The following is a 57394-nucleotide window of genomic DNA, read 5'->3' on the forward strand; positions in this document are numbered from 1 at the left end:
GGATTCCGCCAGAAACTCACGCCGGCCCGGCACCACGTCGTCCCAGCTCACACAGCAAATGGCGGCTGCCGTACTAGGACAGATACTGAGGTGCCCGGCCTCCTCCCAGAAGTCGTCCAACCACTCCTCGGCGTCGTCGTCCGTCGGCATGACCGGCAGGTCGCGTACGCCGTCGAGGTAGACGTCGATGTGTGGGCGAAGGCGGCAGGGCTGGAGAACAGGCGCTTCTTCAACAGCAGCGTGACGACCAGCCGCTGGGCCTTCTGCCCACGGAGCCACGGCAGGCTCACGATGCTGAGCAGGTAGACCGTGAATGGGTTGGCGGCACTCCCGTGCGTACGTCGTCATCTGGGCGCGAGCCGCGTGTCCAGATCAGGCGCGCAGCTCGGGCAGCACCTCCAGGGCGAGGCGCTCGGCCTGCTCGCGGAAGTCGCCCACGGGCGTGAGGTTCATCGAAGTGAACCCCGACCGGGCGAACCCGAGCAGCCGCTCCGTCACCTCGGCTACGCTGCCTGACACCACCCCGGCCTCGCCGGTCACGGAGCCCACGTGCACCGGGACGTTGTAGACGCAGGCGACCTCACGCCCGCCCGCCGAGTCCGAAGCGGCGGCCAGGACCTGGTCGCGCATGGCCACCGCCTGCTCCGGCCCCGCGAAGCCGTACGAGGGGATCCAGCCGTCCGCGAGCCGTCCGGTGGCCTCCAGCGCCCGCCTGCCGTAGGTGCCGAGCCAGATGGGGATCGGCCGCTCGGGCTTGGGCTCCAGGTCGGCGTCCACCACCCGGTAACGGCTGCCCTCGAAGCTGAAACCGGGCTCCGACCACAGACCTCGGATGATCTGGACGGCCTCCACCATCCCGTCCACCTTCTCCCGGGGTGACGGCACCCCGAGCCCGAAGGCCCGGAACTCCTCGTCGGAGTAGCCGCCGCCGAGACCCAGGATCAGCCGCCCGCCCGACAGCCGGTGCAGGCTCTCGGCCATCTTCGCCACCATCGCGGGTGAGCGGTACGGCACGCCCAGCACCCGGGTCGCGATCCGGATCCGGGTGGTGGCCGCCGCCACCCAGGTCAGCAGGGTCCACACCTCGTACGTCGGCTCGCTCCCGCACGGGTGGTCCGAGGCCGACACGAAGTCGAACCCCAGTGACTCGGCCCATCTGGCGTCGCCCACCGGATCCGCTCCGGCCGCCGCCGAGGTCGAGATGCCCAGCCCGAAAAGTCGCGTGCTCACCATGCCCCCTAAAGGTTTACATGTAAACCTAAGCTAGAGTTGGTTACACGTCAACAAAGGAGCGTGAGGATGGCGGAGCCGCGATGGCTGGACGACGCCGAGTTCCGGGCCTGGATCGGCTACCGGAGGATGCGGTTGCTCCTCGACGCCCAGGTCAGCCGTGACCTCCTGCGTGATTCGGGGCTGTCGGCGCCCGACTACGACGTGCTGTCGGCGCTGACCTCGTCCCAGGGGCGCCGGCGGCGGCTCACCGAGCTGGCAGACCGGATGCTCTGGTCCAAGAGCCGGCTCTCGCGCCACATCTCCCGGATGGAGCAACGCGGGCTCGTCACCCGCGAGGAGTGCGAGACGGACGCGCGCGGAGCCGTGGTCGTGCTCACCGAAGGGGGGCTGCGCGCGATCGAGGAGGCGGCTCCCGCGCACGTCGAGTCGGTCCGCCGCCACTTCGTCGACCTGCTCTCCCCCGAGCAGCTGGAGGTGCTGGGCACCGTCGCGGAGACCGTGCTGGCCCACCTCGCGCCGGGCGCCTCCCCCGAGGCGTCAGGGATGCAGCGCTAGCGCAACGTCCTCTACGGGCCGGCCACCTGGTGGCTGGGCGTGGGGCGGCGGTCCGGCCCGATGCGCTCACCGCGCTGGGCCTGCGAGAGGATCCAGACGCCCTGCTGGCCGATCACGCTCGCGCGCGAGGCCCGTGCCTACGAGCGAAAGGATCACGTCCGGCCTGCCGGCGCGCGAGCATCGTCGCGACGGCGAAGGCGCTGAGCACGCAGCCGATCTGCGCAAGGGCGACAGAGGTGGGCAGGGAAGGGAGTTTCCCGAGGTCGCCCAGCGCCGCTACGGGCAGGAACAGCAGCAGTGACGCGCGCCGTCCCACTGCGGACCCTGCCGCGTATCCCGCTGCCGCTGCCATGATGACGAGCCACGGCACAGGTTTCCAGAGTGCGATCTCATGGTTGGTGGCCATGTCGAGCACGTGCCTGCCGACCTTGCCGGCGGCCAGCCCGATGAGGGCAAACGGCATCCAGAGCATGAGTGCGCGCCGGGAGATGAGCGACAGGCCCTCGCGGGCCGGACGGGTGAAGGCGACGGCGACCGCCACCACTTGCGCCAGGAGAGACAGGCTGACGTTCGGTAGTGCCAGGGACAGAGGAAAGGGCGATCCACCCAGGTACAGCAGGAAAGCGAGTGCGCCCAGTGTGGCGATCCCCCGGTGGCGGAGCGCGACCGCGAGCACGGGCAGGGCGAAGACGATGATCGGTCGAGCCCAGTACAGAAGCGACCACGGTTCTTGCGTCCAGTGGTGAAACAGGCCCGGCCCGATGCTCGGTGCCAGCGACAGGGCCTGACGGGCCAGCGTGTCGGCCAGGATGAGAAGAGGCCACAGCGCCAGGCCCGCGGCCACGGCGTCCCGCCAGACGGGCGCCGACACCGTACCGAAGGCCCGCCGGCAGTGCACGCGAACCGCGCCTGCCAGCAGATCGGCCGTGTCGGCGATGTGCGGGCGGCTCTGTCCGGGCCGTGATCCGGCCAGCAGTACGCCGATCATCTCTTCCTCGTGCCGGGTGCGATGATCACGGGGATAGCAGGCCAGGAGCCGCCGGTATCGGGTTTCGAGGGAGGTCACGCCGTTCCTCCGAGGCCGGCGGCACGCAGCCGCGTGGAAGCCGCTCGCGCGTGACGGCGCATCCGCTCGGCCTCCGCCGCCAGCCGGGTCGCCCCGTCATCGGTCAGCTTGTAGTAGCGCCGGACCCTGCCGTCCACGATCTCCTCACGGTCCTCGGTGATGAGGCCCTCCTCCCGCAGGCGGTCGAAGGCGGCGTAGAGGGTGCCGGCGCGCAACCGTACCCGGCCCTCGGAGATCTGTTCGACGTCGGCGATGAGGCCATACCCATGTTGAGGGCCGGCGGCGAGCGCGGTGAGGATCAGGAAAGTGGGCTCCTGCATCGATCTCATTCGATCATTATATATCGATGATCTTTCTATCAGGCGCCTGATCGGCGACATCCCGCCGCGGACGCGGAACGCCTCAGCCGCGCCCAGGTTCGAGAAGCTCGCGCGGGCCGACCGTCATTTAGTCTTCCGCTCATGCCGCCACGTCTGTCACCCCGCCTCGCCGCGATCGTGAACGCGCTTCCCCTCCAGCCGCACTCACGTGTCCTCGAAATCGGGTGCGGCCCCGGGGCGGCCGCACGAGCGGTCGCAGCCCTGCTCACCACCGGCCACATCCTGGCGATCGACAGATCCGCCACCGCCATCGCCCAGGCCGAAGCCGCCGCGACGGACGAGATCACGTCCGGCCGCATGAGCGTCCGTCAGAGCGCGGGCGAAGACTTCGTCCTGCGGCCTCACGAAGAGCCGTACGACATCGTGTTCGCCGTTCGGGTCGGAGCCCTCGACGGGCGACATCCCGAGGATGGCCGGCGGATGCTCCAGCGCATCGCCGCGGCGACCACGGCGGAGGCCCGGCTTTTCATCGACGGTGGCGATCCGCTTCGCGAACTACCCATCCCGCGGCCTTAAGCCGCCTGGGTGAATGCGACGGAGCTTCGAAAGCTCATCAAAATAGGGAAGCCCACTTCCTTATTGCGCTCATCACCAGTAATGAGCCTACGGGCGCGCGCCGCCCCGCAAGGCGTCAAGGATGCAGCGCCAGCCCCTTGAGCACCTTGTCGACCGCGTTCCTGGGCCCGTGCACGGCCAGCCCGGCGAGCGACAGGTCCGCCGCCTCGACCGCGCGCACCGCGGCCCGGTTGTCCTCGTCGTGGCCCGTCTTGAACATCTCGTCAATGTAGACCGCCACGTCGAACCCCCTGGCCACCGCCTTCTCGCGAACGCGGCCGAGCGCCTCGGCGTCGGCCGCGTAGACGAGCACCGGCTGGCGGAACATCGGCAGGTAGCCGTTGCCGGAGGCGTCGGCGTAGGGCTCGCCGATGGTCTCGGGCACCCCGCCGGCCACGGCGCTGGCGAGGAAGGCGGTGACGTTGAGCCGCTGCCAGACGGCCAGGTCCTCGCGGACCACGATGCCGATCTTCGTGTCGAAACGCATGCGGCCAGCCTCCCGTCTCCGCCTCCGCCGGGTCTTGAACGCTGGTGCGCCTACTGCAGCCAGATGGGCGTCCAGTCGGGCACCTCATGGAAGCGGCGCAGCTCGGCCAGCCCGGACAGGATGCCGCCCCAGGCGGCGAAGGGAGGCTGCGCCCCGTCGAAACCGCTCTGCATCAGCGTGAGCCGGGTCTTGCCGCCGGAGCCCTCCAGCTCCCAGGTGCCGATGCCGTTGCTGCCCCAGTCGACCGAGAGCTTGCGGCCGGGCTCCAGCTCCAGGATGTGCGCCGGGTCGGGGTTGTCGAACCCGCCCATGGCGTAGCGCCCGCCGACGCGCGGCTCGATCGCGATGGGGTAGCCGAACCAGCGGGTGACCGACTCCGAGTCGATCAGGGAGTCGAACACCTTGTCCGGCGTCGCGTCGATCAGGACGTCCGCCCGCATGCCCGTCTTACCGGTGAAGTCGATCTTCGGCGTGAGCTCGCGGCCCTCGAAGTGCTCGACCAGGTTGGCCAGCGCCAGACACCAGAAGGTCTGCAGCACACCGCGGATGCTCGTGCCCTGCAGGGCCTCCTGGTGGTCGTAGTCGCTCTGCGACACCGAGACGATCGTCGCCGACGGCCCGTCCTCCTCGACGGCGAACTCGGTGGTGGCCTCCACCCCGTCGAGCGTCCAGGCGAAGCGCACCGTACGGTCGTCGGCGTGCAGCAGCCGCTGGTGCGGCGCGTCGCCCTCGGGGGTGTGGCGGCCCCAGAACTCGTAGCGGCCCGGCAGCTCGACCTCGGCCTTCTCGGCCAGCCAGATCCGCATGGCCGCGGGGTCGGTCAGCGCGTGGCGCACCTCCTTGACCGGCGCGTGGACGCGGGCACGGAGGACCATCGGCTCAGTCATGTGACTCTCCCTTGGGGTAGCAGGCGACGGCGAGCTTGAAGGCGTCTCCCTCGGCTCCGCCGTACCGGGTGAACAGGTCCTGCAGCATGGTGTGCAGGTCGTTGAGGAACTCCTGGCGGTGCTCCGCCAGGACGTGGATCTCCCCGGACAGCCCGATGGAGGGCAGCTCGGGGGCGGTGCGGTCGAGCGCGGCGATGTCGGCCTGGACCTCCTCCATCAGGTCCAGCAGGTAGCCCAGGCTCAGCTCGTCGCGCGCCTTGCGCAGCCCGATCCGGCCCACCAGGCGCGGCGACAGCCAGTAGGAGCGGGCCGCGGCCTGGTAGATGCCTTCGAGGATGCCGCGCACCTTGCGTTCGGACACGAGGTCGACCAGCCCCGCGTCGACCAGGCGCTTGACGTGGTAGTAGACCCGCTGCGGCGTCTGCCCGAGCTGCTGCGCCACCTCGGTGCAGGTGCGCGGCTCGGCCAGCTGCCGCAGCACTTCCACGCGCTGCGGCTTGAGCAGGGCCTCGGCCTGCTCGATCTCTTCCAGATACAGGACGTCTCTCATCGCAAAAACAATCCTTTACGTAAAATGAGGCTTTGTCAATGGGGGCGGCACAATGACAGGGTGACGGATGACTGGTCCCGCTACTGGCGCTCCCCCGACCAGCGCGTCGAGGCCATGCACGCCCACTTCGAGCGGCACGTCTACCATCGCCACAGCCACGAGACCTACTCCTTCGGCGTGACGGAGGAGGGGGCCCAGGCGTTCACCTGCCGCGGCTCGGCCCACACCAGCGCGGCCGGCATGGTGATGGCGTTCAACCCCGACGACCCGCACGACGGCCACTCCGCGACCGCCACGGGCTTCACCTACCGGATGGTCCACCTCCGCACCGACCTGGTGTCGGACCTGCTCGCCGACCTCACCGCCCGGCGCGCGGGCCTGCCGCTCTTCGCCGCCCCGGTGCTCGACGACCCGGCGCTCGCGCGCTCGCTGCGCGCCCTGCACACCGCCCTGTGCGGCTCTCCCTCGGGCGGCGCTCCGGACGACGGCCCGCCCGCCGTCCGGCCGGTCGCCGTCCCGGCGCTGCGCCGCGACGAGCAGCTCGCCGCCACGGTCTCCGCGATGGTACGGCGAGCCGCCACGGCCCCGGTCGTCCGGCCGACAGAGCTCCCCGGCTCGGCCCGCGTCGCCCGGCGGACCCGCCAACTCCTGCACGAGCGCCACCTGGACGACCTGACCATCGACGACCTGGTCGAGGCCACGGGCGCCAGCCGCTTCACGGTCTACCGGGCCTTCCGCACCGCGTACGGCATGGCCCCCAGCGACTACCAGCGCCAGCTGCGGCTACGCGCGGCCAAACGCCTGATCGCGGACGGCCTGCCGCTCGGCGAGGTCGCGGCGCGCACCGGGTTCGCCGACCAGAGCCACCTGACCCGCTGGTTCACCCGCTACTTCGGCCTCACGCCGGGCGCCTACCGCCAGGCCACCGGCACCACCACCAAGCCGTTGGGTCGGGCCGCTGGCGTGCGATGAGTTTCCGGCCGCCGCACCGTATCAATGCCGGAGACCCACACACGGCAAGGAAAGGGCGACATGATGGCCGACTACATCGATGTCAACGGCGTGCGCACCTGGTACGACGAGCGCGGCGCGGGCGACCCGCTGGTGCTCCTCCATGGGGGCCTGACCGACAGCCGTGACTTCAACGGCAACCTCGACGCGCTGGCCGAGCGGTTCCGGCTCCTGCTACCCGAGCGCAGGGGCCACGGGCACACCCCTGACGTGCCGGGCCCGTTCGCGATGGAGGCGTTCGCGGACGACACCGCGGCGTTCATCGAGAAGACCGCCGACGGTCCCGTACGGCTGGCCGGATACAGCGCCGGAGCGATCGTGGCGCTGTGGACCGCCGTGCGCCGCCCCGACCTGGTCGAGCGGCTCGTCCTGATCAGCGGCGCGTTCGATCCGGAGGGGATGATCCTGCGGCCGAGCGCCGACGCTCCGCCTCCCGCGCAGCTGGTCTCCGCCTATGCCGAAGTGTCTCCTGACGGGGCGGATCACTTCTCCGTCGTCCTGGAGAAGGTGGTCCGGTCGGTGGACGCGGAGGCGCCACTGGCTCCGGACGACCTGGCCGCCGTCACCTGCCCCGTGCTGGTCATGGCGGCCGACGACGACATCGTCACCCTGGAGCACACGCTGCGGATGTACCGGGCGCTTCCGGCGGCGCAGCTCGCCGTCGTGCCGCGGACCTCTCACCTGCTGCTGCACGAGCGGCCCGAGCTGTGCGCCCGGCTGGTCGGCGACTTCCTGGCAGAGGAGCCGGCTCCCACCTGGATGCCGATCCGCCGATCCGCCGGCTAGGGCCGGACGAGCCGCAGGCGGGCGTCGTAACGGCGGCCCGCCACGTGCGGGTCAGCGGGCGTCACCCTGGAGGCCCTCAGCCCCGTGCGGCGTCCGGCGTGCCCTTGGCGGAGCCGTACAGGATGGTGGTTCAAGGCCAGGAGCTGTCCTGATCGGGGTCGCCGCCGTCGGTGAGCAGGCGCAGGTCCGATTCGACCATCATCGCGACCAGTTCCTCGAACGACACCGTGGGCTCCCAGCCGAGCTGCACCCTGGCCTTCTTGGGGTCGGCGCAGAGCAGGTCGACCTCGGCCGGCCGGTGCAGGCCCTGGTCGGTGACGACGTACCGCTCCCAGTCGAGCCCGGCGGCGGTGAAGGCCGCCTCCACCAGCTCGCGGACCGACTTCATCCGGCCGGTGCCGATCACGTAGTCCTCGGGCTTCTCGGCCCGCAGCATGAGGTGCATGGCCCGGACGTAGTCGCCCGCGAAGCCCCAGTCGCGCCGGGCCTCCAGGTTGCCCAGGCGCAGCTCGCCGGCCAGGCCGAGCTTGATGCGGGCCACGCCGAGCGACACCTTGCGGGTGACGAACTCGGCGCCGCGCCGCGGCGACTCGTGGTTGAACAAGATCCCGGAGACCGCGTACATGCCGTAGGACTCGCGGTAGTTCTGGGTAAGGAAGTGGCCGTACGCCTTGGCCACCCCGTACGGCGAGCGGGGGTGGAAGGCGGTGCTCTCGGTCTGGGGCGTCTCGCTGACCTGGCCGAACATCTCAGATGACGAAGCCTGATAGAAGCGGATCTGGCCGTCGGGCGAGCCGCCCCGCGACACGCCCGAGCACACCCGGATGGCCTCCAGCATGCGCAGCACGCCCATCCCGGTGACCTCGGCGGTCAGCTCGGCCTGCTCCCACGACATCGGCACGAACGAGATCGCCCCGAGGTTGTAGACCTCGTCCGGCTGGGCCCGCTCCACCGCCGAGATCAAAGATCCCTGGTCGAGCAGGTCGCCTCGGACCACCTTGACGTCGGCGAGCAGCTTGCGCATCCGCGACACCCGCGGATTGGCCTGGCCTCGTGCCAGCCCCCAGACCTCGTATCCCTGACCGAGCAGGTGCTCGGCCAGATAGGAACCATCCTGGCCGGTGATGCCGGTGATCAGAGCGCGCCTGGCCAACGGGGTCCTCCCCTTATCACTAACCGCCTCCATTGGGACCGGAATGTACAGCTAAGCGCCTTGTCACAGCACCCCATCAAACTGGAACACGTTCTACCGAACATCGCTCGGTCATGCCAACATCGCAGATCGCACGGTGTGCGGGGCAGGTTAGGAACAATTCCAGCCGACCTACCGAATGGTAGCCTTCTCGGACTAAGGTCATCTTTCACGGTACACGCCCGACTCTGGGTGCTACCGGAGTGGAAAGGGGTGTCCGTGAGCGACGCGCTGCGGATCGCGCTGCTGTCCTACCGCAGCAAGCCCACCTGCGGCGGTCAGGGCGTCTACCTCCGCCACCTGAGCCGCGAGCTGGTGGCGCTCGGGCACCACGTCGAGGTGTTCTCCGGCCAGCCCTATCCCGAGCTCGACGAGGGCGTGATCCTCAACAAGGTGCCGAGCCTCGACCTCTACCGCGACGAGGACCCGTTCCGGACCCCGAAGCCCGGTGAGTTCCGCGACTGGATCGACTGCCTCGAGGTCGCCACCATGTGGACCGCCGGCTTCCCCGAGCCGCTGACGTTCACCCTGCGCGCCCGCCGCGAGCTGAGCAAGCGCGTCGGCGACTTCGACGTCGTCCAGGACAACCAGACCCTCGGCTACGGCCTGCTCGGCATCCAGAAGCTGTTCCCCGTGGTCGGCACCATCCACCACCCGATCAGCGTCGACCGCCGCATCGAGCTGGAGGCGGCCAAGGGCGTCAAGAAGCTGACCATGCGCCGGTGGTACGGGTTCGTGAAGATGCAGGCCAAGGTCGCGCCCCGGCTCAGCCCGATCCTGACGGTCAGCGAGTCGTCGCTGGCCGACATCCACCGCGACTTCAACGTGCCGCAGGCCAACATGCGGCTGATCCCGCTCGGCGTCGACACCCGCTACTTCCACCCACGTCCCGACAAGCCCCGCCGCAGGGGCTCGATCGTGGCCGTGGCCAGCGCCGACTCGCCGATGAAAGGCGTCGCCACCCTGCTGCGGGCCGTGGCCAAGCTGGCCACCGAGCGCGACGTCAACCTCACCGTGGTCAGCAAGCCCACCCCGGGCGGCCCCACCGAGCAGCTGGTCAAGGAGCTGTCGCTGGAGGACCGGGTCCGCTTCGTGCACGGCATCTCCGACGACGAGCTGGGCGAGCTGATCGCCACCTCGGAGGTCTCGGTCGTGCCGTCGCTCTACGAGGGCTTCTCGCTGCCCGCGGTCGAGCACATGGCCTGCGCCACACCCCTGGTCGCGAGCCGTACGGGAGCGCTGCCGGAAGTGGTCGGCGACGCCGCGATCCAGGTGAGCCCCGGCGACGCCGAGGAGCTGGCGTCGGTGCTGCGCCGCCTGCACGACTCTCCCGAGGAGCGCGAACGGGTGGGCCGGGCCGGATACGACCGGGTCATGGAACGCTACACCTGGCGCGTCGTCGCGAAGAAGACCGTCGAGGCCTATCGCGAGGCCATCGCGGCCCGCCGCCCCTGATGAGCCCCCCGTTGAGCCCCTGATGAGCCCCCGATGAGAACGAGGAGACCTGTCTAGTGCTGACCGTGGACTTCGCCCGGCTGCCCGTCGGACCCGGCGTGCGCGTGCTCGACCTCGGCTGCGGCGGCGGCCGGCACGCCTTCGAGGTGCTGCGCCGGGGGGCCGACGTCGTCGCCTTCGACATGGACAAGTCGGAGCTGGACGACGTGGCGGCTATGTTCGTGGCGATGGACAAGGGCGGTGAGGTGCCACTCGGCGCGACCGGCGAGACCGTCCAGGGCACCGCGCTGGACATGCCGTTCGAGGACGACGGCTTCGACCGGGTGATCGCGGCCGAGGTGCTAGAGCACATCCCCGACGACATGACCGCGATGCGGGAGATCTTCCGGGTGCTCAAGCCCGGCGGCACCGCCGCGATCACCGTGCCGAGCTTCCTGCCGGAGCGCATCTGCTGGGCGCTGGACGAGGCCTACCACACCGCCCCCGGCGGCCATGTCCGCATCTACACGCTGGCCGAGCTGTCGGCGAAGCTGAAGTCCACCGGCTTCGAGATCGGCCCCCACCACCACGCGCACGGCCTGCACGTGCCCTACTGGTGGATCAAGTGCGCGGTCGGCGTCAACAACGACGACCACCCGCTCGCCAAGGCCTACCACGAGCTGCTCGTCTGGGACATCATGAAGCGCCCGGCCGCCACCCGGATCGCCGAGACCCTGCTCAACCCGGTCATCGGCAAGAGCGTGGTGCTGTACGTCCGGAAGCCCGCGGCGTGATCGGTCGCGACAAGATCGTCCAGACGGCTCAGAGCATCGCGGCGATCCAGCAGGACGACGGCGGCATCCCCTGGCCCGAGGGTCACGTCGACGCGTGGAACCACATCGAGTGCCTGATGGCCATGAGCGTGGCCGGCCTGGACGAGCCGGTCCGCCGGGGCTACGACTACCTGGCCGCCCACCAGCGCGACGACGGTTCGTGGCCGATGAAGCTGGTCGACGGCGTCGCCGTGGAGCGCGGCGGCGAGTCCAACCACGCCGCCTACCTCGCGGCGGGCGTCTGGCACCGCCACCTCGTCACGGGCGACCAGGCGTTCACCAAGGAGCGCTGGCCGATGGTCAAGGCGGCCCTCGACTACGTGGTCGGGCTGCAGACCGAGCGGGGCGAGATCGTCTGGGAGCGCGACGCCCAGGGCCGCGCCTCGTCGTACGCGCTGCTCACCGGCTGCTCCTCGATCCACCAGGGGCTGCGCTGCGGCGTGCTGCTGGCCGACCAGCTGGGCGACCCGCAGCCGCACTGGGAGCTGGCCGCCGACCGCCTGGCCCACGTGCTGTCGGCCCATCCCGAGGCGTTCGCCGACAAGAGCCGCTTCTCGATGGACTGGTACTACCCCGTGCTCGGCGGCGCCGTGCGCGGCGCCCAGGCGTTTGAGCTGCTCGACCGCGAGTGGCCGACGTTCGTGGTGCCGGGGCTCGGCATCCGCTGCGTGTCGGACCAGCCGTGGGTGACCGGCGCCGAGACGTGCGAGCTGGTGCTGGCCCTCGACGCGCTGGGCGACCGCGAGCGGGCGGTCCGGCTCTTCGCCGACATGCAGCACCTGCGGCACGAGGACGGCTCCTACTGGACCGGCTGGCAGTTCGCCAACCACAAGCACTTCCCGTACGAGCGCTCCGGCTACACCGCCGCCGCGGTCGTCCTGGCCGCCGACGCGCTGCAGGGCCTGTCCGGGGGCGCCGCGCTGTTCCGGGCGGTGGCCGCGCCGTCCGTCACGCCCTCCGACCCCGACCTCTGCGGCTGCACCCCCGCGCGCACCTGACCGCCCCGCCGTACGGGAACGCAAGGGGTTTTGCGGGTTCTTTGCCGGGATGGGCGGAGCGGCTCCTCCGGCGTTCGGAATGGGGTGACTAGCTTCGGGTGTGGCCGTACGAGGCGTCTTCGGGGGAAGCGTGGGCGACACGGGCACAACAGCGTTCTTGCACCAGGACAGGACCGAACCGACTCTGAGTCAGGCTCGCGGCTGGCGAAGGCTGCTGGCCCGCGAGGAGCACGAGGCGGATCTCGGGCGGCGGAGGTTCGTCCTCAGACACGGACCGGCGGGAACGATCATCGAAGACGCCGAGAAGTCCTACCTGTTCGGTTTCAACGCGGTCGTCTCGCAGGAGCTCGGCAAGATCGAGGAGCTGCCGCCGCGGCAGCGGGCCTTCGGCTACGAGGGCGCCGGCGCCGCCTGCACCGCGCTCGACCTCCTCACCCTGACCCGGGGCCGGCGGCTGCACGAGCTGCTGGCCGGCCCCGCCGCGCAGCACCAGTACGCCGTCCACCTCGGCGCCGGCCGAGGCTACGCGCTGCTGCGCCTGCGGCCGGTCCGGCGCGCGAAGCGATCCCATCCGCTGCTGCGCTGGCTGGCCGTGGACGGCTACGGCTTCCAGCGCAGCCTCGACCACACCGACCGGATGGTGGGCGAGCGGGCCCTGCCGGACCTGCCGACCAGGGCCTTCCGCGGGACCTTCGACCAGGGGCTGGGCCGGCTGCTCTGGTATCACGACTGCGCCTCGCCGGACGACGTGGCGGCCCGCGTCTCCGCCTACCCGGCGGGCCGGCGGGCGGACCTGTGGAGTGGCGTCGCGTTCGCCGCGACGCGCGTGGGCGGGGCCGGCCCCGCGGACCTGGAAAGGCTGGCCGAGCACGCGGGAGCGGACGGCTTCCGGGCCCACCTGGCGCAGGGGTGCGCGTTCGCCGCGGCCACCGAACTGTGGGCGAGCCCGCAGCCCGAGCATGTGGCGCAGGCCGTACGGGCTCTGACCGGGGCCGAGCCAGGCGAGGCCGCCTCCTGGGTGGCCGACGCGCTCACCGCCCTCGGCCACGATCCGCACACCCACGACGACTTCCTGGCCTGGCAGGCCGGCACCCGCCGCGCCTGGACCGGGCGGCACGGCTGAACGAGCCGGCGCCACGGCTGAGCGAACCAGTGGCACGGCGGCTCGACGAACCGGCCGTGCTCCGACCGGCTCAGTGATCGGGCCGGCTCAGTGATCGGGCCGGCTCAGTGATCGGGCCGGGCGCCGATGCCGGGCCCAACGCGCTCCAGCACGCGCAGCGACCCCTCCACCGCCACCTCCTTGAACGCGCCCGACTCCAGGGCGCGCAGGTAGACCCGGTAGGGCGCCTGCCCCCCGGTGGCGGGGTCGGGGTAGATGTCGTGGAAGACCAGCGCCCCGCCCTCCATGACGTGCGGCGCCCAGCCCTCGTAGTCGCGCGTCACCGGCTCCTCGGAGTGGCCGCCGTCGATGAACAGCAGGCCGAGCGGGGTCGCCCAGAGCCTGGCCACCTGCTCCGACCGGCCGACGATCGCGATCACCTCGTCCTCCAGCCCGGCCGCCGCGATCGTCTGACGGAACACCGGCAGGGAGTCCATCTTGCCGAACCGCGGATCGACCAACGTCGGGTCGTGGTGGGCCCAGCCCGGCTGGATCTCCTCCGAGCCGCGATGGTGGTCGACGGTGACGACCACGGACCCGGTCTGCCGGGCGGCCGCGCCGAGGTAGACGGCCGACTTGCCGCAGTAGGTGCCGATCTCGCAGATCGGGCCGCGCCCGCCGTATCTCAGGGCCGCCTCGAACAGCGCGATGCCCTCCTTCGGCGGCATGAAGCCCTTGGCGTGCTCGGCTGCGTACAGCAGTTCGGGCGGCATCGTCATGGCATCGACCCTAACGGAACCGAACAACATTCCAGGGCCCTCTTGCCCGGCTTTATGCAACCTGTTCTACTTGGCAGCGTGAATCAGCGCGCTCGCATCTCGATGTCCGAGGAAGCCGTCACCGCGTTCCTGGAGGGGTCCCGCAAGCTGCAGCTCGCGACCATCAACCCCGACGGCACGCCGCACCTGGTGACCATGTTCTACGGGCTCGACGAGGGACGCATCGCCTTCTGGACGTACGGGAAGTCCCAGAAGACGCGTAACCTGGAGCGCGACCCGCGGGTGAGCTGCCTGATCGAGGCCGGCGACGACTACGCGGAGCTCCGGGGCGTCCTGGTGTACGGCGAGGCCAAGCGCATCGACGACCGCGAGCGGGTGCTGGCCATCGGCCTTGACGTCGCCCGCAGGATGACGCCCGGCGTGGCTGACGAGTTGCTGCTGCCGTACGTCGCGCAGACCGGTCGCAAGCGGGTCGCATTCGTCGTGGAGCGCACCAAAGTGGTCTCATGGGACCACAGGAGGCTCACATGAAAGTCACAGTTGACGAGATGGTGTGCGAGGCCAACGCCGTGTGCATGGGGCTCGCACCCGAGGTGTTCGATGTGGACGACGACGACCAGCTCCACATCCTGTTGCCCGAACCACCACCCGACATGCTCGACCGCGTCAGGCACGCGGTCCGATCCTGCCCCAAAGCCGCACTTTCCCTTGAGGAATAGCTGGAGGAGGAACCCCCCATGCGCGCCGCCCTTCTGCACGCCGTAGGCGACGACAAGCTGGACATCCGCGACGACGTCACCCTGGCCCCGGTCGGGCCCACCGACGTCCGCGTGCGGATCAAGGCGACCGGCGTCTGCCATTCGGACCTCTCGGCCATGACCGGCGTGCTTCCGCAGCCCGTTCCGCTGGTCCCCGGGCACGAGGGGGCGGGCGAGGTGGTGGAGGTCGGTGACCACGTCACCTCGGTCCAGCCGGGCGACCACGTGGTCATCAGCTGGCGCCCGGCCTGCCAGGAGTGCGACCTGTGCCTCGGCGGCCAGCCGTTCCTCTGCATGAAGTACGTGATCGAGTCGTTCAGCAAGGGCAACTTCCGCTTCGGCGGAGACACCACGGCGTTCGGCATGGCCGGCTGCGGCACCTGGGCCGAGGAGATCGTCGTTCCCTGGCAGGGCGTGGTCAAGATCGACGCGGACGTGCCGTGGGAGGTCGCGGCGTTGATCGGCTGCGGCATCACCACCGGCGTCGGAGCCGCCATCAACACCGCCCGGGTGCGGCCCGGCTCCACGGTCGCGGTGATCGGCTGCGGCGGCGTCGGCCTCTCGGTCATCCAGGGCGCCCGCGTCTCCGGCGCCCGGACCATCCTCGCGATCGACCCGCTGACGTCCAAGCACGAGCTGGCCAAGAAGGTCGGCGCGACCCACGCCGTCACCCCCGACGACGTGCCCGGCGCGCTGGCCGAGCTGACCGGCGGCAGCGGCTTCGACTACGGCTTCGAGGTGGTCGGCAAGTCGGCCACCATCCAGGGCGCCTGGCAGGTCACCCGGGCGGGCGGCGACGTCATCGTGGTCGGCGCGGGCGCGATGGACGACATGGTGTCGATCTCCGCCTTCAGCCTGCTCTTCGAGGGCAAGAACCTGCTGTCCAGCCTGTACGGCGAGGCCGACGTGCGGCACGACTTCCCCTACTTCGCCAACCTCTACAAGGCCGGCAAGCTGGACCTGGAGTCGATGATCAGCTCCCGCATCAGGCTCGGCGACCTCAACGACGCCGTGGCGGCGCTCAAGAGCGGCGAGGTGCTCCGCCAGATCGTCGTCATGGACTGATCCTGAGCCGTGCCGGGACGCCTCCGGAGCCGTCTGGCCTCAGCCCTGACCTTCGAAGTCGGGGTGGCAGGAAACGAGGAAGGCGAACGCTCCGGTGGCGTCCTTGGTCCGGTAGAACTCCACCATCGTGGCGTTGAACTCCTGACGACGAGCCGCGGGGACACTGATGGCGTCCATGCCATGCGACATCAGATGTCCATTCATCATCGACCGGCCCGTTCGCTCGTTGCCGTCGAAGTAGAACTGCTGCAGCGCGGCGAACAGGAAGTACGCGATCGCCTGCGTGAGGGGCGAGTCGAGCTCCGTCTGGATGGCCGAGACACCACGGGTGAAGATGCGGCGGAGATTCTCACCACCCGGTTCGGTGGGCGGAGGGATGTACCGGCCATGTTCGCCGAGGCTGACCCCCGGTGTCAGGGTTTCCTTGCCTTCCCCACGGAAGTGGCCGGATTCCAAGGCCTCCTCGCGTGCGATGAGCAGTTGGAAGTGATCAGAAGTCGGCTTGTCCAGCCGGAACTCTCCAGACTTCACCACCCTGACGAGCTCTCTCGCTGCTTCGGCGAGATTGACCACCTGGCGCTCATCGCTGAGCTTGCGCCCCCCGACCGTGATCCCCTCCATCAGGGTCTGCACCTCCGGGTACGTGAACGGATTGCCCTCCAGAACGGCCGCATCCCACACGAACTCCGGCAACGCGCGCTGATACCGCCAGACGGCTCGCGCGACCGAGTGCACGCCCACGTCGTGTGCCATCGGAACGTGCGCCCAACTGAAACCCAGCGCGTCAGTCAACTGCTCCGCCATCATTCGTCCCCAAGCCTCGAACCCCATGCGATGCGTAACAGAGCCCATCGTGCCAAAACTCGGTTCGAGTGTTCACCACTGCGGCCGAGCCGGCACTGCTCGCCTGGGTGGTGTTTCGCGCGTGTCCCATCGGGTGCTGGCCAGGCGGCGTTCGGTCAGCGTGAGGAGGTCGAAGATCTCGCGAGCGAGGTAACCCCTGGTGTTCCGGTCGACCTGCTCGGGGTGGAGGATACGGGCGCCGCGCGACCGCCGAGTCGGCTCGCGGCACCGGCCGCAGTCCCTGGGACCCTCCTCTCGCCTCACTGCGCCTCACGGCGCAAGCCGAAGACCGCGCAGTCCCCGGCCGCGGCTTGAGTCTCCTGTAACGGGAGACCGTACGGTCGGCGCATGAGTGACAAGAAGATCCAGTCCCTGCTCAGCGACGAGGAGAAGCGAGAGGTCTGGGGTGAGTGGGCCGATCAGGAAGACGAGTACCTCGACGAGGTGGAGCAACGGTGGGGAGACTCCACCGCGTACGCGCAGTCCGCGAAGCGTGTCGCCGTCTACGGCAAGGAGCAGTGGAAGCAGATCAACCGCGACAACGCGGAGATCGAGGCGCGAATCCGCGAGCTGATGGACGCCGGCGCCGACCCGTCGAGCGAGGCGGCGATGGACGTGGCCGAGGCGCAGCGGCAGCACATCGCCCGCTGGTTCTACGACATGACGCACGAGTTCCACGTGCGGAAGAGCCTGCTGTACGTCGAGGACCCGCGTTTCCGGGCGGGGATCGAGGCGAACACCCGGCCGGGCGCGGCGGAATGGCTGCAGGAAGCGATCAAGGCCAACGCCGCACGCGCCGCCGAGACACCGAGCACGACAGCGTGACCCGGCACGCGCCGGCTGCTGCGGGCCCGGCGCGGCAGCGCGATGTGCGCGGGCCGGACGTGGAATTCGCGTGCCCCTCCCAGGCCACAGCGAACGTGCGGGGCGGGTGTCAAGGGGCGACGGCGCGTGGGCCTTCCCCCTCCTCGCCGTAGAACGGATGCCGCATGGTGGTGCTGTTGAGCACATGCAGCACCTGCGCCGGCTCGCCGAACAGCGCGGCTACAGATCCGTCGAATCACACTGCGACATAACGACCATCAGCTTGCGAACGCCCAGACTCCATGCTGGAGGTCACCCACCCGGCATCGAACTGGCCGCTCCATGGAGCCCCGCCCCTTCACGGGGCACAGGTGTTCATCCAGCCGGACGGCGCCATCCACGTGACCCGGGCAGGTTGGCGCGCGGTCATCCGGTGATTCATCACCCCGGCCAAGCAACGACGAAACCCCCGGCCGGAGAGCCGGCCGGGGGTTTCGGGTCACGCGGAGCGTCAGCCGGTGAAGCCGACCGCCGCCCAGTCCACGGTCTTGTAGCCCCTGGAGCCGTAGTTGGCGAGCGTCTTCTTGCTCGCGATGATCTCCGGCCGCTGGTACAGCGGGATGGTGTGCACCATGTCCCAGATCAGCTTGTCGGCGGCGTTGGCCTTCTCGATGGCCTTGGCCGGGTCAAGCTCGCTCACCGCCTCCTCGATGGCGGCGTCCAGAGCGGGGTCGCTGCCCTTGGGGAAGTTGCTCTCGGAGCCGGTCTTGTAGATCTGCGGCAGCGAGCCGATCGGCAGCGGCGTGCCGATCCAGGAGAACGGCACCAGGTCGAAGTCGCCCTTGATGATGAAGTCGGTGAAGAACTTGTCATCGGGGACCGGGCGGATCGTGATCTTGATCCCGGCCTCCTTGAGCATGGCCTGGGTCAGCTCACCCTCCGTCTTGGCGTACGGCACGCCCGCGGGGACGACGAAGCTCAGCGCGAACTCCTTGCCGTCCTTCTTGCGGTACTCGCCCTCCTGCTTCCAGCCGGCCGCGTCGAGCAGCTGCTTGGCCTTCTCCACGTTGTACTTGCCGAGGTCGCCGGAGTTGTCGACGTAGCCCTTGTGGTTGTTCATGAAGACGTGGTTGCCGAGCGTCTGCAGCGGCCAGTCCATGTCCTTCAGGTCGGACTCGGTGATCACGTCACGGTCGATCCCGTACGCGATGGCCTGGCGGACCGACTTGTCCTTCAGGAACTCCGACTGGTTGTTGACGGTGATGTGCCGCCAGTTGGGGCTGAACGCCTTGCGGATGTCCACGTCGGGGACTTCCTTGGCCCGCTTGAGGTCGGCCGGGCTGCCCGGCGGGATCTCGACGGCGTCGAGCTCGCCGTTGGCGAAGGCGTTCACCTGCGCGGCGGGCGTCTCGATCGTCCGGAAGATGATCTTGTCGAGCTTGGACTTCTTGCCCCACCACTTGTCGTCGCGCACGACGGTGAGCGTCTTGGTGCCCTCGTCGACCTTCTCCACCTTGAAGGGCCCCGCGGTGACCGGGATCTTCTGCAGGTAGTCCTTCTCGTACCCCTCCGGCTTCTCCATGTGCGAGGCGGGGAGGAGGTGCGCCGTGCCGCGGTTGAACAGGCCCTGCCATTCCGGATACGGCTTGGAGAAGGTCACGATGGCGACCTTGTCCGAGTCGCCCTTGGTGACCGACTCGATCCGGTCCCAGCCGTCCGTGGAGGCCGGCTTGTACTTCTTGTCCTTGCCGTTGTTGATCTTCCAGGCGACCTCGAGGTCCTTCCACGTGATCGGCGTGCCGTCCGACCACACGGCCTTGTCGTTGAGCGTGTACGTGACGACCTGCTTGCCGGAGGTCATCTCGTTCTTCACGTCGGTCACGAAGTCGGGATTCGCGGTGTGGGTGGCACCATCGTCCGACAGCATCAGCTGCGGCATGATCGTGTCGAGCATGTCCGCGGTGTCGGACTGGTTGCCGTCGACGTGGTTGGGGTTCCACTGCGACGGCCACTGCCCGATCGCGAGGGTCAGCGTGCCCCCGTCCTTGACCTGCTCGTAGGCGACCGGGTTGATGCTGATGGCCGGGGTCTCGGCCATCTGCTGCTGGGCCTGCTGCGACTGCTCGGCACTGGGCTTCTTGGCGTCGCCGCCGCCACCACCGCAGGCCGCGACGGCCATGGCCAGGACTGCGAGCCCCGCCGTGGCCTGGTAACGAACCTTCACTTTTCCTCCTGGTCCTCCGAGGCCGGGATGACCTCGATCTGCTCCGCGTAGTGGCAGGCGGCGCCGTGGTCCACGGCGTTCGCGAGCCGGTCAACTCTGGGCTCTTCGTCCACGCAGCGCTGCCGCTCGGCCTCGCCCAGGCGGGCGAACTTGGGGCAACGCGTGCGGAACCGGCATCCCGATGGGGGGTCGGCCGGGCTGGGCAGGTCGCCTTCGAGCAGGATCCGCTTGCGGGTCCGTTCCATCTCGGGGTCGGGCAGCGGGATCGCCGACAGCAGCGCCTGGGTGTAGGGGTGCGCGGGACGGTCGTAGACGTTCTCGACGGCGCCGATCTCGGCGATGCGGCCGAGGTACATGACCGCGACCCGGTCGGCGAGGTGCCTGACCACCGCCAGGTCGTGCGCCACGAACAGGTACGACAGCCCCAGGGTGTTCTTCAGCTCCTCCAGCAGGTTGACGACACCCGCCTGGATGGAGACGTCGAGCGCGGAGACCGGCTCGTCGAGCACGAGGAGCTTGGGGTCCAGCGCGAGCGCCCGGGCGATGCCGATGCGCTGGCGCTGGCCGCCGGAGAAGTGCTGCGGGTAGCGCGCGGCGTACTCCGGCGCCAGCCCGACCAGTTCGAGCAGCTCGGCGACGCGCCCCTTCACGTTCGTGTGACCGTGGGCGCGCAACGGCTCGGCGATGATGTCGCCGACCGGCATGCGCGGGTCGAGCGCGGCCATCGGGTCCTGGAAGACGATCTGCAGGTCGGCGCGGAGCGCCTTGCGCGCCGACCTGTCCAGCTGGGCGCTGTCCCTGCCGAGCACGACGACGCGGCCGCTCTGCGGGGCCGCCAGCTGCATGATCTGCTGCAGCGTGGTCGTCTTGCCGCAGCCGGACTCGCCGACCAGGGCCAGCGTCTCGCCCTCCGCGATGTCGAAGCTGATGCCGTCGACCGCGTGCACGGTGCCGACCCGGCGCTTGAACACCGCGCCCTTCATCAGCGGGAAGTGCCGGACGAGGTCGGTGAGCTCCAGCACGGTCTCACGCTGGTCGCGCGGCACGCGCACCACCTCGCTCGGCGGGATGTCCGGGACCGGGAACACGTCCTCGCCCGTCAGGCCCTTGTACTCGATCTCGTTCGAACGGAGGCAGGCCACCTGACGGCCGCCGCCGATCGCGACCAGCGGCGGCTCCTCCTCCTCGCACACGTCGATCCGCATCGGGCAGCGCGGCGCGAACGGGCAGCCCGGCGGCAGCGCCGCCGGAGAGGGCGGGGTCCCCTCGATCGGGACCAGCGGCCCCTCCGCGCCGTCGATCCGGGGGATCGACGCCAGCAGCCCCATCGTGTACGGCATCCGCGGCCGGTAGTAGATGTCGTCCACGGCCCCCTGTTCGACCGGCTTGCCCGCGTACATGACGAGCACCCGGTCGGCCATGCCCGCGATGACCCCCAGATCGTGGGTGATCATCACGATGCCGGCGCCCGTCTCCCGCTGCGCGGTCTTGAGCACCTCGAGCACCTGGGCCTGGATGGTCACGTCCAGCGCGGTGGTCGGCTCGTCGCAGATCAGCAGGTCGGGGTCGTTGGCGATGGCCATCGCGATCATCGCGCGCTGCCGCATGCCGCCGGAGAACTCGTGCGGGAAGGCCTTGGCCCGCACGTTCGGGTGCGGGATGCCGACCAGGTCGAGCAGCTCGACGGCGCGCTGGGCGGCCTTGTCCTTGCCGAGCTTCTGATGGACGCGGACGGCCTCGGCGATCTGATCGCCGATGGTGTAGACGGGCGTGAACGCCGACAGCGGGTCCTGGAAGATCATGCTGATCGACTTGCCGCGGACCCTGGTCAGCTCGCTCTCGTCGACCCCGACCAGTTCCTGGCCGTGCAGCATGACCGAGCCGCTGACCTCGGCGTTCTGCGGCAGCAGGCCCATGACGGCGAGTGACGTCACGGACTTGCCCGAGCCCGACTCGCCGACGATGCCGAGGACCTCGCCGCGCGAGACCTCGTAGCTCACCCCGCGCACGGCCTGGATGTCGCCGGGGAAGGTGACGGTGAGGTCGCGGACCTCCAAGATGCTCACGAGTTGCTCCCGGGGTCGAGTGCGTCACGCAGTCCGTCGCCGATCAGGTTGATGCTCAGCACCAGGACCACCAGCAGGCCGGCCGGGAACGCGAACAGCCACGGGTAGCCGGTGGCGTTGCGGGAGCCCTCCGCGATCAGCGTGCCGAGCGAGACGTCGGGCGGCTGGATGCCGAAGCCGAAGAACGAGAGCGCCGCCTCACCGATGACCGCGCCGCTGACGTTGAGGGTCGCGTCGATGATCAGCAGGGAGGACAGGTTCGGCAGGATGTGCCGGAAGATGATCTTCCAGCGCGGGATGCCCATGTACACGGCGGCCTGAACATACTCCCGCTCGCGCAGCGAGAGCGTCATGCTGCGCACCACCCGGGAGGTGATCATCCAGGCGAACGCCGCGAGCAGCACCACGAACCAGAGCCAGGAGCCGCCTTTCAGCCTCGGCGAGATGATCGCGATGATCAGGAAGCTGGGCAGCACGAGCAGCAGGTCGACGCCCCACATGAGCAGCCGGTCGATCCTGCCGCCGAAATATCCGGCGAACGCGCCGACCACCGCCGCGAGGGCGGTGGAGATGAGCGCCACCAGCAGTCCGATGATGATCGACTTCTGCATGCCGCGCAGCGTGACCGCGTACATGTCCTGGCCGATCGAGGTGGTCCCCCACCAGTGGTCGGCCGAGGGAGCCGAGAGGAAGGCCCGGAAGTCCTTGTCCGTCCACTCGTACGCGCCGATGAACGGGCCGATGTAGGCCAGTGCCACCAGCAGGATCAGGGCAATGCAGCCATAGCGGGCCTGCTTGTTACGCAGCAGTCGGCCGAGTACAACTTTCGAACGCACCTAGTTCACCCGCACTCGAGGATCGAGGGCCGCCACGAGCAGGTCCGACAGGAAGGAGGCGACCAGGACGCAAAGGGAGGCGAAGAGACTCACCGCGGCGACGGCGTTGACGTCGTTCTGGTTGATCGAGTCGACCAGCCAGGCACCCATGCCGTGCCAGGCGAAGATCTTCTCGGTGAAGGTGGCGCCGGTGAGCATCGTGCCGAACGCGAAGGCGAAGTACGTGGCCGCCGGGATCAGCGCGGTGCGGAGCGCGTGCTTGAACAGCGCGGTCCTGCGCCGGAGCCCCTTGGCCATCGCCGTCCGGACGAAGTCCTGGTTCAGCACGTCGAGCATCATGTTGCGCTGGATGCGGCTGTAGAAGGCGATCGAGCCGAGGCTGAGCGAGATGGTCGGCAGGATCAGGTGGTTCAGCCGGTTGAAGAACTGGTCCCAGCCGGACAGCTTGGGGTTGTACTCCCCTGTGTACTCGATCAGCGTGAACCCCAGCCCGCGGTTCAGGCTGTAGGTGGCGATCGCGAGCAGCGTGGCCAGCACGAACACCGGGATCGCCATGATCACGAAGGAGCCGACCCCGATCAGGCGGTCGCTGAACCTGTACTGCCTGACGGCGGAGTAGGCGCCCAGCCCCACGCCGAGGACGAAGCCCACGACGGTGCCGATGAACAGCAGCCTGAGGCTGACCCCGATCCGCCGGCCCATCTCCTCGTTGACCGAGCCGCCGTTCCAGGTCCTGCCGAAGTCTCCGGTGACGACGCCCGAGGCCCAGGTCACGTACCGCTGGAACACGGGGGTCTTGTCGTTGAGGTTGTACTCGTCGAGTGTCGCGTCGACGACGGCCTCGGCGACAGGGGGTTGGCGCCCCTCGTACGCGCCGCGAGGGTTCATCGTGGTCGCGGCCAGCATGTACGCCAGGCTGGCCGCGATCATGACCAAGATCGCATTGGTCGCGAACCTGCGTAGCAGGTACCTGCCCATCACCCTCCGTTCGCGCTGAACGAGGGCCGAGGCCACGCCGGGAAGACAGCCCTCACAGCAGAAAAGCCACCTTCACGTCAGTGGAAAACCACTTGACGCGAGGATGACTAGCGAATCGGAGAATATCGGACAAAGAGTTACGACCGACAACAGTCGGTCGTAACAGTCAGGTAACCAGCCTTACCTTGCCTAGCCGATAGGGCCACTGACCTGCATAAACACCCCTTTATCGCCATCGGTCGGCTATGTCACAAAATCGGGACATAAGCCAGACAGAATGGTCGTCGATTGCCTCACTGCAGTCGGCGACAAACTTATGTCACGAAATTCGTACATAAATCACGGCGGCACAGCCCCTCCACCAGCCCCTCAACGCGCCATGTCACAGAATCCGGACATATTGCTACACGCAGGGAGGCCCCGGGATCAGGTGGTGGAGAAGGCGGCGTCGAACGCGGTGGTCGGCGGGGTGATGGAGTTGAGCTTGCGGATGAAGCCGAGCGCCTCCCTGGCCCCGTCGAGCCGGTCCATGCCCGCGTCCTCCCACTCGATGGAGATCGGGCCCGTGTAGCCGATCGAGTTGAGCGCCCGGAAGCAGTCCTCCCACGGCACGTCGCCCCGGCCGGTGGACACGAAGTCCCAGCCGCGCCGCAGGTCGGCCCACGGCAGGTGCGAGGACAGCCGTCCGCGGCGGCCGTCGCCGACCCGCACCCGGGTGTCCTTGCAGTCGACGTGGTAGATCCGGTCGGCGAAGTCGAGGATGAACGCCACCGGGTCCAGGTCCTGCCAGACCATGTGCGACGGGTCCCAGTTGAGGCCGAAGGCCGGTCGGTGGCCGATCGCCTCCAGGGTGCGCTGCGTGGTCACGTAGTCGTAGGCGATCTCGCTCGGGTGGATCTCGTGCGCGAACCGCACGCCCACCTCGTCGAACACGTCGAGGATCGGGTTCCACCGGTCGGCGAAGTCCTGGTAGCCGGCCTCCACCATCGACGCGGGCACCGGCGGGAACATGGCCACCGTGTGCCAGATCGACGAGCCGGTGAAACCCACGACGGTGTCGACGCCCAGCAGGGCCGCGGCCCGCGCGGTGTCCTTCATGTCCTCGGCCGCGGCCTGGCGCACGGACTCGGGATCGCCCGACCCCCAGATGCGCGCCGGGAGGATGGCCCGGTGCCGCTCGTCTATGGGGTGGTCGCAGACGGCCTGGCCCACCAGGTGGTTGGAGATGGTCCACACCTTGAGGCCGTGCTTGTCGAGCTGGGCGTGCTTCCGCTCGACGTACGACGGGTCGGCCACGGCCTGCGCCACGTCGAAGTGGTCGCCCGAGCAGGCGATCTCCAGGCCGTCGTAGCCCCACTCGGCCGCCAGCCGGCACACCTCCTCGAACGGCAGGTCGGCCCACTGGCCGGTGAACAACGTGACCGGTCTCATGTCTCCTCCACGACTGTGTAGCGGCTGGAGTCAGCCGCGCTGCGCTCGACCGCCGCGAGCACCCGCTGCACCCGCAGCCCGTCGGCGAACGACGGTGACGGGTCGGCGCCCTCGGCGATCGCCTCCAGGAAGTCCTTGATCTCGTGGGTGAAGGTGTGCTCGTAACCGAGGCCGTGCCCCGGCGGCCACCAGGCGCCCACGTACGGGTGGTCGGGCTCGGTGACGAGGATCCGGGTGAAGCCACCGCCTCCCTCGCTGACCCACAGCTCGTTCATCGCCTCGAAGTCGAAGGCGAGGCTGCCGAGCGAGCCGTTGATCTCGATGCGCAGCGCGTTCTTGCGGCCGGTGGCGAACCGGGTGGCCTCGAAGGAGGCCAGCGCCCCGCCGGAGAGCCGCCCGATGAACAGCGCCGCGTCGTCGACCGTGACCGGGCCCGTGGCCGAGCCGCCGCCCGAGCCGCTCAACCCGGCCGACGACTCCGGCAGCGGGCGTTCCTTCACGAACGTCTCGGTCAGCGCCGAGACGCCCACCACGTGCTGGCCGGTGACGAACTCGGCGGTGTCGATGATGTGCGCCCCTATGTCGCCGAGCGCGCCCGACCCCGCCTTGTCCTTCTGCAGCCGCCACACGAGGGGGAACTCGGGGTCGACGATCCAGTCCTGCAGGTACTGGGCGCGTACGTGCCGGATCTCGCCGAGCCGGCCCTCCTCGACCAGCCGGCGGGCCAGCGCGATCGCGGGGACCCGCCGGTAGTTGAACGCGACCATGGCCCGGCCCGGCGCCCCGGCCGCCGCCTCGACCATGGCCTCGGCCTCGGCGACGGTGTTGGCCAGCGGCTTCTCGCAGAGCACGTGCTTGCCGGCGCGCAGCGCCGCGATGGCGATCTCGGCGTGGGAGTCGCCCGGGGTGCAGATGTCGACGATCTGCACGTCGTCGCGCCGGACCAGCTCTCTCCAGTCGGTCTCGACGTCGGCCCAGCCGAGGCGGGCGGCGGCGGCCGACGTGCGCTCCTTCGACCTGCCGGCCAGCACCGCCATCCGCGGCGCCAGCGGCAGGTCGAAGAAGGCCCCCGCGTTGCGCCAGGCCTGGGAGTGGACCCGGCCCATGAACGCGTAGCCCACCATGCCCACGCCGACGGTGGTTCTTTCTGACATGCGGCCCCCGATCAGGATTCGAAGCCGAGCGGCAGGTACTTCTCTACGTTCTCCTTGGTGATGGTCTCGGACGCAAGGGTGATCGACTGCGGAACTTGGTTCTCCACGAGGTCACTCATGCCCTTCCCCTGGGCGATCAGACGGGCGAGTTTGATCGCCGAGGAGGCCATCGTGGGGCTGTAGGTGACCGTCGCCTCCAGCACCGAGCTGCCCGACTGGATCTCCTTCATCGCGTTCAGCGAGCCCGCGCCGCCGACCATGACGAACTCGCTCCGGTTCGCCTCCTTGATCGCGGCCAGCACGCCGACGCCCTGGTCGTCGTCGTGGTTCCAGAGCGCGTCGATCTTCTTGTGGGCCTGCAGCAGGCCGGCCGCCACCTGGTTGCCGGTCTCGACGGTGAACTTGGCGTCCTGCTTGGCGGTGACGCTTAAGCCGTACGTCTTGAGCGCGTCGGCGAAACCCTTGCTGCGGTCCTGCGTCAGCGGCAGGGTGGCGATGCCCTGGATCTCCAGGATGACCGGATTGGAGACGCCCTTCTCCTTGAGCTTGGCGCCGATGTAGTGGCCGGCGGCCACGCCCATGCCGTAGTTGTCGCCGCCGATCCAGGTCCGGTAGGCCAGCTTGTCGGGGAAGACACGATCGAGGTTGATCACCGGGATACCCGCGTCGGTGGCCTGCAGGGCGACCTGGTTGAGCTGCTGGCCGTCGTTGGGCAGGATCACCAGCGCGGCCACCTTGGCCGCGATCAGCGACTCGACGGCGGAGATCTGCTGGTTGATGTCGTTCGTCGGGTCGACGGGCCGGAACTCGACGTCTGTGTACTGCTTCGCGGTGGCCTCGGCGTTCTTGGCGATGGCCGCGATCCAGCCGTGGTCGGCCGCCGGGGCGGAGAAGCCGATCACCACCTTCGTGCCGGGCTGGTCGTTGCCGCTCGCCGCCGGGGCCGGCGCGGCGGCGCTGGTCGGGGCGGCGGCCGGCTCATTGCTGGTGCAGCCCGTGGCTAACAGGACGGCTCCGCCGACGAGGAAACCTCTGCGCGCGACGTTCTCGGTCATCGAATCTCCTTAAGGTTCCGCCGCTGGAGGAGGACGGCGACGACGATGATCAGGCCCTTGGCGATGAGCTGGTCACTGGTGTTGAGACCGTTGAGGATGAACAGGTTGGTGATGAGCGTGAAGATGAGCAGGCCGAGGATGGAGCCGATGATCGTGCCCCGGCCGCCGGTGAGCAGGGTGCCGCCGATGATGACGGCCGCGATGGCGTCGAGCTCGTACAGGTCGCCGTGGGTGGACGAGCCGGTCGTGGTGCGCGCCATGATGAGGATCGCGGCGATGCCGCAGCACAGGCCCGACAGCGCGTACAACAGCATGGTGTGCCTGCGCACGTCGATGCCGGCGAGCCGGGCCGCCTCGGGGTTGCCGCCGACCGCGTAGGTGCGACGGCCGAACGTCGTGCGGTTGAGCAGGATCCAGCCGAGCACCACGACCAGCGCGAAGACGTAGACGAGCAGCGGGATGCCGAGCAGCCGCGTGGTCGACAGCTCCACGAGGGCGGAGTTGCCGGTCTGGATGAGCTGGGTCTTGCGGTCGGACATCCGCTGGGCCAGGCCGCGGGCGGCGACGAGCATGGCCAGCGTGGCGATGAACGGCACCAGCCGCCCGTAGGCGACGAGCAGCCCGTTGACCAGGCCCGCGCCCGTGCCGACCAGGATCGCGCAGACCGCCATGACGAACGGCCCGAACTCCTGCGTGGCCAGGGTCGTCGCCCAGACCGAGGCGAGGGCCATGATGGCGCCCACCGACAGGTCGATGCCACCGCCGATGATCACGAACGTGGCGCCGACCGTGATCACGCCGATCGTGGCGGCCAGCGACAGCATGCTGACCACGTTGGACGTGGTGGCGAAGTTGTCCGGTTTGGTGATCAGGCCGACGATCACCAGCAGGCCGATCGCTACGAACAGGCCTAAATGCCGCATCTGGCCCAACCGGCTCATCAGGCGGCCCTCCCCTCCATGATCATGTCGAGCACGCGGTGCTCGTCGAGGTCTTCGGCGGCGCCCTGGTGGATGACGCTCCCCTCGCGCAGCACCAGGACGCGGTCGGCCAGGCCGAGCACCTCCGGCACCTCGCTGGACACGAGCAGCACGCCGATCCCCTGCTCGGCCAGGCCGCGGATCACCGCGTAGAGATCGGCCCGGGCGCCGACGTCCACGCCCCGGGTCGGCTCGTCGAGCAGCAGCAGCTTGCGCCCGCCGAGCAGCCAGCGGGCCAGCACGGCCTTCTGCTGGTTGCCGCCGGACAGGGTCTTGATCGGGCGTTCGGGGACGGGCGGCCGGATGTCGAGCGCCTCGACCAGCCGGGCGGCCTCAGCCCGCTCCCGGGCGCGGTCGACCCAGCCGAACCGGGCGAACTCCGGCAGGCTGCCCAGCGTGATGTTGGCGGTCACGCTCTGATCGAGCAGCAGCGCCTGGGCCTTGCGTTCCTCGGGGGCCAGGCCCATGCCCCGGCGCACCGCGCGGACCACACCGCCGCGCCGTAATCGCTCTCCGGCCAGCACCACCTGGCCGGTCGCGGGGCGCGCGCCGTACACGGCCTCCAGGATCTCCGAGCGGCCGGAGCCGACCAGCCCGGCCAGGCCGACGATCTCGCCCGCCCGCACCGAGAGCGTCACCCCGGCGAACGCGCCGGGCGAGGTCAAATCCTCGACCCGCAGCACCTCGTCGCCGGGGCGGCGCGAGGCGCGGGGCGGGAAGACGTACTCGACGTTGCGGCCGGTCATCAGCGAGACGATCTGGGAGGTCGGCGTGTCACGAGCGGGCAGGCCGACCGCGACCGTGCGGCCGTCCTTGAGCACCGTGACCCGGTCGCCGATCTCGCGGATCTCCTCCAGCCGGTGGGAGATGTAGACCACGGCCACGCCCTGGGCGGTCAGCTCGCGGATGATGCGGAACAGGTTGGCGACCTCGTCATGGGCGAGCGCGGCCGACGGCTCGTCCATGATGATCAGCCGGGCGTCGTGCGACAGCGCGCGGGCCATCGACACCACCTGCTTGGCGGCCGGCGACAGCCGCCCCACCTCGGCCGACGGCCGGATCTCGGGGTGGCCGAGCCGGGCCAGCACCTCGCGGGCGGCCCGGTTGCCGGCGGCCCGGCGTACGAAGCCGAGGCGGGCGTGCTCGTGGCCGAGGAAGATGTTCTCGGCCACGCTGAGCCCGTCGACCAGGTCCAGCTCCTGGTAGATGGTGGCGAAGCCGAGCCGGATGGCGTCGTTGGGGCTGCCGGGGCTCACCGGCGCGCCGTTGAACTCGATCGTGCCCTCGTCGGGCCGGTGGACTCCGGCCAGCACCTTGATGAGCGTGGACTTCCCGGCGCCGTTCTGGCCGAGCAGGCAGTGCACCTCTCCGGCCCGGACGTCGAGGTCCACCCCGTCCAGTGCGCGCACGCCGGGGAACTGCTTGACGATTCCCCTCATGACCAGCATCGAGGTCTCCCTGGTAGGCGTTCCAGTCGAGCTAGGCGTTGACGATGCGGTTGATGTTGTCGGGTGACAGGTAGTGCTCAATCGCCAGGATCCCGGCGCCCAGCGCGGCGGCGTTGATCCCGGTACGGCTCGGCACGATCGACAGGTGGTGGGTGGCCAGCGGCAGCGACCTGCGGTAGACGGTCTCCCTGATGCCCGCGAGCAGGTGCTCGTGGACCCGCGACAGGGCGCCGCCGATGACGATGACCTCGGGGTTGAAGAAGTTGACCAGACCGGCGAGCACCTCGCCGATGAGCCGGCCGGCCTCCCTGACCAGCCGCAGCGCCTGGGTGCTGCCCGCCTGTACGAGCGCGACCACGTCGGCGCCCGTCTCGGCGGGCACGCCCAGCTCGGTGAGCCGGCGCGCGACGGCGGCGCCTCCGGCGACGGCCTCGAGACAGGCGCTGTTGCCGCACCGGCAGCCCGCGTCCTCGTGGCCGGACACCCGGATGTGGCCGATGTCGCCCGCCGAGCCCTGCGCGCCGCGGTGCAGCCCGCCCTCGGCCACGATGCCGCAGCCGATGCCGGTGCCGACCTTGACGAACAGCAGGTGGCGGGTGTCGGGGAACGCGTTGCGCTGCTCTCCGAGCGCCATCACGTTCACGTCGTTGTCGACGAGCACGGCGCAGTCCGCGAAGTGCTCGGGGATCGGATAGTCGTTCCAGCCGGGCATGATCGGCGGGTTGTTGGGCCGGCCCGTGGCGAACTCGACCGGCCCCGGCACCCCCATGCCCAGCGCCCTGAGCGCCGTGCGGGGCCGGCCCGCCACGCTCAGCAGGCGGCCGAGCCGGTCGTCGACATGGGCCAGCACGATCTCGGGCCCCTCGGCCACCAGCAGCGGGTCCTCGCACTCGGCCAGCACCTCGCCGGACAGGTCCATCAGCACGATCCGGCAGTGGGTGGCGCCCAGGTCGACGCCGCCGAACACGTGGTCCTCGGTCTGCAGGCGGAGGTGGCGCGGCGGGCGGCCACCGGTGGACTCGCCGCTCTCGGTCTCCTCGACGAGGCCGCGCTCGATGAGCGCGTCGACGCGCTGGGAGATCGTGGAGCGGGCCAGGCCGGTGAGCCGGGCCAGATCGGACCGGGTCGTCGCGGTGCCCGCGCTGATCAGTGTCAGGACATCGCCCGGGGAGCCCGGGATGGGGGTCATGCCGCGACAATAAGATCACAAATGCGGCAAATCAAGAGTGAGAACCACCCGAACTTGGCCGACTTCCGCCAGTGATCGAACAAAGCTTGATTCTTCTGCCCGAAAGCTCGCCCTGGGACACCCTTCAGGCCACGAAAACGAAGCGGTGGGGTCCCCTCCTTACCCGGAGAGGTCCCCACCGCCGAGGTGAGAGTCGTCGAGCGACGTAGCCGCCGAAGCGACACGAGCCCTTGGAGCGATAGGAGCCGCTAGAGCATCGCCTTCATCGAGTCGCCCGCCGTGAGCACGTAGGGCTGCTCGGCCATGACCGCGTCCCAGTTGTCCGCGAGCGCCTCCGGCGTGAGGTCGTCGGTCTTCCAGCCGGGCCCCTCGGCCACGAACACCCGCGCCACCCGGCCGCCGCCGACAGTGAACACCTCGCCGCTCGCCTCGCACGACTCGTGCACCAGGTAGGCGACCAGCGCGCTGACCCGCTCGGGCGTGAACTTCGCCTCGAACTCGGCCGGCAGCAGCGCCTCGGTCATCCGGGTCCAGGCGATCGGCGCGATGGCGTTGGCCCTGATGCCGTTGCGGGCCCCCTCGATGCCGATCGTCTTGGTCAGGCCGACCAGGCCCATCTTGGCCGTGGAGTAGTTGGCCTGGCCGAAGTTGCCGAACAGGCCGGCCGGGCTGGAGGTGTTGACCACGCGGCCGTAACCGGCCTCCTTCATGTACGGGTAGGCGGCCTGGCTGACCAGGTAGGAGCCGCGTACGTGCACCGCGAGCACGCTGTCGAAGTCCTCGGGCGTCATCTTGCCGAACGACCTGTCGCGCAGGATGCCCGCGTTGTTGATGACGATGTCGATCCGGCCGAACGCGTCGACCGCGGCCTGGACGATCGCCCTGGCGCCCTCGGGGGTGGCGACGTTGTCGGTGTTGGCGACGGCCTGGCCGCCGTTCTTGGTGATGAGCTCGACCACCTCGGCGGCCGGACCCGTGGAGGCGCCGGTGCCGTCGAGCGCGCCGCCCAGGTCGTTGACGACGACCTTCGCCCCCCGTTCGGCCAGCAGGAGCGCGTGCGACCTGCCCAGGCCGTGGCCCGCCCCCGTGACGATCGCGACTCTGTCATCGAACCGAAGCATCGAACCTCCAACACAGGAGAACATCGTTCTAGTACGAGCACGATATCCCGAACGGGCCGTGACCGGCCGAGCCTCGCGTCAGAATCGGCCGTAGGCGGCGAACCACAGGTCCGGCTCACCGGTGACGCGGCGTACCTGCCCCCGGGCCTCCAGCCAGACCAGGTGGGCCAGCGTCTCGTTGTTGGCCGAGCGGCGCATGAACGCCGGGATCGTCTCCCAGGGGCGCGACCAGGTCAGCCGGGTGGCGATGTCCCAGCAGCTGATCCCGTCGGCGGCGCCGACCACGCCCTCGATCTCGGCCAGCCGCTCGTCGTGGTGGCTGATCACGTAGTCGACCCGTTCGCCCAGCTCCAGGAACCGGAACTCGTGCGCGGGCAGCACCTCGTCCACGTCGAGCTTGCCCACGACGGCCAGCGAGTCGAGGTAGTCGGCCAGCGGGTTCGGCGAGGACTGCGGGTGCACGGCCACGATGGGCGTGATCTTCGCCAGCACGTGGTCACCGGAGAACAGCACCTTGCGGGACGGCGACACGAAGCAGAGGTGGCCCGGCGAGTGTCCGGGCGTCCAGATCGCCCGCAGGTCCCAGCCGGGCAGGCCCAGCTCCTCGCCGTCCTCGACCAGCCGGTCGGGCTTGGCCATCGCGACCATGTGCCTGATCATCATGGACGCCCCCGCCAACTCGTCCAGCGTGGGGGCGGGCACGCCGCACCGGTCGAGCAGCGCCCGCTCCTTGCGCACCAGCGAGTCGATGGCGCTCTCGTCGTAGCGCTCGTGCAGGAGACTCGCGTCGGCGGGGTGCAGCGCGATCCAGGCGCCCGACGCCTCCCGGACCCGCCCGGCCAGGCCGTAGTGGTCGGGGTGGATGTGCGTGACCAGGACGCCCTTGACGTCGGTGATGGCGTAGCCGGCGGCGCCCAGTCCGGCGACCAGGGCCGAGTAGGCCTCGTCGGTGTCCCACCCGGCGTCGATGATCGCCACGCCGTCGGCCAGCTCCAGCGCGTACACGAGCACGTACCGCAACGGGTTGATCGGGATCGGCACCGGGATCGACCACAGTCCGGGCCGGACCCGCTCCACCTCCGGGATCGTGCCGCCGAGCCACGCCGCCCGCTGCGCCTCGTTGGATGGGGTCACCACAAACTTCGCCATGCCCCTGATTGTGCCCGTGTTCCCAGAACCACGTTCTACTGGGGTCGCCCCGCGCCGAGCGGGGCGGGGGCGCTCTCTCGCGGGCCGAAGGCGGGCATGCGGACGAACAGCAGGGCGGAGACGAGCACCAGAGCGGCGGCCACGGACCAGGCGGCGGCCGAGCCCGCCTGGGTGGCGAGCGCGCCGAACCCCACGTTGGACAGGCCCGCGCCGGCCTGGAGCGACAGCGAGCTGGTCGAGGTGACCGTGTTGCGCTGGGCGGCGGTGACCGCGGTGTGGGTCAGCTCCAGGCAGAGCATCCCGGCCACCGAGAGCCCGGCGAACATGACCACGTAGGCCAGCCCGGCCGTCGCCAGCCCGGCCACGCCGTCCAGCCCGGCCGTGGCCGCGAGGCCGCCGATCGAGAGCGCGGTGAGCACGACGCCCGCCGCCGCCCCGCGCGCCGAGCCGCCCGCGACCCGGGCCGCCCAGGGAGCGATCGAGCTGCCCGCCGCGCTCCCGGCGAACCCGAGCGCGGCCACGACGGCGTAGGCGGCGCCGCCGAGCTCGGCCGTGCCCGCCAGCTCGGCCAGCCGGCCCGGAGTGAGCAACTCGACGGCGGTGAGCGCGACCCCCGAAGCCGCGGCGGCCAGCATCAGACGGCGCAGCAACGCGCCGTGAACGACCATCCGCAGGCCCCCGGCCACGGTCCGCGGCACCTCACGCAGCACGCCGCCGAGCGAGCGGCGCGCGTGTGACGGCTCGGGCATGGCGAGCACGACCACGACCAGCAGCACACCCGCGGCCACCGCGCCCAGCAGGGGCGGCACAGCCAGCGGAGGGATCGGGCCAGCCGGCCGCAGCAGCGGCTCGGCCGGCGAGGGGATCGGGCCGCCCGGCCCCAGCAGCAGCGGCGCGAAGCCGCCCGCCAGCACCCCCAGGCAGAGTGCCGCCGACTCCATGGCGCCGCCCCGCGCCAGCCCCGGCTTGAGATCGGCGTCACGCCCCTCAACGTCGTGCAGCGTGTCGACGTACCAAGAGGTGGCGGGCCCGCTCGACAGAGCGCGGGCCACCCCCTTCAGCACTCCCGTCACCAGGAACATCCACACGGTGGTGGACACCGCCATCATCACCAGCGCCGCCACGGTGAAGGCGGCCGACAGGGCGAGCACAATCCGCCGCCCGACGACGTCCGCCAGCCCGCCCGTCGGCAGCTCCAGCGCGATCGTGACGGCCGAGAACACCGTGGTGACCAGGCCGACCTGGGCGAGGCTCAGCCCTCGGGAGGTCATGAGCAGCACCATGACCGCCATCGTCAGGCCGACAGGTAACCAGGTCAGAAAGCTGACCACCAGGTAACGCCGCAACACGGACCGAGCGGTCATCGCCCGTCCCCTCTCCTGCGGGCCGTACGCGAAGAACCACCATCGGCCGCGCCCGGGAGGTCTTGGGAGGCCGCTCGAGGAAAGCCCCCGGCCCAGAGGTGGACCGGGGCGGCATCCGGGGCGCCGGCGTGACGCTCGGCGACTTCGCGCACCAGGTCGTCAACCCGCTTCACCAGCTCGCGCAGCCCGGCGGGCGGTAGGGACACGAGGTGGTCGCTGAGCCCGGCGACCTCGACCCACTCGTCGGGCCAGTCGGTCCCGTCATACTCCTCGACCGCGCGGGCGAGCGCCTCGACCTGGCGCCGGTGCATGATCCGGACCGCTTCGGCCCCCTCAGGTGTGGCCGACATGCGCAGGTCGTCCCAGGAGGTGTAGCGATGGCGGGCACGCCAGCGGCGCTCCCTGCCGTCACGCCGCGCCGGGTCCTCCTCGATGAACCTGTACTTGGCCAGCTCGCGCAGGTGGTAGCTGGTGGAGCCGGAGCTCTCACCGACGACGCGCCCGAGCTCGCTCGCCGTCGCGGGGCCGTCGCCGCGCAGCAGCCCGAGCAGCCGCACCCGCAGCGGATGGGCCACCACCTTGAGCACCCTCGGGTCACTGATCTCGTACGACTCTTCCATGCTCTGGAGCGTAGACCGCAAAGGCAATTTTGCAAAGAGTATTTTGCGGTATGCCGTACCCGTGAGGCCGTGCTCGTAAAATCGGCGGCATGCTTGACGACATCTGGGTGGACGAGGCCGTCTTCGCGCTGCGTCCCGACTTCGCGGCGCTCCTCGTCACGGCCCACGGCCTGCGCAACGGGCCCAGCGACGACCGATCCCGCGCCTGGCTGGCCGACGCCTCGACGCGTCCCGCCCAGCCGGACAAGATCGAGGCGTGGCGCGATGCCTACCGCGCGTTCGGCGCCAAGCCCTCCCGCACCCGCCCGTCGGTCGACGCGCTCACCCGCCGCCTGCCGCTGCCGGAGATCAACCAGGTCGTCGACGCCTACAACTCGATCAGCGTGAAGCACGCCCTGCCGATCGGCGGCGAGGACCTCGACCACTACTCCGGTCCGGCGCGGCTGGTCAGGGCGGCGGGCGACGAGGAGTCCGAGGAGGCGCTCGGACGGCCCGAGCCCGGCGAGGTGATCTGGCGCGACGACACCGGCGTCACCTGCCGCAGGTGGAACTGGCGTCAGGTGGCGCGCACCCGGCTCACCGAGGAGACGGTCAACGCGCTGTTCATCCTGGAGCGGCTGGAGCCCATGACGATGGAGGAGTTGAAGACGGCCGGCGAGGAACTGGGCGACCTACTGTCCGAACTATCCCCCGAAGTGCGGGTCCATACCAGATTGCTGTCCGGAGGAAGATAAACCCCCCGTCGAGTTGTTGATACCAAAAGGTAATAATGACGACACCGCCTGGACTGACTAGGGAGACGTGACCTCTCGTGAACCTCCTGAGAGGATCAGTCGTGGCGGCGCGGCCTCTGCTGCGCGCGCCGGCTGCCAGGACGAGTAACCTTGGACAAGTTCTCTATCATCAACGCCGATCTGCGGAAGAGGGCGATTTCCGCCGTGTCGTCTGAGTCGTCGCGGACAAACCCGCTGGCAAGCTTTGGTCAGAACGAATGGCTTGTCGACGAGCTGTACCAGAAGTACCTCCAGGACCCCGAGTCTGTTGACAAGGCCTGGTGGAATTTCTTCGCTGACTACAACCCTGACTATGGACCGGGCCGGGCCCCGGCCAGGGAGGCGGCAAACGGCACCACGACCGCGCCTCCTCCCCCGGCGCCACCGAAGGCGGCTCCCCCGCCCAAGGCGGCGGCCGCCCCGGCCCCCGTTGTGAAGCCGAAGCAGCCGGCCACGCCGGTGCCCAAGGGCGCCGAAGAGGTCAAGCTGCGCGGTGCCGCGGCCCGCACAGCCGCCAACATGGACGCCTCACTTGTCATCCCCAGCGCGACCAGCGTCCGCGCCATCCCCGCCAAGCTGCTCGTCGACAACCGCATCGTGATCAACAATCACCTCAAGCGGGGTCGCGGCGGCAAGGTCTCCTTCACGCACCTGATCGGCTACGCCGTGGTCAAGGCGTTGAGGTCGATGCCGGAGATGAACTACTCCTACGCCGAGGTCGACGGCAAGCCGACCCTGGTCAAGCCCGAGCACGTCGCTCTGGGCCTGGCCATCGACGTACAGAAGAGCAACGGTGACCGCCAGCTCCTCGTGCCGTCCATCAAGGCCGCCGAGGAGATGGACTTCCGGCAGTTCTGGATGGCGTACGAAGAGGTGGTCCGCAAGGCGCGCGCGGGCAAGCTCGGGGTCGACGACTTCACCGGCACCACGATCTCCCTCACCAACCCCGGCACGATCGGCACCGTCCACTCCGTGCCCCGCCTGATGCCCGGCCAGGGCACGATCATCGGCGTCGGCGCGATGGAATACCCGGCCGAATACCAGGGCGCGTCCCCCGACACGCTCTCCCGGCTGGCCGTTTCCAAGGTCATCACGCTGACCAGCACCTACGACCACCGGATCATCCAGGGCGCGCAGTCGGGCGACTTCCTGCGCACGGTCCACCGGTTGCTGCTCGGCGAGGACGGCTTCTACGACGAGATCTTCGAAGCCCTGCGGATCCCCTACGAGCCGGTCCGCTGGGTCCAGGACATCTCCGCCTCGCACGACGACGACGTGGCCAAGTCGGCCCGGGTCATCGAGCTGATCCACGCCTACCGGGTGCGTGGCCACCTCATGGCCGAGACCGACCCGCTCGAGTACAAGCAGCGCAAGCACCCCGACCTCGACATCCAGTCGCACGGGCTGACGCTGTGGGACCTCGAGCGCGAGTTCGCCACCGGCGGCTTCGGCGGGCGTCCGCTGATGAAGCTCCGCGAGATCCTGGGCGTGCTGCGCGACTCCTACTGCCGCACGGTCGGCATCGAGTACATGCACATCCAGAACCCCGAGGAGCGGGCCTGGATCCAGGCCCGAGTGGAGAAGCCGCACACCTCTCCGGCCCGCGACGAGCAGCTCAACATCCTCAGCCGGCTCAACACCGCCGAGGCGTTCGAGACGTTCCTGCAGACCAAGTTCGTCGGCCAGAAGCGCTTCTCGCTGGAGGGCGGCGAGTCCCTGATCCCGCTGCTCGACTCGGTGATCAGCGACGCCGCCGACGAGGACCTCGATGAGGTCGTCATCGGCATGGCCCACCGCGGCCGGCTCAACGTGCTGGCCAACATCGTGGGCAAGTCCTACGGGCAGATCTTCGGCGAGTTCGAGGGCAACATCGACCCGCGCACCGCGCACGGCTCCGGTGACGTGAAATACCACCTCGGCGCGTCGGGCACGTTCACCGCCCCCAGCGGCAAGACGATCACCGCCTCGGTGGTCGCCAACCCGTCCCATCTGGAGGCGGTCGACCCGGTGCTCGAAGGCGTCGTCCGGGCCAAGCAGGACCTTTTGGAGCGCGGCGAGGAGGGCTTCACGGTCCTGCCGGTCCTCGTCCACGGCGACGCGGCCTTCGCCGGCCAGGGCGTCGTGGCCGAGACGCTCAACCTGTCGCAGCTGCGCGGCTACCGCACCGGCGGCACCGTGCACGTGGTGGTCAACAACCAGGTCGGGTTCACGACGTCGCCGGCGTCGTCCCGCTCCTCGGTCTACGCCACCGACGTCGCGCGGATGATCCAGGCGCCGATCTTCCACGTCAACGGCGACGACCCGGAGGCCGTGGTCCGCGTGGGCGAGCTGGCCTACGAATACCGCCAGGCGTTCCGCAAGGACGTGGTGATCGACCTCATCTGCTACCGCCGCCGCGGTCACAACGAGGGCGACAACCCGGCCTTCACCCAGCCGCTGATGTACGACCTGATCGACGCCAAGCGCTCGACCCGCAAGCTCTACACCGAGGCGCTGATCGGCCGGGGCGACATCACGGTCGAGGAGGCCGAGCAGGCGCTGCGCGACTACCAGGCCAAGCTGGAGCAGGCGTTCACCGAGACCCGCGAGGCGACCAGGAAGCCGCTGGAGGCGGGCGCGATGCGCGTGCCGCCGGCCGAGGTCGTCAAGTGGTCGCACGCCGACACACCCACCGCGATCAGCGACGAGACGCTCAAGCGCATCGTCGACACCCAGCTCAACCTGCCCGAGGGCTTCACCCCGCATCCGCGCCTCGCGCCGGTGCTCCAGCGGCGTGGCCAGATGGTGGAGCATGGCACGATCGACTGGGCCATGGGTGAGACGCTGGCGTTCGGCTCGCTGCTCATCGACGGCCACCCGGTCCGCCTGGTCGGGCAGGACTCCCGGCGGGGCACGTTCACCCAGCGCCACGCGGTGCTGGTCGACCGGATGACCGGCGCGGAGCACACCCCGCTCAAGACCTTCAACCAGGGCACCACGAAGTTCTACGTCTACGACTCGCTGCTCAGCGAGTTCGCGGCGCTCGGCTTCGAGTACGGCTACAGCGTCGTACGTCCCGATGCCCTGGTGGCCTGGGAGGCGCAGTTCGGCGACTTCGTCAACGGCGCCCAGACGATCATCGACGAGTTCATCTCGTCCGGTGAGCAGAAGTGGGGCCAGAAGTCCGGCGTCGTGATGCTGCTGCCGCACGGCTACGAGGGTCAGGGTCCCGACCACTCCTCGGCCCGCATCGAGCGGTTCCTGCAGGTCTGCGCGCTCGACAACATGACGGTCGCGCAGCCCACCACCCCGGCCAACTACTTCCACCTGCTGCGCTGGCAGGTCGAGTCGGGCCGGCACAAGCCGTTGGTGATCTTCACGCCCAAGTCGCTGCTCCGCCACAAGCGGGCGACGTCCGACGCGGCCGACTTCACCACCGGCACCTTCCAGCCGGTGCTGAGCGACACCACGATCGACCCGGCCAAGGTCACCAAGGTGGTGCTCTGCTCCGGCAAGATCTACTACGACCTGCTGGCCGGGCGCGAGCAGGCGGAGCGCGACGACGTCGCGATCGTCCGGCTGGAGCGGCTCTACCCGTTCCCGGCCGACGAGCTCACGGCCGAGCTGGGTCGCTACGATTCGCAGGCCAAGTTGGTCTGGGCGCAGGACGAGCCGATCAACATGGGCCCGTGGCCCTACCTCACGCTCAAGCTGGCGGAGGACCCGCAGCTGCTCGGCGGTCGCCCGCTGAGCCGTGTCTCCCGGGCGGCCAACAGCTCGCCCGCGACGGGTTCGCACTCCACTCATGACAACGAGCTCCAGGAGATCACCCACCAGCTGTTCGGCTGATCCCACCTGGTGAGCCCCCGCCCCTTCGGCGGGGGCTCACTGCTCACCACGCCACGTGCCGTGCGCAGGGGCCCCCGCGCGCGACCGGGGAACGAGGCAGGAGAAACACCATGTACTTCACCGATCGGGGGATCGAGGAGCTCGCCACGCGGCGCGGCGAGGAGGAGGTCAGCCTGCTCTGGCTGAGCGAGCGGCTGCGCGAGTTCGTCGACCTCAATCCCGAGTTCGAGACGCCGGTCGAGCGGCTGGCCACCTGGCTGGCCCGGCTCGACGACGAGGACGAGTAGCACGACCGGCACGGACAGCCGCCCTGCCGTACGCAATGGGCTCTCCCCGCAGGAAACGGTGCAGAAAGTTCTCGAGGCGAACGCGATACATCTTGAGTTCTCGCCAAACGCGACATATCGTGTTGTTGTACGCGAGAAGTCGCCAGGAGGACAGGAATCATGCAGTTGTGGACGCTCGAGGGGCCGGAGCGGCTGACGTTCGGCCCGGTCACCTCGCTGGACGTGCGGATCGTCGCCGGCAGGGTGGCCGTGCTCGCCAGTGAGGGCCCGCCGACCCTGGAGGTGACCGAGCTGGACTCCGCCTCTCCCCTGATGGTCACCTACGATCCGGACACCGGCGAGCTGAGCGTCGCCTTCAAGGACCTCACCTGGGACGGCCTGCTCGGCTGGCTGCGCCCTGACCGCCGCCGCACCGTCGCGACGCTCACCATGCCCAGGCAGTGCGCCGTCAATGCCGGAGTGGTCTCCGCCTCCGCCGTGGTCGCCGGGTTCGAGAACACCACGCAGGTCAAGGGCGTCTCCGGGGGCATCGTCCTCGACGGGGTGAGCGGCGCGGTGCATGCCAACACCGTCTCCGGCGACGTCGAGAGCCGCTCGATGGAGGGCGACCTGGCGTTCAACAGCGTCTCGGGCGACCTCACCGTGGCCGACGGCACGCCGCGCCGCCTGCGGGCCAACAGCGTGTCCGGACGGATCACCGCCGATCTCCTGCTCCGGCCGACCGGCCGGGTGAGCCTGACCACCGTCTCGGGTGACATCCTGGTCAGGCTGCCGGAGGACGTGGAGGCGGACGTGACCATCAGGTCCACCTCCGGGCGGCTGGTCAGCACCTTCGACAAACTGTCCGACGAGAGCGGTCCCGGCGCGAAGTCGCTGTCGGGCCGGCTGGGTGGCGGCATGGCGTCGCTGTCGGCGACCACGGTCTCCGGCAAGGTCGCGCTGCTCAAGGGGGAGAACGCATGAGCCCGGTGTTCGGTCACGGCCGCCTCAGGCTGTACCTGCTGAAGCTGCTGGAGGAGAGCCCGCGCCACGGATACGAGGTCATCCGGCTGCTGCAGGACCGTTTCCTCGGCGTCTACTCGCCCTCCCCCGGCACCATCTATCCCCGTCTGGCCCGCCTGGAGGAGGAGGGGCTGGTCACCCACGAGGTGATCGACGGCAAGAAGGTGTTCTCGATCACCGACAGGGGCCGCGACGAGCTCAACGCGCGCCTTGACGAGCTCGATGACCTGGAGCAGGAGATCTCCGCCTCGGTACGCGACATCGCCCGCGAGGTGAAGGAGGACGTGCGCGACACGGTCAAGTCGCTCCGCGAGGAGCTGACCAAGATGGCCAAGGACGTCCGCGTCGGCCCCAGGGACGACGGCACGCGGCTGGGCGACGAGCAGAAGGCGCACTTCAGGCGGCTCAAGGAGGAGCAGAAGCGGCAGTGGACCGAGCACGCGGCTCAGTGGCAGAACGAGGGCGAGCGGCTCACCGGCGAATGGCGCCGGATCTGGGCCGAGGTCTGGGCCACGGTCGGCGGCGCGCCCGCCAACCGGGCCGCGCTCGACGCCGAGCTGGGCGGCCTGCTGGCCGACTTCGTGGCCAGGGTCCGCGAGGAGGCGTCGGACACACGGCTCACCCGGGAGACCGTCGACGAGATCCGCACGGTGCTCGACGAGGCCTCGGCCCGCATCCGCGACATTCTCCGCTGACCGGTCACGCCCGGCGGGTCAGGCGGAGCCTTCGGGCGCGCCGCACCGCCCGGCGAGACAGCCCGAGCGATCGGCGGGTCAGGCCGAGCGGAGCGCCCGCTCCAGCCCCTGACGGCTGCGGGCGGTCCGGCGGGCGTGATAGGCGATCGGCATGTACCTGAGACGCTCCGGCAGCCGCGGCGTGAGCGCCGCCACCGCCCGCCCGATCTGCCTCAGCCGCCGTTCGTCCCGCGCCGTCCAGTCCAGCCCCAGCTTCTTGCGCACGGCCGGCGGCAGCGTGCCGACGGTCACGAAGTAGTTGAACCCGCCCGAGCCGACGCCCACCGGGGTCCAGACCCGGCGCAGCGGCTTCGGCAGTCCCGGCGGCGCGGGGGTCCCCCGCATGACGGCGAGCACCTCCAGCGCGGTCGGATGGGGTTCCAGCCGGTCGGCCACCATCGCCTCGAAGTACGCCCAGTACGCCGCCAGGTCCTCGGGCATCTCCCGCTCCGGCACCCGCAGGATCGCGCCGAGCCGCCGCGCCTCTTCGTACAGCGTGCGTTCCTGCTCCCGCGTGTACGGCGTGCCGAAGTAGCGGTTGAGCGTGATGAAACGCTCGAACAGCGACAGGTGCACCCAGGCCCACGCCTCGCCGTTGAGCGCGTGATAGGCCCTGCCCTGCTCGTCCACGCCGCTGATCGGCCTGTGCAGTTCGCGTAGCCGCGCTCCCTCGGCATCCCCGGCCGCTCCGCCGTACACCCATTTCTGGATCGAGGAGAGCGTGCGGTTGAGCCGCCCCCACGGATCCTGCTGGTAGGTGGAGTGCTCGGCGACGGCCGCGCCGACGGCGGGGTGCATGGTCTGGATGACCAGCGCGCTCCCTGCCACCAGCAGGTTGCGGTATTCGCCGGCCGACTCCCAGTGCATCGAGCCTGGGCCGAACGGTTCAACGTCCATGACGACGCCTCCCGGGTGATACAACTTCGTCTCTTTTGTATCACCCGGGAGGCGCGTAAGTAACCCTTCACTTATCCGGCAGTAAAAACGATCTTGCCGAACAGCTCGCCCTCGTGCATGGCGGCGAACCCGTCGCGCGCCTCGGTCAGCGGCATCGTCCGGTCGATGGCCGGCCGCACCCCCGTCTGCTCCAGGAAGACGGCCAGGCGCTGCAGCTGGTCACGGGTGCCCATCGTGGAGCCGACGACCGAGAGCTGGAGGAAGAAGACCCGGGTGAGGTCGGCCGGCGGCACCGCGCCGCTGGTGGCACCGGACACCACGACGCGCCCGCCGGGCTTGAGCGACTTGAGCGAGTGGTCCCAGGTGGCCTGGCCGACCGTCTCCATGACCGCGTCGACCCGCTCGGGCAGCCGCGCGCCCGTCTCGAAGACCTGGTCGGCGCCGAGCTTGAGCGCCCGTTCGCGCTTGCCCGCCGACCGGCTGGTCGCCCAGACCCGGTAGCCGCCCGCCCGGCCGAGCGCGATCAACGCGGTCGCGACCCCGCCACCGGCGCCCTGGACGAGCACGGTCGCGCCAGGCTGCAGACCGGCCTTGTCGAACAGCATCCGGTAGGCGGTCAGCCAGGCCGTGGGCAGGCAGGCGGCCTGCTCGAAGGTCAGCGCGGCCGGCTTGGGCACCAGGTTGCGGCGCGGCACGGCGACCCGCTCGGCGAACGTGCCGTCATGCGTCTCGGACAGCAGCGTGCGCTTGGGATCGAGCGTCTCGTCGGCGCCGCTGCCGATCACCGAGTGCACGATGACCTCGTTGCCGTCCTCGTCGACGCCCGCGGCGTCGCAGCCGAGCACGATGGGCAGCCGGTCCTGCCTGATGCCGACACCCTTGAGGGTCCAGAGGTCGTGGTGATTGAGTGCGGCCGCCCGCACCGAGACGGTCGTCCAGCCGTCAGGGACCTGCGGCTCCGGGTGCTCGCCGAGCGTCAGCCCGGCGAGAGGGTTGTCGGGATCGGTCTGTGTGGCGGTTACGGCGAACATGGCCGCACCTTACTTCAGCGTGATCCGGATGCCCTTGACGGCCTGCTGCACGAACGACGGCGAGCCCGCGGCGGTGATCCGCACGTCGCCCCGGCACACGCTCTGGGACGGCCGGCCGCGCCACTCCATCAGGGTCGGCGCCTTCGCCGCCTTGGCGCAGCCGGGCGTCGGGGTGAACAGCACCGTGTCGCCGATGACACCGCCGAACCAGAGCTGCGGCCCGACCGGATCGCCCCGCACGGTCTCGCCGGGCTTGGCCAGCCGGACCGACCCGTCGCCTGTCAGCACGAGGTAGCCGTCCTTGGTGAGCCTGCCGCGCAACCCCTCGGCCGTGGCCATCCGCTGCTCGAAGGTCAGCCCGTCCGGCTGGTCGTAGAGCGCCAGCCGCCATTTTCCGAAGGAGAACAGCAACACCTGCCCGTACGAACCGCTGCCCGGCTGGCGCGGCCACAACCAGACGTTGGAGGTGAGCTCCCTGATCGGCTCGCCCCCCTTGGACACCTCGACCTCGCCGCCGTAGGGCGCCAGAAGCCGGCGGTACTGTCCGTCGATCCAGGCTCCCTGGAACGGGCGGGCCCCCAACTCGTCGAGCGCGAGCCGGGCGGGGTAACGGATCTCGGCCCGGACACCATGCGGGAAGACCACCTGGATGATCTCGTCATGGCCCCTGGGCTGGGACTTCGCGTGGAGAACGTTGGGGGTGCTGTTGCGCACCGTACGCAGCGACTGGATGGGGTCGGGCACGGCCTCCAGCCCCGGGTGCGGCCGAGGGGCGGGATCGCGGCTGGCGAGCAGGCCGGCGACCGGGATCGCCAGGAGCGCCAGCAGAACCACGAACCCGAGCCACCTGCGGCGGCCACGCTCGCCCACCTCGATGACATCGAACTGATCGGCCACGACGATCCTTGCCGAGTGTGCCTGGCGCTTGCGCCCTGGCCTTCAGTTCAGTTGAGCGGCGACCGGCAGCGCAACCCCTCGAACCGGGTGAAGTCCTTGTCACAGGTCACGAATTCACAACCGTGCTCGATGGCCAGCGCGGCCAGATAGGCATCGGGCACCAGGTTGCCCGTGGCCCCGATCTGACGGCAGAGACGCGTGAAGATCTCCCAGTGCCGGTCTTCGCCGGCGATCACCACGGCATGCGGCTGATTGCGGTAGGAATCGGCGAACGCGACGGCCCGTTGGAGCAGATCGGGATGGAGATAGATCCGACGGTTGGTCACGATCCGAATGAAGCCGTTGACCACGAAGTCACTCACGGCATAACTCGAATCTCCATTGATCATGCCGTCCACGAAGGCCAGGTGGCGATCGTGGTCAGCGGCCTCCCGCCGGAAGGCGTTGACGAGGACGTTGACGTCAGCGAGCAACATCACCCATCGCCCTCTCCGCGTCGTCGAGGTCCCAGGCGATGTGCTCCAGTTTTTCGCCCGCGTCGAGCCTGGCCTGAACATCGGGCTGGAAGCCGGGCGGCTGGTCGGAGACGATCATCTGCACGCGGGGCCGTCGGGCCGCCTCCGTGGAGCGGTTGAGTAGTTGCCGCAAGGCATCCTCCATTACTGAGGTGAGACTGCGTCCATTGCGCGCCGCGTACGCCTTCGCCTCGTTGAGGAGTGCTTCGTCGATCCGCACCGTGGTCCTCCGCATGGCACCAGCATCCGCGCGTGACATAAAAATGTCAACACGGATGGTAGTCATGCGCTCACAATCTTTGCACAACTTTTCGACTCACCAGTGCGCCACATTGGCCTTACCGTCGGAGGTCAGCGTCACCGCCTGCCCGACCAGCTCGCGGGACTCGGCGTCGGCCAGCAGATTGGGATCCAGCACGAGGGCATGGGCCCGTCCACCTCCCGGCAGGTCCACGATGACGATCCCCTTCTCGGCCGCGCCGTCGCGCCCGTGCGCCACCGTGTATCCGGCGACGACGGCCGGACCGTCGTACAAGGAGACGATCTCCACCGGCTCGGCCGTGTGGACGGGCGCCGGGTCGCCCAGAGCCCCGCCGGGCTCGCTCGACCAGACGGCGTAGGTGTGCTTGGTCAGGTGCATGCCGACGCCGGTGACCAGGCCGTGGCCCGACTGGGCGCGCAGCAGCCCGGCCATCGTCGCGGTCGAGTGCAGGACGTAGCCGCTGGCCGGCCCGCCCGCGTACGGCAGGCCACCGGTGACGGTGAGCCCGCGCGAGTCCATCGGGTCGAGCTTGATCGCGTCGCAGGCCTGGCGGAGCGCGATCGCGAAGCAGCTGTAGACGTCGAGCGCGTTCAGGTCGTCGAGCCCGAGCCCGGCCCGCTCGAAGGCGGCCTCGGCGGCCCGCGCGATGGCCCGCGACGAGCCGAGGGCGGGCCGCGCCGCCACCTCCCAGGTGTCCTCCGCGTACGCCCAGCCGCGCAGGTAGACCCGCTGGTCGGCCGGGACGCCGAGCCGGTCGGCCAACTCGGCGCTGACCAGGACGACGGCCGCCGCCTGGTCGACCTCCAGGACCGCCACGGTGTCACGGGTGTACGGCCAGCCGACGAACCGGCTGCCGGTCACCAGCTCCTCCGGGGTGCGCACGGTCCGCCGCCACGCGTAGGGGTTGGCGGCGGCCACCTCCGTCATGGGCGCCATCATCCGCCCCCGGTCGGCCATCTCCTCGGCCACCGTCAAGCCCAGCGCGGCCCGCCGGGCAGTCTCCATGATCGCGTAGGTGTGGACCGGGAGGAACAGCTCGTGGGACAGCTCGGCCGGGTGCGGAGGGCGTTCCCAGCCGTAGGGGGGCTTGGGGTCGGCCGGATGGCTCCACGGCACGCGCTCGCCGGCCTTCCGGTAGAAGCGGCGGGTGGCCAGCGCCTCGGCCCCGGCGACCAGGGCCGAGTCGAGCTCGCCGGCCGCGATCCTGGCCGCGGCCTCGCCGATGAGCAGCTGCGGCGCCGTGCCGCTGACGCGGGAGTAGGCCCGGTGGCGCGGGGCGGCGCCGAGGCGCTGGGCGAGCCGGTCGACCGGGGAGTCGTACTGCCAGGAGTCGGTGTAGACGAGCTGGATCGAGTCGAGGCGCTCGGCGGGCAGCCGCGCGTCGCGGGCCGCCTGGCGGGCGACGTCCTCCCACAGGTCGAGTGGCTCGGGACCGGGCTGGTCGCGGACGGTGCGCTGGGCCGCGCCGACGAGGCAGGGGGTGCGTGGGTCCATGCCGCCATCTAACCAGAACAAGATTCGGTTGATAAGTAGTGGCGACTGATAATCAGTGTTACCCATGGTGCCCGATGCACCTGGATCCACAGAGTTGCCATTGGTGCGAGATGACATTCAAGGACACTCTGACCTGCGGAAATGCCTTTCATGAATACATGCGAATTAGTTATCTCTATAACGGAACGGAACCGGGCCATGCTTTTTCACGTCGTTTCCTGGCTACCGCCTTGCGCCATTCATTAACGTTCTGATCGTTTTCCTGGCCCACCGGGGCGCCGTACCCCGCTCTGGGCCGCCGAGAACCGAGAGGAGCTCCATGTATTCCCGAGCAAGGCGCATCGCGGCTCCGTTCGCCGGCCTGCTGGCCGTCGGACTGGCCGCCGGCACGGTCAGCGCGACCGCGCACGCGACGGCACCCTCAGACGTCGTCTCCAAGAACGCGGCGACGCCCGCCGCCCAGGCCGTGCAGTTCTGGACCCCCGACCGGATCAAGCAGGCCACCGACTACGACCACGCCCTCGACGCGACCTCCAGGGGCGTCAAGGGCACCAACTCCACCCCCGACGGCCCGCCCGGCTCCGTCCCCCCGATGGGCGAGGAGAAGACCAAGACCGTCAAGAGCAAGCAGGTCAACCTGCCCAACACGGTCGGCCGCGTGTTCTTCACGCTGCCGGGGGCCAACCCGAGGGACCCGAAGAGCTGGAGGTACTGCTCGGCGAGCTCCGTCCAGGGCAAGTACCGCAACCTGGTGGCCACCTCGGGCCACTGTGTCTACGACATCAAGACGAACCGCTTCTACGACAACTGGATCTTCATCCCGTCCTACTGGGACGGCAAGAACGTCTGGGACGGCAAGGCCCCCTACGGCATCTACGCCGCCAAGACGTTCAACGCGCACGACGACTTCGTGGTGAAGGAGGACTACGACTTCGACTACGCCTTCGTCAACGTCTACAACGGCATCAAGGTCAAGTGGACGAAGGTCGGCGACACGTGGCGCCCGGTCAAGCAGAACGTCGGCCGCCTCGGTGACAACGTCGGCGGCCAGGGCTTCACCTGGAACCGCAGCACCAAGGCGAACGTCTTCTCCTTCGGCTACCCGGCCGGCGAGCACCCCGACGGCGACAAGCCGTTCACGGGCCGCACGATGAAGTGGTGCTACGGCAAGACGACGGCGATGCCCGCCGCGCCGAAGTACAACCTGCAGGAGCACGTCGGCTTCAGGTGCGCCTTCACGGCCGGAGCCAGTGGTGGACCGTTCCTCTACAACTACAAGAACGCCACGCGCACCGGCTACCTGATCGGCGTCAACAGCGTGGCGTGGGACACCGACGGCAACGACCGGTACGACCACATCTCGTCGCCGTACTTCAACGGCGACACGTACAAGGTCTACAAGGCCGCCGCCAACCGGTGGACGGGCAACATGCCGTAACCCGCTCCTCCTCCCGGGTCCCGGCTCTGCCATAGGGCCGGGACCCCTGGCACGAGGAAGACGGGGCACCCAATAATGATCAAGAAAGGTGGCTGAATGCCCTACGGGAATAGCCGCCGAGTGCCCGCCAACAGCAGTCTGACCTGCGGTGATAGCGGTTACCTAAGACCGGCGGGAGCTAACCGGATGGATGCCTTCACGCCGTCCTTATGGGACGGAAGTCACTCTTGATCCGATAACAAAACCCTATCCCGGCTGCAATACAGTGTGACGATCTGCCAAAATCCAGCCTTACACCCCAAAGAAAGGCATTTGATGATCCCCCGGGCCAGGCACCTGGTAGCGGTCGCGCTCTGCGCGCTGCTCGTGCTGCCCGCCTTCGGGGGGAGTGCCTCGGCGGCCAGCCAGGTCTACTCGGTCGCTCTAGCCAAGACCGCGGCCGACGTGCAGCGGGTGGCCGCCTACTGGAAGCCCGACCGGCTCAAGGCGGCCGACAGTTACAGCCCGGCGACGCCGGGATCGCAGTCCACCTCCTCCTCAGGCTCCGCGGGCGGCGCCGGCGGCCAGACCTTCGCGATCAAGAAGTCCAGGACCGCGCTCACCGTGCCCGCCGTCGTGCCGCGCCAGGCCGCGGCCGCCCGGACCATGGGCAAGGTCTTCTTCCGGTTCGGCGCCAAGGAGTACTGGTGCTCCGCCAGCGCGGTCGCGGCCAAGAACCGCAGCGTCGTGGCCACAGCCGGGCACTGCGCCTACGACTCCCGGCAGGCCAAGGCCGCCGAATACTGGATCTTCGTCCCCAACCCGGGCCCCAACGGCGAGACGCCCGACGGGATCTACGTCGGCGCCGCGATCAGCATGCACGAGCACTGGCCGGGCAAGGGCGACTACGACTACGACTACGCGTTCGTGACCGTGCACCGGGGCTTCACCTGGGCGACGAAGAGCGGCCGGCTGGCCATGCAGGACGTGGGCAGGCTCCAGGACAAGGTCGGCGGCCAGGGCCTCGCCCTCTCCAAGGGGGTCGGCAACCGGATCACCGCCTTCGGCTACCCGGCGGGCCCCCAGCCCGACGGCAGCCGCCCGTTCAACGGCCGGACCCTGCAGTCGTGCACCGGCGGCACCCGCTGGACCGTCGCCCCGAGCCTTGACCTGCAGTACGGCGTGCAGCTCCAGCCGTGCAACTTCAGCGCGGGGGCCAGCGGCGGCGCCTGGCTGATCGGCTACCAGGCCGCCAAGGGCATCGGCAGTCTCAGCGGGGTCAACAGCCTGACCTGGAACCGCGACGCCAAGGGCGCCTACGACGCGGTCTCCTCACCCAACTTCACGGCGGCCACGGGCGAGGTCTACAAGCACGCCGCCTCCCTCACCACCCCGGGAAATGTGACGTAAGTTACACGCAGCGTCGTGCCGCCTTCCATGATCAGCACCGATCACATCTCGGGCCGATCACGACCGCGTTTCCGGCGACCGGCGCGCTCCCGGCGAAATTCACGAGATCACAGACCTGCCTGTAGGTTCCGGCTGACCATTCGCTGACCATGAACGTCACCTCAGCACAAGGCGAAGCCTGGAGTTACCTTGAAGCGCATCACCCTCCCGGCCGGTGGCGCCGTCCTCGCGACCGGCCTGCTGGCGACCGGTCTCGCGGGCGTCGTGCAGGCGCGCGACGACGTCACCACCGACCCGATGGCCCGCGGCACCGCGCAGGCCTCCTCGGTCGCGACATTCTGGGCCGCGTCCAACGGCGCCGCCCTCCGCGCCGCCTCGGCCTACACGTGGGACGCCAAGGACGTACGGAAGGTCGTCTCCAAGGGCGGCGTCAGCCCCGACGGCAGTCCGGGCAGCGCCCCGCCGATCGGTGATGAGCGCAAGCCCGTCGCCAAGGTGCAGAACGTCAACCTGCCGAAGACCATCGGCAAGGTCTTCTTCGTCGACGGCTCCGGCCGGCAGCGCTGGTGCTCGGCCACGTCCATCCAGTCGCACTACCGCAACCTGGTCGCCACCGCCGCCCACTGCGTGTACGACACCGACGGCGACCGGGACGTCCTGGCCAACTGGATCTTCGTGCCCGGCTACTACCAGGGCAAGGCCCCGTGGGGCATCTACGTCGGCAAGCAGGCGTTCACCCACCACGACTTCGACGTGTACGAGGACTACGACCGCGACTACGCGTTCGTCACCGTCTACAACGGCATCGCCTTCGACGGCGCCAAGCAGGTGGGCCGCGAGGAGTACCAACGCTTCAGCGGCCCGAAGCGCAGCTGGGGCAAGCGCTACTACATCCTGCCCGCCAAGGACGTGGGCCGCCTCGGCGACAACGTCGGCGGCCAGGGCGTGGCCTGGAACCAGCCCACGGGCAGGTACGTCCGCACCTTCGGCTACCCGGCCGCTCCCCAGCCCGACGGCAGCAGGCCGTACAGCGGCGTGACGCCGAAGTGGTGCTACGGCAGGACCACCGGCAAGGCCGTGGGCGCGCAGTGGCTGAAGATCCAGGAGCACGTCGCCCTCAAGTGCGCCGTGACCCCCGGCTACGACGGCGGCCCCTGGCTGAGCGACTACAGCAACGGCAGGCGCCTCGGCTACGTCAACGGCGTCACCAGCACCTTCGCCGACCAGGACGGCAACGACCGGATCGACCTCATCACCTCGCCGTACTTCGACGGCGAGACGGCCGCGATCTACAAGGCGGCCAGGAACGTGTGGTCCGGCAAGGTCGTCGGCCCCAACGGGGAGCTGTACAAGTAGGAGCGAGCACGACGCGAGCGCAGGGGGTCCGGCTTCGGCCGGGCCCCCTTTTTCGCGCGCCTGTTTGGGTACGGCACCACCCGGGAAGGGCTGCGAACCCCTTCCGGAACGGCAGTTTCAAGATCGATAGCGCCGAGAGGCGGAGTTAGACGGATCGAGAGCCTGTTTTGGTTCCTGTGATCTAAGTCACATTCGGCTGTTCGCTCTGGGTAGCCCGCCGGTTACATCACCTTTGCGCCCTCGACCGGACCCCCGACATGCCCAGCGGAAACGCAGCGGAACGATCACCGTCCGCGAAGATCTCTGACTGGTAACGGAATGGTCACGGCGGTTGGGGCTCCATGCGGATCTCGCAAACCCGCTTTTACCTGCAAAGATCGCCGCGCTATGTTCCTTGCTATCCCTTTACTGACGCATGGGACGCAAGTTGCGACCCACGACAGAGCAAGGAGCAGTTCCCTTGAAGCGCATCCTCATCCCCGCCGGTGGCGCCATCCTGGCTACCGGCCTTCTGGCTGCCGGCCTGGCCGGCACCGCCACGGCCGCCAGCGACGTCGCCTCCGACCCGATGGCGAAGAGCGCGGCCGACGCCAAGGCCATCGCCCAGTTCTGGGCCGACTCCAACGGTGCGGCCCTCAAGGCTGCCAAGCAGTCCAACATCTGGGACAACAAGGACGTCGCCAAGCTCAAGAGCAAGGGCGGCTACAGCGCCGACACCAAGCCGGGCTCGGCCTCGCCGATCGGCCAGGAGAAGAAGGCGTCCACCAAGGTCCAGAACGTCAACATGCCAAAGACCATCGGCAAGGTGTTCTTCGTCAACGGCAAGGGCGAGAAGCGGTGGTGCTCCGCCACTTCGATCCAGTCGAAGTACCGCAACCTGGTCGCCACCGCCGCCCACTGTGTGTACGACACGCAGTCCAACGCCGACACCATGAGCAAGTGGGTCTTCGTGCCCGGCTACTACCAGGGCAAGACCCCCTGGGGCATCTACGTCGGTAAGCAGGCCTTCACGCACTACGACTTCGACGTGTACGAGGACTACGACCGCGACTACGCGTTCGTCACCGTCTACAACGGCATCCACCTGGGCGGCGGCAAGGCCAAGCAGGTCTCCAAGTCCGAGTTCGAGAAGTACCAGGGCGTCAAGGAAGCCAAGGACGTCGAGATCACCCGGGCCGAGTTCCGCAAGTGCAAGCTCGACCCGACGTCGATCCAGGCGTGCTGGGCCAAGCGCGGCACCAACGCGGAGCCGACCGGCCCCGACTTCCCCGGCGCCGAGGTCACCAAGGTCGAGGTGTCCGCCGAGAAGTACAAGGCGGCCAGGGTCGGCAAGGGCAACGGGTTCAAGTTCGGCGAGCCGGTCACCGAGATCGTGACGCACTCCGACGCCGCCAAGTACCTGAAGCTCCAGAAGGAGAACCCCGCCAAGTACCCGGCGACCGTCAAGCAGGACGCCCGCGGCAACTGGACGATCACCCACTACTACACGCAGCAGTGGTACAAGCCGGGCACCGCCACCAAGTTCTTCAAGACCGTCTTCTACATCGTCGAGGGCTACGCCAAGGACGCGGGCCGGCTCGGTGACAACGTCGGCGGCCAGGGTGTGGCCTGGAACCAGCCCACGGGCAAGGCCGTCCGCGTGTTCGGCTACCCGGCCGCTCCGCATCCCGACGGCAACAAGTCCTACACGGGTGTCACGCCGAAGTGGTGCTACGGCAAGACCACGAAGAAGCTGGTCGGTTCGGCAGCCAAGAAGATCGAGGAGCACATCGCGCTCAAGTGCGCGATGACCGAGGGCGCCGACGGTGGCCCCTGGCTGTACAAGTACAGCAACTCCAAGCGGCTCGGTTACGTGAACGGTGTCACCAGCACCTTCAACGACCAGGACGGCAACGACCGGGTCGACTACATCTCCTCGCCTTACTTCGACGGTGAGACCGCGGCGATCTACAAGGCCGCCCAGAACGTGTGGTCCGGCAAGATCCTCTAGGTGACGCACAGCGATCGGCCTGAGCCGATCGGGTGATCGTTTCGCGCGAAGGGCCCGGCATCGCCGGGCCCTTCGTCGTGTCCGGGAAACGCGCCCGGCGGAATGTGAGGCGATTGGACGCACGTCGCCCGGATCCGGTGCCATCCAGTCAGTGTGATCTGCATCACATCATGATGCCGGACGCCCGACAAGCACCGCTGTCGTCACGGCAGTCACACTGACAACTTCCTTATGTTGATCTGCGAAAACGGGCGCGTCAGGCAGTTCCGGCAAGTCACCAGCAATGGCTACTTAAACATCACGGAACCATAACGCCCCACGAGCCGCCGCTTTTCCTTCCAAACCAGCTACCCGACCCCAAGATCCACACTGTATGTTCCTGGCTATCCCTTTACTGACGCATGGGACGCAAGAAGCGTTCCACGACAGACCAAGGAGTTACCTTGAAGCGCATCCTCCTCCCCGCCGGTGGCGCCATTCTGGCCACCGGTCTCCTGGCCGCCGGCCTCGCCGGCACCGCCCAGGCGCAGAGCGACGTCGCCAGCGACCCGCTCGCCAAGACGGCCGCGCAGGCTGCGGAGACGCTGGACTTCTGGTCCAAGTCGAACTACGCCGCCCTGAAGAAGGCCGTCGCCTTCAACCCCGACGCCCTCGAGGTCAAGAAGATCAAGAGCGGCGGCGGGTATAGCTCCGACACCAAGCCGGGCGCTGCGGCCCCGATTGGCGAGGAGAAGAAGGTCACCGTCAAGACTCAGAACGTGAACCTGCCGAAGACCATCGGCAAGGTTTTCTTCGAGTGGAAGGACGGCAACCTCTACTACTGCTCCGGCACCTCGATCCAGTCGCAGTACCGTAACCTGGTCGCCACGGCCGGTCACTGCGTCTACGACATCGCCGGCAACGACGAGGTTGTGTCGCGCTGGGTGTTCGTCCCGGGTTACTACCAGGGCAAGGCTCCTTACGGCCTGTACATCGGCAAGCAGGCGTTCACGCACTACGACTTCGATGTGTACGAGGACTTCGACCGCGACTACGCGTTCGTCACCGTGTACAACGGCATCGGCGGCACGCTGAACAAGCCGAAGCAGGTCACCAAGGCCGAGTTCGACGCCTACAAGGGCGAGAAGGGCGTCAAGGAGACCGAGGTTTCCTTCGACGAGTACAAGAAGGGTCGCCTCGACCCGAAGACTGCCGACTACTACAGCGCCGTTCGTGGCACCCGGAGCGAGAAGGTCGGCCCCGACTACCCCGGTGCTGTCGTTGAGAAGGTCCCCGCCACCAAGTCGGAGTACTACCGCGCTGGCGTTGGCCCCGGCAACGGCAACAAGTTCGGTGAGCCGGTCGTCACCCAGGTGACCAAGCACGAGTGGGAGACCTACCGCGGCAAGGGCGAGAAGTCCAAGGACGCCCGCGGTAACTACCTCATCACCGAGTACTTCGTGCAGGCGTGGATCAAGCCCGGTACGGCGCACAAGTTCATCCGTACCGACTTCTTCATCACCGTGCACGAGGTCAAGGACGTCGGTCGCCTCGGCGACAACGTCGGTGGCCAGGGTGTCGCGTGGAACCAGCCGACCGGTAAGTACGTCCGTACCTTCGGCTACCCCGCGGGCCCGCACCCCGACGGCAACAAGCCCTACACCGGCGTTACGCCGAAGTGGTGCTACGGCAAGACCCAGAGCAAGGTGCTGCAGGTCCCGGCCCGCAAGGTCGAGGAGCACCAGAGCTTCCGTTGCGCCGTGACCGCCGGTTACGACGGTGGCCCGTGGCTGTACAAGTACAGCAACGCCAAGCGTCTCGGCTACGTCACCGGTGTCACCAGCCTCATCGTGGACACCGACGGCAACAGCCGTTACGACACCATCACCTCGCCGCTGTTCGACGGTGAGACCTCCGCGATCTACAAGGCCGCTGCGGCCTCGTGGTCCGGCAAGCTCATCCCGTAGTTCGCTGCGAACCGAACGACGACCTAGGTCGGAGTTCACCTGCTTTACCCGAAGGGCCCGGCTTCTGCCGGGCCCTTCGGCCGTTATTGGACTGGAATTCCAAAAATCCTTACCAGTGTGATCACTACGCCGATAGGGTCTTTACGCCAGACTTGTCCCCCTTGTGGAGTCCTCCCGTGAAGCGCCTGCTCGTCCCCCTCGCCGCACTCGGCCTGAGCGCCGCCACCCTTTCCCTCCCCGCCGCCGCGGCCCCCACCTGGGTCAGCGACCCGCTGGCCCCCAAGGCCGCCGACGCCTACAGCAACGCCGCCTTCTGGCTCGACGCCAACGGCGCGGCGCTGAAGAAGGCGACCCAGTACCGCCTGGACGCCAAGGACGTGCCCAAGCTGGTCCGTCCGCAGACGCAGACCGCCGACGGCAAGCCGGGCATGACCGCCCCCACCGGCACCAAGCCCGTCGCCACCAAGGCCAGGAACGTCAACCTGCCGAAGACCATCGGCAAGGTCTTCTTCCTCGACCGCAAGGGCGACTACCGCTACTGCTCGGCCACCTCCATCCAGTCGCGTCACCGCAACCTGGTCGCCACCGCCGGCCACTGCGTCTACGAGCACGGTGAGGACGTCTTCGCCAAGTGGGTGTTCGTCCCCGGCTACCACCAGGGCAAGGCCCCCTACGGCGTCTACGCGGGCGCCTACGCCTTCACCGCCTACGACCTCGACACCTACGACGACTACGACGGCGACTTCGCCTTCGTCGCGGTGCACAACGGCTTCCGCCTCGCGGGCGAGAAGAAGGTGACGTTCCGCGAGTTCAAGGCGTGGCAGGGCGACAAGTGGGTCAAGCCGCACGAAATCACCGCCGCCGAGTACGCCAAGTGCGAGCTGGACCTGGGCGGCTGCTGGTCCGAGGGCAAGGACACGCCCGCCGACAAGGTCGGCCCCGACTACCCCGGCGCTGTCCTGGAGAAGGAGGAGGTCGACGCCAAGACGTACAAGGACGCCAAGATCGGCAAGGGCAACGGCTTCAAGCTGGGCGAGCCGGTCACCGTGCCGGTCACGAAGGCCGAGCACGACGCCTACAAGGGTCTCGGCACCAAGGCCGTGGACAAGCGCGGCAACCACACGATCACCACGTACTACGTCCAGAAGTGGGTCAAGCCCGGCACGTCCCGCAAGTACTACCTGCCGGAGTACGTCATCGGCCTGGCCAAGGACGCCGGGCGGCTCGGTGACGTGGTCGGCGGCCAGGGCATCGCCTGGAACCAGCCGATGAACCAGCAGGTCATGGCCTTCGGCTACCCGTCGGCGCCGCACCCCGACGGTGACCGCCCCTTCACCGGCACCACGGCCAAGTGGTGCTCGGGCAAGACCGGCACCAAGACGTACCAGGTCAACACGTTCAAGGTCGAGACGCACCAGGTGCTCAAGTGCTCGATGACCGGCGGCGCCGACGGCGGCCCCTGGTTGCTCAAGTACGACAACAACAAGCGCACCGGCTACGTCAACGGTGTGACGAGCCTGTTCCACGACCAGGACGGCAACGACCGGATCGACTTCATCAGCTCCGCGTACTTCGACGGCGAGGTCGCCGACGTCTACAACAAGGCGAACTACACGGCGACCAAGAGCGTGGTCGGCCCCAACGGCGAACTGCCCAGCTGAGCCGGCTTCGGTTGAAGCCCGCCCTCCCGGGGGCGGGCTTCGTCATGCCAGGGCGAGCTCCCGGGTGCGCTGCTGCAGCGCCACCACCGCCGGCTCCCGTTTGTACGGCTCCAGCCGCCTGCGCAGGTCGGCCGCGTAGGACCGCGACCTGGCCGACTGGAGCTCGCCGGCCAGGCTGAACGCGGTCGAGGCGACCTTGCACGCCTCGTCGAGCTCGCCGCACTGCAGCAGCCCGGCCGCCAGCAGCGACAGGTTGAACATCCGGCCCCGCACGAAGCGCCCGTCCATATCGAGCGAACGACGCGCCTGGCGCACCACCCTCGGGCCGTCGCCGAGGTCGCGGAAGCAGTGGGCGAACTTGGCCGCCAGGTAGGCCTCGTCGAAGTAGCTCAGCCAGGGCGGCTCCTGACCGGCCACCCGCCGGTCGAAGGTCGTCTCGGCCAGGTGGAGGCTGGCGGCGCAGGAACGGGCGTCACCGAGCCCGGCGTGCGCGTGCGCCTCCAGCACCTGGCTGGACGACAGCAGCGCCGGGATGCCCGCCTGGCGGGCCGAGGCCTGGGCCGCTCGGGCGAGGTCGAGCGCGTGGCCCGGCTGACCCAGGTAGACGGCCTGGTGGGCCATGCCCGCCAGGATCTCGCCGCCCAGGGCGTGGTCGTCGGCTCCCCTGGCCAGGCGCAGCGCCTGGATCAGGTAGCGCTGGGCCAGGCCGTGGTGCTCCAGGTCGTAGGCCATCCAGCCGGCCAGCCTGGTCAGCTCGGCGGCGGCCGCGGCTAACTCCTTGCCGGTGGCGTCGTCGTACGAGCCGTCCTTGAGGAGCGGTGAGACGGCGGAGTCGAGGTATCTGATCACCGACGAGCGGACCCGGCCGCCGCCGAACCGGTTGTCGAGCTCGCCGAACGAGCGGGTCACCTCGTGGATCGCGGCGATGTCGGCCCTGCCCACCCGCCGTGAGCCGCCACTG

At 69.2% G+C, this 57394-nt stretch carries 53 protein-coding genes (1 of these 53 cut by a window edge); 23 read left to right on the forward strand and 30 right to left on the reverse strand.

Annotated features, from left to right (window positions below; all coding sequences use genetic code 11):
• Positions 1-372 precede the first annotated feature (372 nt).
• Positions 373-1230: an LLM class flavin-dependent oxidoreductase gene (locus tag AC5L3X_RS32935; protein ID WP_494862233.1), complete on the reverse strand. Its 858-nt coding sequence runs from the start codon at positions 1228-1230 to the stop codon at positions 373-375.
• A gap of 69 nt (positions 1231-1299) precedes the next feature.
• Here AC5L3X_RS32935 and AC5L3X_RS32940 point away from each other — a divergent pair, with 69 nt between their 5' ends.
• On the forward strand, positions 1300-1788 hold the full coding sequence (locus AC5L3X_RS32940; protein ID WP_494862235.1) for a MarR family winged helix-turn-helix transcriptional regulator: 489 nt from the start codon (positions 1300-1302) through the stop codon (positions 1786-1788).
• A gap of 112 nt (positions 1789-1900) precedes the next feature.
• Here AC5L3X_RS32940 and AC5L3X_RS32945 read toward each other — a convergent pair whose 3' ends face one another.
• Positions 1901-2854: a hypothetical protein gene (locus tag AC5L3X_RS32945; RefSeq protein ID WP_494862237.1), complete on the reverse strand. Its 954-nt coding sequence runs from the start codon at positions 2852-2854 to the stop codon at positions 1901-1903.
• Positions 2851-3183, reverse strand: a complete 333-nt coding sequence (locus AC5L3X_RS32950) for a PadR family transcriptional regulator (protein ID WP_263647712.1) — start codon at positions 3181-3183, stop codon at positions 2851-2853. Before AC5L3X_RS32950 ends, AC5L3X_RS32945 begins: the two co-directional genes overlap by 4 nt.
• 132 nt (positions 3184-3315) lie before the next feature.
• Between AC5L3X_RS32950 and AC5L3X_RS32955 the strand changes: the two genes are divergently transcribed.
• The gene (locus AC5L3X_RS32955; RefSeq protein ID WP_494862240.1) at positions 3316-3750 is read left to right on the forward strand and encodes a methyltransferase domain-containing protein; all 435 of its coding nucleotides are present in this window, start codon (positions 3316-3318) and stop codon (positions 3748-3750) included.
• Positions 3751-3865: 115 nt separating this feature from the next.
• Here the strand turns inward: AC5L3X_RS32955 and AC5L3X_RS32960 are convergent, their stop codons facing one another.
• The 3 genes from AC5L3X_RS32960 to AC5L3X_RS32970 are packed head-to-tail and all read right to left on the reverse strand — an operon-like array spanning position 3866 to position 5713.
• Complete coding sequence (locus AC5L3X_RS32960; RefSeq protein WP_494862242.1) at positions 3866-4276, reverse strand: DUF2000 family protein; 411 nt, start codon at positions 4274-4276, stop codon at positions 3866-3868.
• A gap of 50 nt (positions 4277-4326) precedes the next feature.
• Complete coding sequence (locus AC5L3X_RS32965) at positions 4327-5163, reverse strand: SRPBCC family protein (protein ID WP_494862244.1); 837 nt, start codon at positions 5161-5163, stop codon at positions 4327-4329.
• Positions 5156-5713, reverse strand: a complete 558-nt coding sequence (locus AC5L3X_RS32970; RefSeq protein WP_494862246.1) for a helix-turn-helix domain-containing protein — start codon at positions 5711-5713, stop codon at positions 5156-5158. Before AC5L3X_RS32970 ends, AC5L3X_RS32965 begins: the two co-directional genes overlap by 8 nt.
• Before the next feature lie 60 nt (positions 5714-5773).
• Here AC5L3X_RS32970 and AC5L3X_RS32975 point away from each other — a divergent pair, with 60 nt between their 5' ends.
• Positions 5774-6685, forward strand: coding sequence for a helix-turn-helix transcriptional regulator (locus tag AC5L3X_RS32975; protein WP_494862248.1), 912 nt, complete (start codon positions 5774-5776; stop codon positions 6683-6685).
• A 60-nt stretch (positions 6686-6745) separates the two neighbouring features.
• The gene (locus AC5L3X_RS32980; RefSeq protein ID WP_494862250.1) at positions 6746-7510 is read left to right on the forward strand and encodes an alpha/beta fold hydrolase; all 765 of its coding nucleotides are present in this window, start codon (positions 6746-6748) and stop codon (positions 7508-7510) included.
• Between the two features lie 130 nt (positions 7511-7640).
• Here AC5L3X_RS32980 and AC5L3X_RS32985 read toward each other — a convergent pair whose 3' ends face one another.
• Positions 7641-8663: a GDP-mannose 4,6-dehydratase gene (locus AC5L3X_RS32985; protein WP_494862251.1), complete on the reverse strand. Its 1023-nt coding sequence runs from the start codon at positions 8661-8663 to the stop codon at positions 7641-7643.
• A 258-nt stretch (positions 8664-8921) separates the two neighbouring features.
• Between AC5L3X_RS32985 and AC5L3X_RS32990 the strand changes: the two genes are divergently transcribed.
• The 4 genes from AC5L3X_RS32990 (at position 8922) to AC5L3X_RS33005 (ending at position 13090) form a co-directional block, all read left to right on the forward strand.
• Positions 8922-10157, forward strand: a complete 1236-nt coding sequence (locus tag AC5L3X_RS32990; protein ID WP_494862253.1) for a glycosyltransferase family 4 protein — start codon at positions 8922-8924, stop codon at positions 10155-10157.
• Between the two features lie 56 nt (positions 10158-10213).
• Positions 10214-10930: a class I SAM-dependent methyltransferase gene (locus AC5L3X_RS32995; protein WP_494862254.1), complete on the forward strand. Its 717-nt coding sequence runs from the start codon at positions 10214-10216 to the stop codon at positions 10928-10930.
• Entirely contained in the window at positions 10927-11967 is a 1041-nt protein-coding gene (locus tag AC5L3X_RS33000) for a prenyltransferase (RefSeq protein WP_494862256.1), read from the forward strand. Before AC5L3X_RS32995 ends, AC5L3X_RS33000 begins: the two co-directional genes overlap by 4 nt.
• A 157-nt stretch (positions 11968-12124) precedes the next feature.
• Positions 12125-13090, forward strand: a complete 966-nt coding sequence (locus tag AC5L3X_RS33005; RefSeq protein WP_494862257.1) for a DUF1702 family protein — start codon at positions 12125-12127, stop codon at positions 13088-13090.
• Positions 13091-13194: 104 nt separating this feature from the next.
• Here AC5L3X_RS33005 and AC5L3X_RS33010 read toward each other — a convergent pair whose 3' ends face one another.
• Positions 13195-13842: a class I SAM-dependent methyltransferase gene (locus AC5L3X_RS33010; RefSeq protein WP_494862348.1), complete on the reverse strand. Its 648-nt coding sequence runs from the start codon at positions 13840-13842 to the stop codon at positions 13195-13197.
• An 84-nt stretch (positions 13843-13926) separates the two neighbouring features.
• Here AC5L3X_RS33010 and AC5L3X_RS33015 point away from each other — a divergent pair, with 84 nt between their 5' ends.
• The 3 genes from AC5L3X_RS33015 to AC5L3X_RS33025 are packed head-to-tail and all read left to right on the forward strand — an operon-like array spanning position 13927 to position 15671.
• Complete coding sequence (locus tag AC5L3X_RS33015) at positions 13927-14379, forward strand: pyridoxamine 5'-phosphate oxidase family protein (protein ID WP_494862259.1); 453 nt, start codon at positions 13927-13929, stop codon at positions 14377-14379.
• Entirely contained in the window at positions 14376-14567 is a 192-nt protein-coding gene (locus tag AC5L3X_RS33020; RefSeq protein WP_189123234.1) for a ferredoxin, read from the forward strand. The genes AC5L3X_RS33015 and AC5L3X_RS33020 overlap by 4 nt, the downstream gene beginning before the upstream one ends.
• Positions 14568-14585: 18 nt before the next feature.
• Complete coding sequence (locus AC5L3X_RS33025; RefSeq protein ID WP_494862261.1) at positions 14586-15671, forward strand: Zn-dependent alcohol dehydrogenase; 1086 nt, start codon at positions 14586-14588, stop codon at positions 15669-15671.
• Between the two features lie 39 nt (positions 15672-15710).
• Here AC5L3X_RS33025 and AC5L3X_RS33030 read toward each other — a convergent pair whose 3' ends face one another.
• Positions 15711-16475 (reverse strand): Fic family protein, encoded by a 765-nt coding sequence (locus tag AC5L3X_RS33030; RefSeq protein ID WP_494862263.1) that lies wholly within the window; start codon positions 16473-16475, stop codon positions 15711-15713.
• A gap of 387 nt (positions 16476-16862) precedes the next feature.
• Between AC5L3X_RS33030 and AC5L3X_RS33035 the strand changes: the two genes are divergently transcribed.
• A complete protein-coding gene (locus AC5L3X_RS33035) occupies positions 16863-17339 on the forward strand; it encodes a TipAS antibiotic-recognition domain-containing protein (RefSeq protein ID WP_494862264.1) in 477 nt (158 codons plus the stop codon).
• A 490-nt stretch (positions 17340-17829) separates the two neighbouring features.
• On the opposite strand, the gene AC5L3X_RS33040 is transcribed toward AC5L3X_RS33035, so the two are convergent.
• The 14 genes from AC5L3X_RS33040 to AC5L3X_RS33105 all read right to left on the reverse strand — a co-directional run bounded on the left by AC5L3X_RS33040 (position 17830) and on the right by AC5L3X_RS33105 (position 34933).
• Complete coding sequence (locus AC5L3X_RS33040; protein ID WP_189123221.1) at positions 17830-19542, reverse strand: ABC transporter family substrate-binding protein; 1713 nt, start codon at positions 19540-19542, stop codon at positions 17830-17832.
• Complete coding sequence (locus AC5L3X_RS33045) at positions 19539-21608, reverse strand: ABC transporter ATP-binding protein (RefSeq protein ID WP_494862265.1); 2070 nt, start codon at positions 21606-21608, stop codon at positions 19539-19541. Before AC5L3X_RS33045 ends, AC5L3X_RS33040 begins: the two co-directional genes overlap by 4 nt.
• Positions 21605-22444, reverse strand: coding sequence for an ABC transporter permease (locus AC5L3X_RS33050; protein WP_494862267.1), 840 nt, complete (start codon positions 22442-22444; stop codon positions 21605-21607). Before AC5L3X_RS33050 ends, AC5L3X_RS33045 begins: the two co-directional genes overlap by 4 nt.
• On the reverse strand, positions 22445-23422 hold the full coding sequence (locus AC5L3X_RS33055; protein ID WP_189123218.1) for an ABC transporter permease: 978 nt from the start codon (positions 23420-23422) through the stop codon (positions 22445-22447).
• 426 nt (positions 23423-23848) lie between these two features.
• On the reverse strand, positions 23849-24853 hold the full coding sequence (locus AC5L3X_RS33060) for a sugar phosphate isomerase/epimerase family protein (RefSeq protein ID WP_189123217.1): 1005 nt from the start codon (positions 24851-24853) through the stop codon (positions 23849-23851).
• The gene (locus AC5L3X_RS33065) at positions 24850-26007 is read right to left on the reverse strand and encodes a Gfo/Idh/MocA family protein (RefSeq protein ID WP_494862269.1); all 1158 of its coding nucleotides are present in this window, start codon (positions 26005-26007) and stop codon (positions 24850-24852) included. Before AC5L3X_RS33065 ends, AC5L3X_RS33060 begins: the two co-directional genes overlap by 4 nt.
• 11 nt (positions 26008-26018) lie before the next feature.
• Positions 26019-27062, reverse strand: a complete 1044-nt coding sequence (locus AC5L3X_RS33070) for an ABC transporter substrate-binding protein (protein ID WP_494862270.1) — start codon at positions 27060-27062, stop codon at positions 26019-26021.
• The gene (locus tag AC5L3X_RS33075) at positions 27059-28003 is read right to left on the reverse strand and encodes an ABC transporter permease (RefSeq protein ID WP_494862271.1); all 945 of its coding nucleotides are present in this window, start codon (positions 28001-28003) and stop codon (positions 27059-27061) included. The genes AC5L3X_RS33070 and AC5L3X_RS33075 overlap by 4 nt, the downstream gene beginning before the upstream one ends.
• Entirely contained in the window at positions 28003-29490 is a 1488-nt protein-coding gene (locus tag AC5L3X_RS33080; RefSeq protein WP_494862272.1) for a sugar ABC transporter ATP-binding protein, read from the reverse strand. Before AC5L3X_RS33080 ends, AC5L3X_RS33075 begins: the two co-directional genes overlap by 1 nt.
• 31 nt (positions 29491-29521) lie before the next feature.
• Positions 29522-30679 carry an ROK family transcriptional regulator gene (locus AC5L3X_RS33085; protein ID WP_494862274.1) on the reverse strand — a complete coding sequence of 386 codons (1158 nt, stop codon included), beginning with the start codon at positions 30677-30679 and terminating at the stop codon, positions 29522-29524.
• Between the two features lie 248 nt (positions 30680-30927).
• Positions 30928-31800: an SDR family oxidoreductase gene (locus tag AC5L3X_RS33090; protein ID WP_494862275.1), complete on the reverse strand. Its 873-nt coding sequence runs from the start codon at positions 31798-31800 to the stop codon at positions 30928-30930.
• Positions 31801-31878: 78 nt separating this feature from the next.
• Positions 31879-32949 carry an MBL fold metallo-hydrolase gene (locus tag AC5L3X_RS33095; RefSeq protein WP_494862277.1) on the reverse strand — a complete coding sequence of 357 codons (1071 nt, stop codon included), beginning with the start codon at positions 32947-32949 and terminating at the stop codon, positions 31879-31881.
• A gap of 35 nt (positions 32950-32984) precedes the next feature.
• Complete coding sequence (locus AC5L3X_RS33100; RefSeq protein ID WP_494862279.1) at positions 32985-34313, reverse strand: MFS transporter; 1329 nt, start codon at positions 34311-34313, stop codon at positions 32985-32987.
• Positions 34310-34933 (reverse strand): helix-turn-helix domain-containing protein, encoded by a 624-nt coding sequence (locus AC5L3X_RS33105; protein ID WP_494862281.1) that lies wholly within the window; start codon positions 34931-34933, stop codon positions 34310-34312. Before AC5L3X_RS33105 ends, AC5L3X_RS33100 begins: the two co-directional genes overlap by 4 nt.
• Positions 34934-35022: 89 nt before the next feature.
• On the opposite strand from AC5L3X_RS33105, the gene AC5L3X_RS33110 reads away from it, so the two are divergent.
• The 5 genes from AC5L3X_RS33110 (at position 35023) to AC5L3X_RS33130 (ending at position 41518) form a co-directional block, all read left to right on the forward strand.
• Positions 35023-35667, forward strand: coding sequence for a B3/B4 domain-containing protein (locus tag AC5L3X_RS33110; protein ID WP_494862282.1), 645 nt, complete (start codon positions 35023-35025; stop codon positions 35665-35667).
• A gap of 204 nt (positions 35668-35871) precedes the next feature.
• Positions 35872-39534, forward strand: a complete 3663-nt coding sequence (locus AC5L3X_RS33115) for a multifunctional oxoglutarate decarboxylase/oxoglutarate dehydrogenase thiamine pyrophosphate-binding subunit/dihydrolipoyllysine-residue succinyltransferase subunit (protein WP_494862349.1) — start codon at positions 35872-35874, stop codon at positions 39532-39534.
• A gap of 110 nt (positions 39535-39644) precedes the next feature.
• The gene (locus AC5L3X_RS33120; RefSeq protein WP_358490661.1) at positions 39645-39821 is read left to right on the forward strand and encodes a DUF6104 family protein; all 177 of its coding nucleotides are present in this window, start codon (positions 39645-39647) and stop codon (positions 39819-39821) included.
• 159 nt (positions 39822-39980) lie between these two features.
• Positions 39981-40784, forward strand: coding sequence for a DUF4097 family beta strand repeat-containing protein (locus AC5L3X_RS33125; protein WP_494862284.1), 804 nt, complete (start codon positions 39981-39983; stop codon positions 40782-40784).
• Positions 40781-41518, forward strand: coding sequence for a PadR family transcriptional regulator (locus tag AC5L3X_RS33130; RefSeq protein ID WP_494862286.1), 738 nt, complete (start codon positions 40781-40783; stop codon positions 41516-41518). Before AC5L3X_RS33125 ends, AC5L3X_RS33130 begins: the two co-directional genes overlap by 4 nt.
• A 78-nt stretch (positions 41519-41596) precedes the next feature.
• On the opposite strand, the gene AC5L3X_RS33135 is transcribed toward AC5L3X_RS33130, so the two are convergent.
• From AC5L3X_RS33135 to AC5L3X_RS33160, 6 genes are all read right to left on the reverse strand, one after another.
• On the reverse strand, positions 41597-42454 hold the full coding sequence (locus AC5L3X_RS33135) for an oxygenase MpaB family protein (RefSeq protein ID WP_494862288.1): 858 nt from the start codon (positions 42452-42454) through the stop codon (positions 41597-41599).
• Between the two features lie 71 nt (positions 42455-42525).
• Positions 42526-43485, reverse strand: coding sequence for a zinc-binding dehydrogenase (locus tag AC5L3X_RS33140; protein WP_189123202.1), 960 nt, complete (start codon positions 43483-43485; stop codon positions 42526-42528).
• Positions 43486-43494: 9 nt separating this feature from the next.
• The gene (locus tag AC5L3X_RS33145) at positions 43495-44382 is read right to left on the reverse strand and encodes a hypothetical protein (RefSeq protein ID WP_494862290.1); all 888 of its coding nucleotides are present in this window, start codon (positions 44380-44382) and stop codon (positions 43495-43497) included.
• Positions 44383-44429: 47 nt separating this feature from the next.
• Positions 44430-44855 carry a type II toxin-antitoxin system VapC family toxin gene (locus tag AC5L3X_RS33150; RefSeq protein ID WP_494862292.1) on the reverse strand — a complete coding sequence of 142 codons (426 nt, stop codon included), beginning with the start codon at positions 44853-44855 and terminating at the stop codon, positions 44430-44432.
• Positions 44845-45183: a DUF6364 family protein gene (locus AC5L3X_RS33155; RefSeq protein WP_494862293.1), complete on the reverse strand. Its 339-nt coding sequence runs from the start codon at positions 45181-45183 to the stop codon at positions 44845-44847. The genes AC5L3X_RS33150 and AC5L3X_RS33155 overlap by 11 nt, the downstream gene beginning before the upstream one ends.
• A 30-nt stretch (positions 45184-45213) precedes the next feature.
• Positions 45214-46653, reverse strand: a complete 1440-nt coding sequence (locus tag AC5L3X_RS33160; RefSeq protein ID WP_494862294.1) for an acetyl-CoA synthetase — start codon at positions 46651-46653, stop codon at positions 45214-45216.
• A gap of 319 nt (positions 46654-46972) precedes the next feature.
• On the opposite strand from AC5L3X_RS33160, the gene AC5L3X_RS33165 reads away from it, so the two are divergent.
• The 6 genes from AC5L3X_RS33165 (at position 46973) to AC5L3X_RS33190 (ending at position 56433) form a co-directional block, all read left to right on the forward strand.
• Positions 46973-48091, forward strand: a complete 1119-nt coding sequence (locus tag AC5L3X_RS33165) for a trypsin-like serine peptidase (RefSeq protein WP_189123198.1) — start codon at positions 46973-46975, stop codon at positions 48089-48091.
• 312 nt (positions 48092-48403) lie between these two features.
• The gene (locus AC5L3X_RS33170) at positions 48404-49480 is read left to right on the forward strand and encodes a trypsin-like serine peptidase (protein ID WP_494862295.1); all 1077 of its coding nucleotides are present in this window, start codon (positions 48404-48406) and stop codon (positions 49478-49480) included.
• Positions 49481-49669: 189 nt separating this feature from the next.
• Positions 49670-50836, forward strand: coding sequence for a trypsin-like serine peptidase (locus AC5L3X_RS33175; protein WP_494862296.1), 1167 nt, complete (start codon positions 49670-49672; stop codon positions 50834-50836).
• 460 nt (positions 50837-51296) lie between these two features.
• Positions 51297-52826 (forward strand): trypsin-like serine peptidase, encoded by a 1530-nt coding sequence (locus tag AC5L3X_RS33180; RefSeq protein ID WP_494862297.1) that lies wholly within the window; start codon positions 51297-51299, stop codon positions 52824-52826.
• Positions 52827-53269: 443 nt separating this feature from the next.
• Entirely contained in the window at positions 53270-54772 is a 1503-nt protein-coding gene (locus tag AC5L3X_RS33185) for a trypsin-like serine peptidase (RefSeq protein WP_494862298.1), read from the forward strand.
• Positions 54773-54948: 176 nt separating this feature from the next.
• Entirely contained in the window at positions 54949-56433 is a 1485-nt protein-coding gene (locus AC5L3X_RS33190) for a trypsin-like serine peptidase (RefSeq protein ID WP_494862299.1), read from the forward strand.
• A gap of 42 nt (positions 56434-56475) precedes the next feature.
• On the opposite strand, the gene AC5L3X_RS33195 is transcribed toward AC5L3X_RS33190, so the two are convergent.
• Positions 56476-57394, reverse strand: the 3' portion of a protein-coding gene (locus AC5L3X_RS33195) for an NsdA family TPR-like regulatory protein (protein ID WP_494862301.1). Its footprint extends 440 nt past the window's final position; 919 of the gene's 1359 nt are visible here — the last part of the coding sequence; its start codon lies beyond the right edge, outside the window; it ends in the stop codon at positions 56476-56478.

Source organism: Nonomuraea sp. CX421 (genome assembly GCF_059358955.1).

What these genes read in the sequence shown, in the direction of transcription:
- AC5L3X_RS33065 (WP_494862269.1), bottom strand. Translation starts at nt 26,007, where the DNA reads ATGTCAGAAAGAACCACCGTCGGCGTGGGCATGGTGGGCTACGCGTTC.
- AC5L3X_RS33090 (WP_494862275.1), bottom strand. Translation starts at nt 31,800, where the DNA reads ATGCTTCGGTTCGATGACAGAGTCGCGATCGTCACGGGGGCGGGCCAC.
- AC5L3X_RS33155 (WP_494862293.1), bottom strand. Translation starts at nt 45,183, where the DNA reads ATGACTACCATCCGTGTTGACATTTTTATGTCACGCGCGGATGCTGGT.
- AC5L3X_RS32955 (WP_494862240.1), top strand. Translation starts at nt 3,316, where the DNA reads ATGCCGCCACGTCTGTCACCCCGCCTCGCCGCGATCGTGAACGCGCTT.
- AC5L3X_RS32950 (WP_263647712.1), bottom strand. Translation starts at nt 3,183, where the DNA reads ATGAGATCGATGCAGGAGCCCACTTTCCTGATCCTCACCGCGCTCGCC.
- AC5L3X_RS32940 (WP_494862235.1), top strand. Translation starts at nt 1,300, where the DNA reads ATGGCGGAGCCGCGATGGCTGGACGACGCCGAGTTCCGGGCCTGGATC.
- AC5L3X_RS33095 (WP_494862277.1), bottom strand. Translation starts at nt 32,949, where the DNA reads ATGGCGAAGTTTGTGGTGACCCCATCCAACGAGGCGCAGCGGGCGGCG.
- AC5L3X_RS33135 (WP_494862288.1), bottom strand. Translation starts at nt 42,454, where the DNA reads ATGGACGTTGAACCGTTCGGCCCAGGCTCGATGCACTGGGAGTCGGCC.
- AC5L3X_RS32970 (WP_494862246.1), bottom strand. Translation starts at nt 5,713, where the DNA reads ATGAGAGACGTCCTGTATCTGGAAGAGATCGAGCAGGCCGAGGCCCTG.
- AC5L3X_RS33060 (WP_189123217.1), bottom strand. Translation starts at nt 24,853, where the DNA reads ATGAGACCGGTCACGTTGTTCACCGGCCAGTGGGCCGACCTGCCGTTC.
- AC5L3X_RS33025 (WP_494862261.1), top strand. Translation starts at nt 14,586, where the DNA reads ATGCGCGCCGCCCTTCTGCACGCCGTAGGCGACGACAAGCTGGACATC.
- AC5L3X_RS33075 (WP_494862271.1), bottom strand. Translation starts at nt 28,003, where the DNA reads ATGAGCCGGTTGGGCCAGATGCGGCATTTAGGCCTGTTCGTAGCGATC.
- AC5L3X_RS33030 (WP_494862263.1), bottom strand. Translation starts at nt 16,475, where the DNA reads ATGGCGGAGCAGTTGACTGACGCGCTGGGTTTCAGTTGGGCGCACGTT.
- AC5L3X_RS33130 (WP_494862286.1), top strand. Translation starts at nt 40,781, where the DNA reads ATGAGCCCGGTGTTCGGTCACGGCCGCCTCAGGCTGTACCTGCTGAAG.
- AC5L3X_RS33080 (WP_494862272.1), bottom strand. Translation starts at nt 29,490, where the DNA reads ATGCTGGTCATGAGGGGAATCGTCAAGCAGTTCCCCGGCGTGCGCGCA.
- AC5L3X_RS33020 (WP_189123234.1), top strand. Translation starts at nt 14,376, where the DNA reads ATGAAAGTCACAGTTGACGAGATGGTGTGCGAGGCCAACGCCGTGTGC.
- AC5L3X_RS33120 (WP_358490661.1), top strand. Translation starts at nt 39,645, where the DNA reads ATGTACTTCACCGATCGGGGGATCGAGGAGCTCGCCACGCGGCGCGGC.
- AC5L3X_RS33010 (WP_494862348.1), bottom strand. Translation starts at nt 13,842, where the DNA reads ATGCCGCCCGAACTGCTGTACGCAGCCGAGCACGCCAAGGGCTTCATG.
- AC5L3X_RS32980 (WP_494862250.1), top strand. Translation starts at nt 6,746, where the DNA reads ATGATGGCCGACTACATCGATGTCAACGGCGTGCGCACCTGGTACGAC.
- AC5L3X_RS33055 (WP_189123218.1), bottom strand. Translation starts at nt 23,422, where the DNA reads ATGGGCAGGTACCTGCTACGCAGGTTCGCGACCAATGCGATCTTGGTC.
- AC5L3X_RS33070 (WP_494862270.1), bottom strand. Translation starts at nt 27,062, where the DNA reads ATGACCGAGAACGTCGCGCGCAGAGGTTTCCTCGTCGGCGGAGCCGTC.
- AC5L3X_RS33165 (WP_189123198.1), top strand. Translation starts at nt 46,973, where the DNA reads ATGTATTCCCGAGCAAGGCGCATCGCGGCTCCGTTCGCCGGCCTGCTG.
- AC5L3X_RS32965 (WP_494862244.1), bottom strand. Translation starts at nt 5,163, where the DNA reads ATGACTGAGCCGATGGTCCTCCGTGCCCGCGTCCACGCGCCGGTCAAG.
- AC5L3X_RS33085 (WP_494862274.1), bottom strand. Translation starts at nt 30,679, where the DNA reads ATGACCCCCATCCCGGGCTCCCCGGGCGATGTCCTGACACTGATCAGC.
- AC5L3X_RS33035 (WP_494862264.1), top strand. Translation starts at nt 16,863, where the DNA reads ATGAGTGACAAGAAGATCCAGTCCCTGCTCAGCGACGAGGAGAAGCGA.
- AC5L3X_RS33140 (WP_189123202.1), bottom strand. Translation starts at nt 43,485, where the DNA reads ATGTTCGCCGTAACCGCCACACAGACCGATCCCGACAACCCTCTCGCC.
- AC5L3X_RS33160 (WP_494862294.1), bottom strand. Translation starts at nt 46,653, where the DNA reads ATGGACCCACGCACCCCCTGCCTCGTCGGCGCGGCCCAGCGCACCGTC.
- AC5L3X_RS33100 (WP_494862279.1), bottom strand. Translation starts at nt 34,313, where the DNA reads ATGACCGCTCGGTCCGTGTTGCGGCGTTACCTGGTGGTCAGCTTTCTG.
- AC5L3X_RS33105 (WP_494862281.1), bottom strand. Translation starts at nt 34,933, where the DNA reads ATGGAAGAGTCGTACGAGATCAGTGACCCGAGGGTGCTCAAGGTGGTG.
- AC5L3X_RS33125 (WP_494862284.1), top strand. Translation starts at nt 39,981, where the DNA reads ATGCAGTTGTGGACGCTCGAGGGGCCGGAGCGGCTGACGTTCGGCCCG.
- AC5L3X_RS32960 (WP_494862242.1), bottom strand. Translation starts at nt 4,276, where the DNA reads ATGCGTTTCGACACGAAGATCGGCATCGTGGTCCGCGAGGACCTGGCC.
- AC5L3X_RS33110 (WP_494862282.1), top strand. Translation starts at nt 35,023, where the DNA reads ATGCTTGACGACATCTGGGTGGACGAGGCCGTCTTCGCGCTGCGTCCC.